The 57,288-nt window shown below is 71.2% G+C and carries 46 protein-coding genes (2 of these 46 only partly in view); 19 read left to right on the top strand and 27 right to left on the bottom strand.

What is annotated here, in order from left to right; genetic code table 11:
* Together WMF22_RS24485 and pilB are read right to left on the bottom strand one after the other, a co-directional pair.
* Positions 1 to 721, bottom strand: partial view of a type IV pilus twitching motility protein PilT gene (locus WMF22_RS24485; RefSeq protein ID WP_438037184.1) — the 5' portion only. The gene continues 419 nt to the left of window position 1, outside the view; only the first 721 of its 1,140 coding nucleotides appear in the window; it begins with the start codon at positions 719 to 721; the stop codon falls past the left edge of the window.
* A gap of 4 nt (positions 722 to 725) precedes the next feature.
* Positions 726 to 2,426 (bottom strand): type IV-A pilus assembly ATPase PilB, encoded by a 1,701-nt coding sequence (pilB, locus tag WMF22_RS24480; RefSeq protein WP_437301485.1) that lies wholly within the window; start codon positions 2,424 to 2,426, stop codon positions 726 to 728.
* A 105-nt stretch (positions 2,427 to 2,531) separates the two neighbouring features.
* Here pilB and WMF22_RS24475 point away from each other — a divergent pair, with 105 nt between their 5' ends.
* Positions 2,532 to 3,755: an FHA domain-containing protein gene (locus WMF22_RS24475; RefSeq protein WP_437301484.1), complete on the top strand. Its 1,224-nt coding sequence runs from the start codon at positions 2,532 to 2,534 to the stop codon at positions 3,753 to 3,755.
* The gene (locus WMF22_RS24470; RefSeq protein ID WP_438037183.1) at positions 3,752 to 5,095 is read left to right on the top strand and encodes a serine/threonine-protein kinase; all 1,344 of its coding nucleotides are present in this window, start codon (positions 3,752 to 3,754) and stop codon (positions 5,093 to 5,095) included. The genes WMF22_RS24475 and WMF22_RS24470 overlap by 4 nt, the downstream gene beginning before the upstream one ends.
* 14 nt (positions 5,096 to 5,109) lie before the next feature.
* On the opposite strand, the gene WMF22_RS24465 is transcribed toward WMF22_RS24470, so the two are convergent.
* Positions 5,110 to 5,298 (bottom strand): hypothetical protein, encoded by a 189-nt coding sequence (locus tag WMF22_RS24465; protein ID WP_437301482.1) that lies wholly within the window; start codon positions 5,296 to 5,298, stop codon positions 5,110 to 5,112.
* Positions 5,299 to 5,581: 283 nt separating this feature from the next.
* Between WMF22_RS24465 and WMF22_RS24460 the strand changes: the two genes are divergently transcribed.
* Positions 5,582 to 8,383, top strand: coding sequence for a tetratricopeptide repeat protein (locus WMF22_RS24460; protein ID WP_438037182.1), 2,802 nt, complete (start codon positions 5,582 to 5,584; stop codon positions 8,381 to 8,383).
* Positions 8,384 to 8,392: 9 nt separating this feature from the next.
* Here the strand turns inward: WMF22_RS24460 and WMF22_RS24455 are convergent, their stop codons facing one another.
* Positions 8,393 to 10,540 carry a M3 family metallopeptidase gene (locus WMF22_RS24455; RefSeq protein WP_438037181.1) on the bottom strand — a complete coding sequence of 716 codons (2,148 nt, stop codon included), beginning with the start codon at positions 10,538 to 10,540 and terminating at the stop codon, positions 8,393 to 8,395.
* Between the two features lie 188 nt (positions 10,541 to 10,728).
* Complete coding sequence (locus tag WMF22_RS24450; protein WP_438037180.1) at positions 10,729 to 12,249, bottom strand: PPC domain-containing protein; 1,521 nt, start codon at positions 12,247 to 12,249, stop codon at positions 10,729 to 10,731.
* Between the two features lie 446 nt (positions 12,250 to 12,695).
* Here WMF22_RS24450 and WMF22_RS24445 point away from each other — a divergent pair, with 446 nt between their 5' ends.
* On the top strand, positions 12,696 to 12,971 hold the full coding sequence (locus WMF22_RS24445; RefSeq protein WP_437301478.1) for a hypothetical protein: 276 nt from the start codon (positions 12,696 to 12,698) through the stop codon (positions 12,969 to 12,971).
* Between the two features lie 40 nt (positions 12,972 to 13,011).
* On the opposite strand, the gene pruA is transcribed toward WMF22_RS24445, so the two are convergent.
* The gene (pruA, locus tag WMF22_RS24440) at positions 13,012 to 14,652 is read right to left on the bottom strand and encodes an L-glutamate gamma-semialdehyde dehydrogenase (protein WP_437301477.1); all 1,641 of its coding nucleotides are present in this window, start codon (positions 14,650 to 14,652) and stop codon (positions 13,012 to 13,014) included.
* 208 nt (positions 14,653 to 14,860) lie between these two features.
* On the opposite strand from pruA, the gene WMF22_RS24435 reads away from it, so the two are divergent.
* The gene (locus tag WMF22_RS24435; protein ID WP_437301476.1) at positions 14,861 to 15,865 is read left to right on the top strand and encodes a DUF2804 domain-containing protein; all 1,005 of its coding nucleotides are present in this window, start codon (positions 14,861 to 14,863) and stop codon (positions 15,863 to 15,865) included.
* Positions 15,866 to 15,898: 33 nt separating this feature from the next.
* Here WMF22_RS24435 and ligA read toward each other — a convergent pair whose 3' ends face one another.
* Together ligA and WMF22_RS24425 are read right to left on the bottom strand one after the other, a co-directional pair.
* A complete protein-coding gene (gene ligA / locus WMF22_RS24430; protein ID WP_437301475.1) occupies positions 15,899 to 17,929 on the bottom strand; it encodes an NAD-dependent DNA ligase LigA in 2,031 nt (676 codons plus the stop codon).
* 13 nt (positions 17,930 to 17,942) lie between these two features.
* Complete coding sequence (locus tag WMF22_RS24425) at positions 17,943 to 18,428, bottom strand: NUDIX hydrolase (protein WP_231865014.1); 486 nt, start codon at positions 18,426 to 18,428, stop codon at positions 17,943 to 17,945.
* Positions 18,429 to 19,410: 982 nt separating this feature from the next.
* Between WMF22_RS24425 and WMF22_RS24420 the strand changes: the two genes are divergently transcribed.
* Positions 19,411 to 20,229 carry a carbon-nitrogen hydrolase family protein gene (locus WMF22_RS24420; RefSeq protein WP_437301474.1) on the top strand — a complete coding sequence of 273 codons (819 nt, stop codon included), beginning with the start codon at positions 19,411 to 19,413 and terminating at the stop codon, positions 20,227 to 20,229.
* Positions 20,230 to 20,314: 85 nt separating this feature from the next.
* Here WMF22_RS24420 and WMF22_RS24415 read toward each other — a convergent pair whose 3' ends face one another.
* The 3 genes from WMF22_RS24415 to WMF22_RS24405 all read right to left on the bottom strand — a co-directional run bounded on the left by WMF22_RS24415 (position 20,315) and on the right by WMF22_RS24405 (position 25,626).
* Positions 20,315 to 21,160 carry a helix-turn-helix domain-containing protein gene (locus WMF22_RS24415; RefSeq protein ID WP_437301473.1) on the bottom strand — a complete coding sequence of 282 codons (846 nt, stop codon included), beginning with the start codon at positions 21,158 to 21,160 and terminating at the stop codon, positions 20,315 to 20,317.
* A 123-nt stretch (positions 21,161 to 21,283) separates the two neighbouring features.
* Positions 21,284 to 23,221, bottom strand: a complete 1,938-nt coding sequence (locus WMF22_RS24410; protein WP_437301472.1) for a DNA gyrase/topoisomerase IV subunit B — start codon at positions 23,219 to 23,221, stop codon at positions 21,284 to 21,286.
* Between the two features lie 2 nt (positions 23,222 to 23,223).
* Positions 23,224 to 25,626: a DNA gyrase/topoisomerase IV subunit A gene (locus tag WMF22_RS24405; protein ID WP_438037179.1), complete on the bottom strand. Its 2,403-nt coding sequence runs from the start codon at positions 25,624 to 25,626 to the stop codon at positions 23,224 to 23,226.
* Positions 25,627 to 25,936: 310 nt separating this feature from the next.
* On the opposite strand from WMF22_RS24405, the gene bamA reads away from it, so the two are divergent.
* Together bamA and WMF22_RS24395 are read left to right on the top strand one after the other, a co-directional pair.
* The gene (gene bamA / locus WMF22_RS24400) at positions 25,937 to 28,585 is read left to right on the top strand and encodes an outer membrane protein assembly factor BamA (protein WP_437301470.1); all 2,649 of its coding nucleotides are present in this window, start codon (positions 25,937 to 25,939) and stop codon (positions 28,583 to 28,585) included.
* Positions 28,586 to 28,809: 224 nt separating this feature from the next.
* Positions 28,810 to 29,592, top strand: coding sequence for a rhomboid family intramembrane serine protease (locus WMF22_RS24395; protein ID WP_012237081.1), 783 nt, complete (start codon positions 28,810 to 28,812; stop codon positions 29,590 to 29,592).
* A gap of 42 nt (positions 29,593 to 29,634) precedes the next feature.
* On the opposite strand, the gene WMF22_RS24390 is transcribed toward WMF22_RS24395, so the two are convergent.
* The 9 genes from WMF22_RS24390 to WMF22_RS24350 all read right to left on the bottom strand — a co-directional run bounded on the left by WMF22_RS24390 (position 29,635) and on the right by WMF22_RS24350 (position 41,423).
* The gene (locus WMF22_RS24390; RefSeq protein ID WP_437301469.1) at positions 29,635 to 29,946 is read right to left on the bottom strand and encodes a hypothetical protein; all 312 of its coding nucleotides are present in this window, start codon (positions 29,944 to 29,946) and stop codon (positions 29,635 to 29,637) included.
* A 111-nt stretch (positions 29,947 to 30,057) separates the two neighbouring features.
* Positions 30,058 to 31,977, bottom strand: coding sequence for an RNA polymerase sigma factor RpoD (gene rpoD, locus WMF22_RS24385; protein ID WP_437301468.1), 1,920 nt, complete (start codon positions 31,975 to 31,977; stop codon positions 30,058 to 30,060).
* A 118-nt stretch (positions 31,978 to 32,095) separates the two neighbouring features.
* Positions 32,096 to 34,045, bottom strand: coding sequence for a DNA primase (dnaG, locus tag WMF22_RS24380; protein ID WP_437301467.1), 1,950 nt, complete (start codon positions 34,043 to 34,045; stop codon positions 32,096 to 32,098).
* 199 nt (positions 34,046 to 34,244) lie between these two features.
* Positions 34,245 to 34,802, bottom strand: a complete 558-nt coding sequence (atpC, locus tag WMF22_RS24375) for an ATP synthase F1 subunit epsilon (RefSeq protein ID WP_437301466.1) — start codon at positions 34,800 to 34,802, stop codon at positions 34,245 to 34,247.
* Between the two features lie 7 nt (positions 34,803 to 34,809).
* On the bottom strand, positions 34,810 to 36,234 hold the full coding sequence (gene atpD, locus WMF22_RS24370; RefSeq protein ID WP_012237076.1) for a F0F1 ATP synthase subunit beta: 1,425 nt from the start codon (positions 36,232 to 36,234) through the stop codon (positions 34,810 to 34,812).
* Positions 36,235 to 36,495: 261 nt separating this feature from the next.
* Positions 36,496 to 37,326 carry a 16S rRNA (adenine(1518)-N(6)/adenine(1519)-N(6))-dimethyltransferase RsmA gene (gene rsmA / locus WMF22_RS24365; RefSeq protein WP_437301465.1) on the bottom strand — a complete coding sequence of 277 codons (831 nt, stop codon included), beginning with the start codon at positions 37,324 to 37,326 and terminating at the stop codon, positions 36,496 to 36,498.
* Between the two features lie 9 nt (positions 37,327 to 37,335).
* The gene (locus WMF22_RS24360) at positions 37,336 to 39,006 is read right to left on the bottom strand and encodes a DUF58 domain-containing protein (RefSeq protein WP_438037178.1); all 1,671 of its coding nucleotides are present in this window, start codon (positions 39,004 to 39,006) and stop codon (positions 37,336 to 37,338) included.
* A 6-nt stretch (positions 39,007 to 39,012) separates the two neighbouring features.
* Complete coding sequence (locus tag WMF22_RS24355; RefSeq protein ID WP_437301463.1) at positions 39,013 to 39,990, bottom strand: AAA family ATPase; 978 nt, start codon at positions 39,988 to 39,990, stop codon at positions 39,013 to 39,015.
* Positions 39,987 to 41,423, bottom strand: a complete 1,437-nt coding sequence (locus WMF22_RS24350) for a DUF4350 domain-containing protein (protein ID WP_437301462.1) — start codon at positions 41,421 to 41,423, stop codon at positions 39,987 to 39,989. The genes WMF22_RS24355 and WMF22_RS24350 overlap by 4 nt, the downstream gene beginning before the upstream one ends.
* A gap of 306 nt (positions 41,424 to 41,729) precedes the next feature.
* Between WMF22_RS24350 and WMF22_RS24345 the strand changes: the two genes are divergently transcribed.
* The 10 genes from WMF22_RS24345 to WMF22_RS24300 all read left to right on the top strand — a co-directional run bounded on the left by WMF22_RS24345 (position 41,730) and on the right by WMF22_RS24300 (position 48,902).
* Positions 41,730 to 41,912, top strand: a complete 183-nt coding sequence (locus WMF22_RS24345) for a hypothetical protein (protein WP_157906850.1) — start codon at positions 41,730 to 41,732, stop codon at positions 41,910 to 41,912.
* Positions 41,913 to 42,316: 404 nt separating this feature from the next.
* Entirely contained in the window at positions 42,317 to 42,583 is a 267-nt protein-coding gene (gene rpsP / locus WMF22_RS24340) for a 30S ribosomal protein S16 (RefSeq protein WP_012237071.1), read from the top strand.
* Between the two features lies 1 nt (position 42,584).
* Positions 42,585 to 42,836: a KH domain-containing protein gene (locus tag WMF22_RS24335; protein ID WP_012237070.1), complete on the top strand. Its 252-nt coding sequence runs from the start codon at positions 42,585 to 42,587 to the stop codon at positions 42,834 to 42,836.
* Positions 42,837 to 42,848: 12 nt separating this feature from the next.
* A complete protein-coding gene (rimM, locus tag WMF22_RS24330) occupies positions 42,849 to 43,361 on the top strand; it encodes a ribosome maturation factor RimM (protein ID WP_437301461.1) in 513 nt (170 codons plus the stop codon).
* Positions 43,362 to 43,401: 40 nt separating this feature from the next.
* Complete coding sequence (trmD, locus tag WMF22_RS24325; RefSeq protein ID WP_437301460.1) at positions 43,402 to 44,196, top strand: tRNA (guanosine(37)-N1)-methyltransferase TrmD; 795 nt, start codon at positions 43,402 to 43,404, stop codon at positions 44,194 to 44,196.
* Positions 44,193 to 44,768 (top strand): RNA methyltransferase, encoded by a 576-nt coding sequence (locus WMF22_RS24320; protein WP_437301459.1) that lies wholly within the window; start codon positions 44,193 to 44,195, stop codon positions 44,766 to 44,768. The genes trmD and WMF22_RS24320 overlap by 4 nt, the downstream gene beginning before the upstream one ends.
* Positions 44,769 to 44,839: 71 nt before the next feature.
* Entirely contained in the window at positions 44,840 to 46,021 is a 1,182-nt protein-coding gene (queG, locus tag WMF22_RS24315; protein ID WP_438037177.1) for a tRNA epoxyqueuosine(34) reductase QueG, read from the top strand.
* A gap of 72 nt (positions 46,022 to 46,093) precedes the next feature.
* Positions 46,094 to 47,041: a lysophospholipid acyltransferase family protein gene (locus WMF22_RS24310; protein WP_437301457.1), complete on the top strand. Its 948-nt coding sequence runs from the start codon at positions 46,094 to 46,096 to the stop codon at positions 47,039 to 47,041.
* A gap of 89 nt (positions 47,042 to 47,130) precedes the next feature.
* Positions 47,131 to 47,856 (top strand): DUF72 domain-containing protein, encoded by a 726-nt coding sequence (locus WMF22_RS24305; protein WP_437301456.1) that lies wholly within the window; start codon positions 47,131 to 47,133, stop codon positions 47,854 to 47,856.
* Positions 47,853 to 48,902, top strand: a complete 1,050-nt coding sequence (locus WMF22_RS24300) for a hypothetical protein (protein WP_437301455.1) — start codon at positions 47,853 to 47,855, stop codon at positions 48,900 to 48,902. The genes WMF22_RS24305 and WMF22_RS24300 overlap by 4 nt, the downstream gene beginning before the upstream one ends.
* 318 nt (positions 48,903 to 49,220) lie before the next feature.
* On the opposite strand, the gene rpmB is transcribed toward WMF22_RS24300, so the two are convergent.
* From rpmB to WMF22_RS24285, 3 genes are all read right to left on the bottom strand, one after another.
* Positions 49,221 to 49,445 (bottom strand): 50S ribosomal protein L28, encoded by a 225-nt coding sequence (gene rpmB, locus WMF22_RS24295; RefSeq protein ID WP_012237062.1) that lies wholly within the window; start codon positions 49,443 to 49,445, stop codon positions 49,221 to 49,223.
* Positions 49,446 to 49,859: 414 nt separating this feature from the next.
* Positions 49,860 to 50,939, bottom strand: a complete 1,080-nt coding sequence (locus tag WMF22_RS24290; RefSeq protein ID WP_437301454.1) for a hypothetical protein — start codon at positions 50,937 to 50,939, stop codon at positions 49,860 to 49,862.
* A gap of 13 nt (positions 50,940 to 50,952) precedes the next feature.
* Complete coding sequence (locus tag WMF22_RS24285) at positions 50,953 to 51,816, bottom strand: N-formylglutamate amidohydrolase (protein WP_438037176.1); 864 nt, start codon at positions 51,814 to 51,816, stop codon at positions 50,953 to 50,955.
* A gap of 158 nt (positions 51,817 to 51,974) precedes the next feature.
* Between WMF22_RS24285 and xerD the strand changes: the two genes are divergently transcribed.
* Entirely contained in the window at positions 51,975 to 52,865 is an 891-nt protein-coding gene (xerD, locus tag WMF22_RS24280) for a site-specific tyrosine recombinase XerD (protein WP_437301452.1), read from the top strand.
* Between the two features lie 15 nt (positions 52,866 to 52,880).
* On the opposite strand, the gene WMF22_RS24275 is transcribed toward xerD, so the two are convergent.
* The 4 genes from WMF22_RS24275 to WMF22_RS24260 all read right to left on the bottom strand — a co-directional run.
* The gene (locus WMF22_RS24275) at positions 52,881 to 54,599 is read right to left on the bottom strand and encodes a serine/threonine protein kinase (RefSeq protein WP_437301451.1); all 1,719 of its coding nucleotides are present in this window, start codon (positions 54,597 to 54,599) and stop codon (positions 52,881 to 52,883) included.
* Between the two features lie 4 nt (positions 54,600 to 54,603).
* On the bottom strand, positions 54,604 to 55,233 hold the full coding sequence (locus tag WMF22_RS24270) for a hypothetical protein (RefSeq protein ID WP_437301450.1): 630 nt from the start codon (positions 55,231 to 55,233) through the stop codon (positions 54,604 to 54,606).
* Between the two features lie 161 nt (positions 55,234 to 55,394).
* A complete protein-coding gene (locus WMF22_RS24265; RefSeq protein WP_437301449.1) occupies positions 55,395 to 56,438 on the bottom strand; it encodes a DUF4340 domain-containing protein in 1,044 nt (347 codons plus the stop codon).
* Positions 56,435 to 57,288, bottom strand: partial view of a Gldg family protein gene (locus tag WMF22_RS24260; protein ID WP_438037175.1) — the 3' portion only. It continues 1,150 nt past the right edge of the window; 854 of the gene's 2,004 nt are visible here — the last part of the coding sequence; its start codon lies off the right edge, out of view; it ends in the stop codon at positions 56,435 to 56,437. The genes WMF22_RS24265 and WMF22_RS24260 overlap by 4 nt, the downstream gene beginning before the upstream one ends.

Raw genomic sequence — 57,288 nt, 5'->3', positions numbered from 1 at the left:
GCGTGGCGAACACGAGGTGGCCGGTCTCGGCGATCGTCAGCGCCGACTCGACGGTCTCGAGGTCGCGCATCTCACCGACGAGCACGACGTCCGGATCCTGGCGCAGGGCGTACCGCAGGGCGTCCTTGAACGACGCGGTGTCGGAGCCGATCTCGCGCTGGTTCACGAGCGACAGCTTGTGCGGGTGCAGGTACTCGATCGGATCCTCGATCGTGAGGATGTGCAGCCGCTGCTCCGAGTTGATCTTGTCGATGATGCTCGCGAGCGTGGTCGTCTTGCCCGAGCCCGTCGGGCCCGTCACGAGCACGAGGCCGCGGGGCTTGGCGGTGATGTCGAGCACGACCGGCGGCAGGCCCAGCTCGTCGAAGTTCATGATCCGGAAGGGGATCTGCCGGAACGCGGCGGCGACGGCGCCGCGCTGCATGTAGATGTTGGCGCGGAAGCGGGCGAGCCCCTTCATGCCGAACGAGAGATCGAGCTCGTTGCGCTGCTCGAACGCGGCCACCTGCTCCTCGCTCAGCACCGAGTAGCAGAGCTGCTTCGTGTCGCTCGGCATGAGCGGCGGGAGCTTCAGCGGCACCACCGTGCCGTCGATGCGCAGGAGCGGCGGCGTGCCGCTCGTGATGTGCATGTCGCTCGCGCCCTTCTCCACCATCGCGCGGAGGAGCTGCTGGAGCGTGTACCGGAGGCCTTCCTGCTGTCCGACGAGCTCGGTGGTCATGCGCTCAGTCCCCCATCGTCACGCGGCCGACCTCCTCGGTCGTGGTGACGCCCGCGAGCACCTTCTCGATCCCGCTCATCCGGAGGGTCAGCATCCCGCCCTTGATCGCGGCGGCCTTGAGCTCGGCCGTGGACGCGCCCTGGAGGACCATCTCCTTCAGCGCGTCGGTGAACCGCATGACCTCGTAGAGCGCGACGCGGCCCTTGTAGCCCGAGCCGTTGCAGGTCTTGCAGCCCGCGCCGCGGACGAGCTCCGCGCGCGCCACCTGCTGCTCGGTGAAGCCGAAGTCGAGGAGCACCCTCGCGTCGACCTTCAGCGGGACGCGGCAGTCGGGGCAGATCTTGCGCGCGAGGCGCTGGGCCAGCACGAGGTTCACGCTGGCGGTGATGAGGAACGGCTCCACGCCCATGTTGAGGAGGCGCGAGATCGTCGACGGCGCGTCGTTCGTGTGCAGCGTCGAGAGCACGAGGTGGCCGGTGAGCGCGGCCTTGACGGCGATCTCGGCCGTCTCGAAGTCGCGGATCTCGCCGACCATGATGATGTCCGGGTCCTGCCGGAGGAACGACCGCAGCGACATCGCGAAGTTCAGCCCGATGTCGTCGTGCATCTGCACCTGGTTGATGCCGTGCAGGTTGTACTCGACAGGGTCCTCGGCGGTGCTGATGTTCGAGCCGATCTGGTTGAGCTCCGACAGCGCCGAGTAGAGCGTCGTCGTCTTGCCGGAGCCGGTCGGGCCGGTGACGAGGACCATGCCCCACGGCTGGCTGATGGCCCACTTGAAGTCGGCGAGCGGCTTCGGATCGAAGCCGAGCTTCGCCATGTCGAGCTGCAGGTTCGACTTGTCGAGGAGGCGGAGGACGATCTTCTCGCCCCAGATCGTCGGCAGCACCGAGACGCGGAAGTCCATCTCCCGGCCCCTGCCCATCTTCAGCTTGATGCGGCCGTCCTGCGGGAGCCTCCGCTCGGCGATGTCGAGCGAGCTCATGATCTTGAGGCGGCTCGAGATCGCGTTCTTCAGCTTGATCGGCGGCTGCATCTCCTCCATCAGCACGCCGTCGATGCGGTAGCGCACGCGGAGCTTCTTCTCGTACGGCTCGACGTGGATGTCGCTCGCGCCCTTCTTGATGGCGTTCAGGAGGATCGCGTTGACGAGCCGGACCACGGGCGCGCCCTCGGCGGCCTTCTCCAGCTCGAGGACGTTCACGTCGTCGGCCTCGACCTGGAAGCCGACCTCCTCCTCCCCGAACTCGCTCAGCACCTCGTCGTAGGAGGGGCCGACGTTGTAGGCGCGCTCGATCGCCTCCGTGATGCCGGTCTCGGACGCGACGACAGGCTCCACGTTGAAGCCCGTGAGGAACTTGATGTCGTCGATCGCGTGGAGGTTCGTCGGATCGGCCATCGCCACGACGAGCGCCGTCCCCGACCTGGAGATGGGGATGATCTTGTGCTTCTCGCAGACGTCCCGCGAGACGAGGCGCGAGACCTCCGCGTCGATCTCGTACTCGTCGAGGGCGACGGCCGGGACGCGGTACTGCGTCGAGAGGAAGCTCGTGATCTCTCCGTCGGAGATGTACCCGAGCTTGGCGAGCGCGTACCCGAGGTTCTGACCTGTCTTGCGCTGCTCCTCTTGGGCTTGCCTGAGCTGTTGGAGGCTGATGAGCTTTTCGCGGACGAGCAGTTCGCCGAGGCGGTTCGTTGTCGACATCGAGGCCGCAAATCCTGCGGGTGACGAGGGAGGGAGTCAACGCTGGCGGTTGGGGCCGGCGCGCATCAAGGGTAGGATGTCGGACGGTGGCGAGGATGGCGCTGCGTGAGTCTCTTTGAACGGTTCGGGCTCAGGCGGGGGGACAGCCGACGCAGGGCGGCCGAGGCCAAGGAGCTCGCCGGCGATCTCGCGGGGGCGGTCGAGCTGTACCTCGACGCCGGGATGCCGGACGACGCGGCCCGGGTCCTGCTCCTCCGGGCGGACGCCGAGCGCAGCGTCGAGAAGCGGATCGCCTTCTGCGCGTCGGCGTCCCGCATGGCAGAGAGCCCGGAGCTCAAGCGCTCGGCGCTCGGGCGCAAGGCGCTGCTCGCGTTCGATCTGGTGCGCGCGCGGGGCGCGAGCGTGATGCGGAGCGAGGCGCTGGCCGTCGCGCGCGATCTCGAGGAGGCGGGCGAGCTCGAGCGCGCGGCCGACGCGTACGCCCTGGTGGGCGACACCGAGTCGGAGACGCGGGTGCTGGCCGCGGCGGGCGCGATCGAGCGGCTCGAGGAGCGGCTCCGCTCCGCGATGACCGTCGAGAGGGACCAGCGAGAGCTCGCCGCCGTCCTGCGGTCGATCGCGGATCTCGACCGGATGGCGGAGCGCCGCGAGGCGATCGCGGTGGCCGAGGCCTGGATCGCGGGGAACCGCGGCGGCGAGCAGGTGGCCGACGCCCTGCGCGCGATCCGCGCGCGGCTCCTCTCGGGGCCGATCCTGTCGCTCGAGCTCGGCGGCGCGCTCCTGCGGTGCGCGCTCGGCGACGAGGTCACGATCGGCCGCGGCGAGGCGACCATCGTCGTCGCGTCCCGCGCCGTCAGCAGGACGCACGTGAGGATCCGGCGCGGCCCGTCCGGCGTCGAGGTCGAGGATCTCGGGACGCGCAACGGCACGACGCTGGCGGGCGCGCGGCTCACGGGGCCGCTGCCCGTCGGCCGCGGCGTGCAGCTCCTGCTGGGCGGGGAGGTGCCGTGCGCGATCACGCCGCGGACCGGGGAGGGGTGCGTGGTGGAGATCGCGGGCGATCGCTTCACGGCGCCGCTCGGCGATCTGCCGGTCGGCCCCTGGCGGATCCGCGTCGATCGGGCGGGGGCCTCGGCGTTCGTCGCGCTGAAGACGCCGCCGGGGGCGCCGCCGCCGTTCCTCGGCGACTACCAGCTCGCGCCGTCGGTCGAGCTCTGCGCGGGCGACGCGATCGCCTCGGCGCGCGGGGGGACGGCGGTCTTCCGGCTGCCCCCCGCGGGCGAGGCTCCGTCGATCCGGCGCGGCGGCGCCGAGGGCGGCGCGGCGTGAGCCTGTGGCGGCGGCTCAAGGAGCGCCTCGGCGGCGCCGCGGCGGACGGCGGTGCTCCGGCGGACGCGCGCGGCGGCGCCGGGCCGGGCGGGGCGGACGTCGGGGGCAGCGCGCATCCTGCGCGAGCGGAGCGGCCGCAAGCGCACGCGCGCGCGTCGCGCGAAGGAGGAAGCGACGACATCGCGCGCCTGCGGAGCGCCGGCGCGCGGGAGGGGCCGTCGACGGACGAGGTCATCGCCGTGCTCCGGCGGGCGCGCGGGACGCTCCGGGAGGCGGAGGCCGTGGCGCACCTCGTCGCGGCGATGGAGGAGCGGGTGCTGCCCGATCCGATCCGCGTGGCCTGCGCGGATCTGCTCGCGGCCCGGGGCGACGAGCAGGGCGCGCTCGCCGTGCTGGAGGGCGCCGCGTCGCGCGAGCGCGGGGGCGCGTCGCGCGCGCAGCCGGTGTCCTCGACCGAAGGCCTCGTCCTCGCGGCCGATCTCTACGCCTCGCTGGGGCAGCTCCCGCGCGCGGTCGGCGCGATCGAGCGCGTGCTCGTCCGGGAGATCGGCGCGCCGGGCGCGCGCGAGCGCCACCAGCGCTGGCGGGCGGCGCTCGGCGCGGATCGGCCCGCCGCGGTCGCCCGCCTGGACGACGCGACCGTGGTGGCGCCCTCGGCGGGCAAGAGCCCGTTCCGCCTGCTCCGGGAGGTGGCGCGCGGCGGCGCCGGCGCGGTGTACGAGGCCGAGGACGAGGTGCTCGGCCGGCGCATCGGGTTCAAGGTCTACCACGGGCGGGGCGGCGACCGGGCGCACCTCACCCGCGAGGTGCGGCTCGCCGCGGCGCTCGGGGGCCCCGGCGTCGTGCGGGTCTTCGACGCGGACCCCGAGGAGGGGTGGATCGCGCTCGAGTGGATCGCGCGGGGGTCGGTGAGAGACGTGCTCCGCGCCGGCGACGCGGCGGCGCTCGCGCCGATCGCGCGGTGGGCGCGTCCGCTCGCGCGCGCGCTCGCCCGGATCCATGAGCGCGGCTACGTCCACGCGGACGTGAAGCCGGCGAACGTGCTCCTGCGCAACCTCGGCGAGCCCGTGCTCACCGACTTCGGGCTGGCCAGGCCGCGCGGCGCGCCGTCCGCCGGCGGCAGCCCAGGCTACGTCTCACCGGAGCGGCTCGCCGGGCGGGCGAGCGATCCGCGCGATGACGTCTACGGCTTCGGCCGCGTGCTCGAGGACGTCCTCGTCCACCTCGAGCCGCTCGGCGGCGAGGGGCTCGCTCCCTGGAAGGAGCTGTCGCTGCTGTGCCTCGGCCCGGACGAGGACCGGCCGCCGGACGGCGCCGCGCTCGTCCGGGCCGCCCGCTGAGCGCCGCGGCGGGCTCAGCAAGCTTCGAGGCAGCGCTGGTACCGATCGAGCGCGGCCGCGTCGGTGCCGTCGAACGCGCCGCAGGGAGCCTCCGCCGCGCACGCCGACGCGCACCGGACGCGGCCGTCGCACGACGCCTCGGCGGAGATGCCGCCGCCGTGGAAGCCGCACTCCTCGGTGTGCTCCGTCGCCTCGTCGCACACGCTCCCGCAGCCGGACGCGAGGGCGACCGCGAGCGCAATTGACGCAGCTGACGCAGCCGACGCGGCTGACGCGGCGCGAGCTGCTCGTGCGCTTCGGGGTGCTTCCGTCCACCAACGACGCCTGCCTTCGCTCATGCCTGTTCTCTGCCGGCCGATCTCTCGTGCGGGGGACCTCACGCTGCGCCGTGGTGCGGCGCAGCGTGGCAACCCGCTTCGCTTCGGGCGCGGCCCTGGGTAGATTGCTCGCCTGCATGCGCGTACGCAACGAGAAGAGGGCGCCCTGATGCGCTTGGCCATCGTCGCCACGCCCAGCTTGCACCGCGATCAGCGGCCGGCGCCCGGCTCGCTCGACGGAGATCTCATCCGGGCCCGCCTCTCGCTGGACGACGCGGGCTTCCGGGTGATCGACGTCGATCCCGCCCGGGATCTCGCGGAGCAGCTCGACGCGCTGTTCGACGAGGTCGTCGCGACGCGGAGGACGCTGGTCGACGCGGAGGACGCCGCGCGCGACGATGCGTCCACCCTGTTCCTCTTCTACGCCTCCAGCGCGGTCGCGCTGTCGCCGGACGGGGAGCTCTTCCTCTGCCTCGACCCCGAGAACCCCGGCCTGGGCGACGCGCTGAGCGACATCGCCGCGGTGTTCCGCGATCGCGCGCGCGGCGAGGTGCTCTTCGTCCTCGAGTGCCATCACGGCCCCGGGGCGACCTCGCGCGCCGTCGTCGCCGCCGCGGAGCAGGCGGTGGCGTCTTCCGTGACGGGGGTCGAGCTCCTCGTCGCGGCCCACCCGATCGGCTCGCTCGACGCGGATCTGCCGTCGGTGCTCACCCGCGCCTTCGTCGAGCACCTCGACGAGGCCGAGCCGGAGCGCGGCCTCACCGCGGAGGCGATCATCCGCCGCGTGGAGGAGAACGCCGAGCTCGCCAGCGCCATCCCGTGCTTCGCGCGGACGGGCGGGCGGGGCTCCTTCTCGGTGCTCGTCCCGCGCGGCGGCGCCCCGGGCGCGCGCCCGGCGGAGAGGCCCGACGCAGCGCAGCTGGTCGTCGCGGACGAGCGGGACGCCGCCACCACGCCGGCGCCGGCGCCGGACGATCCGGTCGCGCAGTACCTCGCGGCTGGCGACATGCTCGCCGCGGCCGCGGATCTGGACGGCGCGCTCACGGCGTACAAGAAGGCGCTCGCGCTCGTCGGCGTCGCGCACCGGGACGCCCGCGCGGAGGTGCACCTGCGCATCGCCCAGACCAGATGGCGCCAGGAGCGGCACCGCGAGGCGATCGAGAGCTTCGACAAGGCGCTCGCGCTCGCGCCGGAGCACCGGCCCGCGCTCGAGGCCCTGGTCGAGCTCCACCTCGCCGCGCGCGATTTCGTCCGGCTGCGCATCGCGGAGGAGCGGCTGCTCACGCGCGTCGAGGGGGACGGCGATCGCTTCGGGCTCCTCGTCCAGTCCGCAGAGCGCTGGGAGAGCATCGCCGGGGAGCCGGCGCGCGCGCTGGAGCTCCTCGAGCGGGCGCGGGAGCTCCGCCCCGACGACCCCGCGGTCCTGCGCGACCTGGGCCGGCTCTACGAGGCCGCGGGCGACGTCGAGGCGTCGATCGAGGCGCGCCGCTGCCTCATCGAGCGGATGGAGGAGCCCAGGGAGCGGGCGGTCGCGCTCCTGGAGCTCGCGCGCGCCGCGATGCAGGGCGAGGCCCGCGCGACCTTGACCGAGGTCACGCGGGAGCGGGACGGGATCGAGCTGCTCGAGCGCGCGCTGGACGCCGATCCCACGTTCCTCGATCCGCTCTCCCTCATCGCGATCCTCCTCTCGGCGCGGCAGGAATGGGGCGAGCTCGAGCTCGCGTACCGGCGGATGCTCGATCGGGCGCAGCGCATCGCCGACCTGCGCGTCCGGAGCGACGTCACCTGGGAGCTCTGCCGCCGCCTCGGCATGCTCTTCCGCGATCACCTCGAGGATCCCAGCTCCGCGCTGGAGGCGTTCGAGGGCGCGGTGGACGAGCGACCGGACGACGTCCCGGGGCGGCTCAGCGCGGCGTCGCTCGCGCGGACCGCCGGCCGGCTCGAGCGCGCCGCCGCGCACCTCCAGGCCGCGGCGGTGCTGGATCCCGGCAACGTCCAGGTGTTTCACGACCTGTTCGACACGTTCCAGAAGCTGAGGCGGGTCGACCAGGCGTGGTCCGCGGCGAGCGTGGCTGTCTACCTCGGCGCGGCCGAGGCGCGGGAGCGCTTCATCTTCGAGGAGCACCGCCCGGCGGGCCTCGTCCAGCCTGCGCGCGGGCTGAGCGCCGCGACGTGGGACCTCCTGCGCGCGGGCGATCGCGATCGCGCGCTCGAGGAGGTCCTCGCGTCGGTCGCTGGCGCCGCGATCCGCGCGCGGTTCGCCCAGCGCGTGCGGGAGAAGCGGGTTCCCCAGCTCGATCCGGCCGCGCGCGCCGACGCGGAGCGGAACGCGGCGGGCGTGGTCCGCCTGTTCTCGTGGGCGAGCCGGTGTCTCGGGATCGCCGCGCCGGCGGTCTACCTCCGCAAGGACGCGCCGATCGCGGTCGCCTCGGTGGCGGTCGAGGAGTCGAGCGTGCTCGTCGGCGGCGAGGCGCTCCGCGGGAGGACGGCGGCCGAGCTCGCGTTCCTGGTGGGCAGCCACGTCGCGTACCACGTCGGCCCGCACCGGCTGCTGCTCCATTTCCCGTCGCTCGAGGAGCTCGGCGTCTGTCTTGCCGCAGCGGTGAAGGTGGCGCGGCCGTCGGAGCTCGTCCCCGCCGACCTCGAGGGCGCGGTGCTCGCGCTGGTGCCCCTCCTCGACGAGCACCTGACGGAGAGCGAGCGTGACGCCCTGGAGGCCGCGGTGTTCGAGCTCTACGAGATCCGCGCGCCGCTCGATCTCGCGCACTGGGTGGGATCGGTCGAGCGGTGCGCTGCCCGGGTCGGCTATCTGCTGACCGGCGATCTCTCGGTGGCGGCGTCGTCGCTCTCGCGGGGAGACGCGCCGGGCGTTCTGACGCCCGAGGAGAAGATCGGCGATCTCCTGTCGTTCACGGTCTCGGACGCCTACCACGCCTTGCGCGAGGAGCTCGGCGTCGCGATCGAGCCCTGAAGCTGCCGTTCACTCCTTGCCCTGGAGGTAGGCGAGGTACGCGTCGTGGCTCGGCGGGCGGCCGAGGAAGCGGGTGACGAGCGCTCCCGCATCGACGCCGCCGCCCTTCGCGAGCACCTCGTCGCGGAACGCGCGCGCGACGGCGGGGTTCAGCAGGCCTTCCTGCTTGAAGCGGGTGAGCACGTCGCGCGAGAGCGACAGCGCCCACTGGTAGCCGTAGTAGCCCGCGTCGTAGGTGATGAGGTGCCCGAAGCTCGACTGCAGGTGCGTCCCCTTCACGAAGGCGAAGGACTCGTTCGCGCGCTGCGCCTGCTCCACGACCACGGTCGCGTCGAAGCCCGGATCGCGGGTGTGGAGCTCCAGATCGATCGACGCGAGCGTGAGCTGCCGCTGCGTCGCGAGCGCTCGGCCGAAGCCTCGCGCGCGGGTCATCGCCTGGAAGAGGGCGTCCGGGATCTTCTCGCCGGTCGCGTGGTGCTTCGCGAACAGATCGAGCACCTCGCGCGACCACGCCCACTCCTCGAACATCTGGCTCGGCGCCTCGACGAAGTCGCGCACCGTCGCGGTCCCTGAATAGGAGGCCAGCTCCGAGCGCGTCAGGAGGTGGTGCAGCACGTGCCCGAACTCGTGGAAGAACGTCACCACGTCCTCGTGGGACATCAGCGCCGGCTGCGCCCCCGGCTTCGGGAAGTTGCACTCGAGCGCCGCGACGGGGCTCTGCCACGACCCGTCGTCGAGCAGCTTCGCCGTCCGCACGGTGAACATCGCCGCGTGTTTGTACTTGTCGGGCCTGCTGTACAGGTCGAGGTAGAACTTGCCGATCAGCTTGCCCTCGGAGCGCACCTCGTACGCGGTCACGTCGGGGTGCCACGCCTTCGCGGGGACCTCCTTGTACTCGAGGGCGTACATCTTCGCGGTGATGTCCATGAGCCCCTGCTTCACCGCGCCGAGCTCGAGGTAATCCGAGAGCGCCTGCGAGTCGAACTGGTAGGTGGACGCGCGGACCCGATCCTCGAGGTAGTAGCGATCGGAGGGGGGGAGCTTGTCGGTCGGCTTGCCTCCGAGCCGCACGTGCTCCTTCATCAGCGCGGCGAACTCGGCCTTGGCGGGCTCTTTCAGCGCGGTCCTGACCTGGTCGAGGAAGCCGCGCACGGCGCCGCTCGTCTTGGCCATCCGCGGCTCGATGGCGTAGTCCGCCCAGCTCTTGTAGCCGAGCATCTTCGCCTTCTCGGAGCGGAGCGCGAGGAGGCGATCGAGCAGCTTCACGTTCTTCTCGCCGCCGCGGTTGGTGAACAGGACGTAGAGGGCGAGCGCGGCCTTGCGGTCCTTGGCGTAGGTGACGAACGGGAAGAAGTCAGGGTAGTCGGTGGTGATCTCGACCTTGCCGTTCGCCTTGGGCGCGTGCTTCGCCACGTACTCCTTGGGCAGCCCCTGGAGGGAGGCGGGCGCGATCTCGATCGATGCGGTCGACGCGGACAGGTTCGACATGAACTCCTGCCCGATGCGGGTGATCTGCTCGTTCACGTCGCGGAGGCGCTGCTGTCGGTCTACCGGCAGCGACAGCCCGTTGCGGCGGAAGTCGCGGAGGACGTCGGAGAGCAGCCGTGCGCGCTCACCGCTCAACGCCTCGCGCGCGTCGCCTTTCGCGGCGTACGCCCCGATGACGGCGGCGAGATCGGCGTCCAGCCACATCGCGGTCGTGAACCTGTCGACCTTCGGCTCGCAGAGCCTCGCGGCCTCTCGCACCGCCGCGTCCGGGTGGGCGACCCCCATCAGGTACGGGAACTCGCCCGCGCTGTTCACCTCGAGCGTGGCGTCGTCGAACCGCCCGAGTGTCGCGGCGTAGGTGAGCTTCTCCGGCGGCGCGCCTCGGAGCGCCCTGATCGCGTCGAGGTGCCCCTCCGCGGCGCGCAGGTGCTCGTCGCAGAGCTGCTTCACGCCCTCCACGGTGAGCCCCTGCGCCACGGGATCGAACTCGGCGCGCGGCGGCGTCTCGGACGGCGCGGTCGTCGCCGGCGTCGACGTCGGGCCCTGCGGCGAGGCGCTGCCGGCCGTGGCCGGCGAGGAGACCCCACCGGTCCGGGTGCCAGCGTTGCAGGCGACGAGCAGGAGAAGTGAGAGGAGCCCTGAGCGCGCGGGTGTGGTGCCGACCTTCATGTCGGTCGGGCTATACCACGGGGAGCGGGGAGGCCCGGGGAGAGCCGCCGGCGATCGGCGCGCCCGGTGTGCCGACGACGACGCGCGCGGTGCCGGCCTTCGAGCGCGGTCCGGCGTCGCGTGCTCTGGCGCACCCGGCGGCGAGCGCCCGGGGGACGGGCGCTCACGCCATGAGGTGCTTCAGAGCCTCACTCGGTCTCCGGCGGCAGGTAGGCGAAGAGGCAGTTGTATCCTCGGCTCGTCACGTCGGCGGCGGGCGTCCCGGCCGATACCCTGACGAGCAGCCGGTTGTCCGCAGGGGCCTCCGGGATCACGACCCGCTCGACGTACAGGTCTTCGTCCTCGGTCTCCGTGGCCGAGTAGGTGGCGGCGTCGATCGATGTGCCGTCTCCGTTCAGCACCTCGGCGCTGAGCTCGCGGACCCCGGACCCGTTGCGCTGCGCCTCGCAGACGACCGAGAACGTCCAGCCCTCTTCCACGTCCTCGAGGGGGACCGCATAGATGTCGACGTCGGCGGTCTCTCCGTCGGCGAGCTGGCCCTCGATCGCGTAGCTGACGCCGCCTCCCCCGTTGGGGAAGGAGACCAGGCCGCCTTCCGGCGTCTCCACGACACCGTTGGTCTCCTCCTCGGCCTCGAGGGGATCGGAGCTCATGCGGTTGTGCAGCAGGATGTAGAAGTCGTTCTTTCCTACCTCTCCCGCAGGGCGCTTGACGAAGACGAGGTACTCTTGCCCGGCTTCCACCGGGAGGGTGATATCGCCGCCGTTCGTCGGGTCCACCTTCGCGTACGCGTTGGTCAGATCGGTCGAAGCGAACACGGCGATCTCGCTGACCTTCACCGTCGACCCGTTGCCCTCGATCCCTGTCGGCTGGTCGGCGATCAGCTGGGCGAGGATGACGTTGTCGACCGCGGGGGTCTCCGGCGGGGTGAACGAATACACGTCGACGTCGGTCGCGCTCTCGAAATTGCCGAACGCGAAGGTGGTGAAGTACCCCGACTCGTCGTTGTTCAGCTCATAATGCAGCTGCACGGCGTGCTCGGCGTCATTGTTGGGCTCGGCCTCACTGATGAGGCTGTCAGTTTCGCTCTCCGCCACATCGAGCGGAAGGAGCGCCACCCCGTAGTCGAAGCTCACGACCTCGGCGGGGTCGAAGCAGCCGTTCGGGAAGGCGAACTGCGGGAAGGCGGCGTTGCAATCCTGGACGACGATGAAGTACTCGCCGTCTGCTGGCAGGACGGTGAGCAGCTCGCTGTCATTGGTGAAGCCCCGGGCCGGGTCGTCGTTCTGCGCGAGCTGGTTCCCGTCGGCGTCGAGCAGCGTGAGGACGGTATCCGGGTATGTCGGATCCCTCTCGTCATCCGGCGGCCTCGCGTCGCTCAGGATGTACACCGGCTGCCCCTTGGCTCCGGTGAAGCTGTAGTAGTCAGCGTCCTCGTCCAGCGGCTCGAGCGTCCCCTCGAGCCAACCGTCCTCGGATTGGATCGGCTCTGCTTCTTCGGGGCTGTCGTTCCCGTCGTCCACCTCGCCTGAGCCCGTGGAGGTGCTGCCGGCGGTGGGGCCGGTGGTCGCGGAGGACGTCGTGGTGCTGCTCCCGGCTCCTCCCTCGCCGCCGCCGCCTCCCTCGCCGTCGTTGTCTCCGCCGCAGCCTGCGGCGGCCGCCGCGATCGTGCCGAGCACGAAGAAACCCAGAAAATGCATCGACTTCATGGCACCTCCAACGTTTGCTATCCCACAGCGACTCCTGGTGTAGCGGCGTGGGAAATATACACCTACGCTTCTGCTCGTCCTGCGCGCCATGGGAACGCACGCTTTTGACGGGCGGAGATCTGGAGCATACGTAACGGCCGGGGGCTGCTCCACAACCGAATCGTCGGTATGACGGATCGGCCTGTAGAGCTCGGTGCATGGCGGGTCGGATGGCGATGGAGCCGGGCCTGACACCCTGAGAAGAAATCCGATCTCCGTTGGTGCGCTTGACGACTCGGGCGGAACACGGAGTTCGCCGGTGGGCTCACGAGCTCGATTCGCCTCCGGCGGCGCGCGCTTCCAGCAGGGATCCGGGGCAGGGGCGAGCCGGCGACGCGCGGCCGCCCCCTGCTCGCCTCTCGCCGCCGGCTCGGCCGCGTGCTCCGATGGCCGCTGGAACTTTCGCCATGCCCCGTCCCGCGCTCCTCCTGGCCCTGCTGCTCCTCGCTCCCACCCCTGGATGCTCGTCGGACATCGACGCGTGCGAGGTGGTCTGCACCAAGAACGCCGAGTGCCAGACCGACAGCCCTGGAAAGGACACGTGCGTCGCGCTGTGCCTCGAGCTGTCCGACCGCGCGTCCTATGCCACGGCCATCGAGCGCACGGCCGAGTGTTACGAGGAAGAGGACCGGTCCTGCGCCGATCTCGCGGGTGGCGTCTGCGACTACTCGCCGGAGGATTGAGCGACGAGGCCCGCCGTGTCTCCGGCGCGGGGCGCGCTGGCTACTCGGCCGCCATGAACGGATAGGCGACCGCGCGCGGCGGGGCGAACGTCTCCTTCACGACCCGCGGGGAGACCCAGCGGAGCAGGTTGAACAGGCTGCCCGCCTTGTCGTTCGTGCCGGAGGCGCGCGCGCCGCCGAACGGCTGCTGCCCGACGACGGCGCCGGTCGGCTTGTCGTTGATGTAGAAATTGCCCGCGGCGAAGCGGAGCGCGTCGCTCGCCGCCTCGATGAACGCCCGATCCCGCGCGAACACGGCGCCGGTCAGGCCATACGGCGACGTCTCGTCGCAGAGCGCGAGCGCCCTGTGCTCCTCGCCGTCGGGGTAGACCCAGACCGTGAGCACCGGCCCGAACAGCTCCTCCGCCATCAGCGGGTGGCGCGGATCCGTTGTCTCGATCAGCGTCGGCTCCACGAACCAGCCGTCGCTCCCGTCGTGCGCGCGCGCGCCGCCGCCGCACACGATCGAGCACGCCGCGTCCGACTTCGCCGCGGCGATCCGCCCCGTGAGCCGGGCGTGCGCGCGCTCGTCGATCACCGCGCCCATGAAGTTGCGGAAGTCGGCGACGTCCCCCACGCGGATCGCCCGGATGTGGCCCACGAGCCGGTCCTTGAGGGCCGGCCAGAGCGAGCGGGGGATGTACGCGCGCGACGCGGCCGAGCACTTCTGCCCCTGGAATTCGTAGGCGCCCCGGACGAGCGCCACGGCGAGCGCGTCGACGTCGGCGCTCGCGTGCGCGAAGACGAAGTCCTTCCCGCCGGTCTCGCCCACGATCCGCGGGTAGCTGCGGTAGCGCCCGATGTTCTCCCCGATGCGGCGCCAGATCGACTGGAAGACCGCGGTCGAGCCGGTGAAGTGGATGCCGGCGAAGTCCGGATGATCGAGGCACGCGTTCGAGACGAGCTCGGGCGGGCCCATGACGAGGTTGATGACGCCGCGCGGGAGGCCCGCCTCGATCAACAGCTCCATCACGAAGTGCGCGGAGTACAGCGCGTTCGCGGACGGCTTCCAGACCACCGTGTTGCCCATCAGCGCCGGGGCCGCGCACAGGTTGCCGGCGATCGCGGTGAAGTTGAACGGCGTCGCCGCGAAGACGAAGCCCTCCAGCGGGCGAGGCTCCGCGAGGTTCCAGATGCCGGGCGCGCTCGCCGGCTGCTCCGCCGCGATCCGGTGCGCGAAGTGGACGTTGTAGCGGAAGAAGTCGATGAGCTCGCAGGCCGAGTCGATCTCCGCCTGGTACGCCGTCTTGCTCTGCCCGAGCATCGTCGCCGCGTTGAGCGTGGGGCGGTACCGGGTCGCGAGCAGCTCGGCCGCCTTGAGGAACACGGCGGCGCGCTCGGTCCACGGCGTCCTCGACCAGGCCGGGTGCGCCCGCCGGGCGGCCTCGATCGCGCGCGCGACGTGCTCGGCGCCGCCTTGATGGGCGCGGGCGAGGAGGAGGTCGCGCCGGTGCGGCGCGCGGACGTCGTCGAGCGCGCCGGTCCGGATCGCCTCCCCGTCGATGACCATCGGGATCTCGATCGTCTCCCGCGCCCGGCGGTCGAGCTCCGCCTTGAGGGCCGCGCGCTCCGGGCTGCCAGGCGCGTACGTGAGGACGGGCTCGTTCTGAGGGCTCGGGGGCGTGGCGATGGCGTCGATCATGACGCGAGTCTAGCGGCGGAGCCGAGGGCGCGCAGGCTCCGGCGCCGCTGCTCTCCGCCGCGGCGTGAGCCAGATGGCCGCGGAGGAGAGCGCTCGGCGCAATCACGCGATACCACGCGATACCGCGCGATTCGCACGACTCCAGCGATGCCAGGTTTCCGGCGTCGCTCGCCTTGGGCAGCGACCACGTCGCCGCTACTCTCGTCGGATGCGCGAGCTCATCACGCCGCCCGATGCGATCCTCGACCCGAGCACGGGAGCGGCGCGCGTCGGGTCGTACCGGGGCGATCTCCCGCGCGTCGACCCGGCGCTCCTCGCGCCGCGCAGGCTCGATCGGCTGCTCAAGCACAAGCGATGGGTCTACGTGGCGATCGCGTCCGACGAGATCTTCATCGCCGTCGCGGTCGTGCACCTCGGCTATCTGTCGATCGCGTTCAGCGTCGTCTTCGACAAGGCAGGCCGGCGGCTGCTCGTGGACCGCGCGGCGTTCGGGCCGCCCTTCGCGGCGAGCGTGGGCGACGCGGGCGGCGAAGGCCGCTCCTCGCGGGCGTGGCTCCCCCGCGCGCGCGTCCGGATCGAGCGGCCGCGCACGGACGCGACGACCGCGCTGACCGCCGCGCTCCGCGGCGTCGAGCTCGAGGCGCGGCTCGACAGCCGCGCGGCGCCGCCGGCGCTCTCGGCGATCGCGCAGGCCTCGGATGGCTTCCTGATCACCACCGAGAAGCGCCTGCTCCTCGGCGTCGAAGGCGAGGCGTCGGTGCTCGGTCGCCGCATCTCGCTCGACGGAGCGATCGCCAGCTACGACTACACGGGCGGCCTCCTGCGGCGCCGCACGACCTGGCGCTGGGCCCTCGCGCTCGGGCGCGCGGAGAGCGGCGAGCGCGTCGGCCTGAACCTCGGCGAAGGCTTCGTCGGCGACGCCGAGTGCGCGATCTGGATCGACGGCGAGCTCATCCCGCTCGCGGAGGGCCGGTTCACCTTCGACGCGGCGCGGCCGCTCGATCCGTGGCGCGTCCGGACCGCGGACGGCGCCGTGGATCTATGCTTCGTCCCCGGCGCGGCGCACTCGAACCACACGAACCTCGGCCTGCTCGCGTCGGAGTTCATGCAGCCGATCGGCCTCTACTCGGGCACGATCCGCCTCCCGGACGGGCGGCTCCTCGAGCTCCGGGACGTCCTCGGCGTCACGGAGGACCAGGACATCACCTGGTAGGGGCCGGCGGGTCGAGGCCGCGGCTCGCCTCGGTCAGCCGCCGCGGCGCTCGGCGATGAGCCTGTCCAGATCGTCCTCGGTGATGAGCTTCGTACCGTACTTGCGCGCCTTCACCGCCTTGCTCGACGTGGACGCCACGTCGGCGATGACGAGGTAGTTGAGCTCCTTCGTGACGCTGTTCAGCACCCGGCCGCCGTTCGACTCGACGAGGTGGGTGAGCTCGCCGCGGGGACGCGCGCCCGCGCCGGTGAAGCAGAACGTCAGCCCGGCGAGCGGGCCTTCGGCCTCGGGCGCGACCGGGACGATGCCGGCGGCGAGCAGCCGCCCGATCTCGTCGCTGCGGGCGCGCAGCCCTCGGACGATGCTCGCGGCCTTGATCGCGCCGAGGCCCGGGATGCCGGCGAGCTCGTCCTCGCCGGCGGCGAGCAGCTTCTCGATCGTCGTGTACCCCGCCGACACGAGCAGCCGCGCCGTCTGGATCGCGAACCCCTCGATGCCGAGCGCCGCGAGGAACACCGGCAGCGCGAGCGGGAGGCGGCTCTTCAGCTGCTCCAGGCACTTCGTTGCGCTCTTCTCGCCGCGCCGATCGAGGTCGGCGATGTTCTTGACCGTGAGCTTGTAGAGGTCGAGCGGCTCTCGCACGAGGCCCGCGGCCACCACCTGCTCGATCAGCTTGTCGCCCCACTCCAGCGCGCCGATGGCGTCGATCCAGTTGTGGATGCGCCCCTCGATGAGGGCGCGGCACGCGGCGTTCCGGCAGAGGAGGTACTCTCCCTCGACGACGAGCGGCGCGCTGCAGACCGGACAGACCGACGGAGGGACGGCGGCGGGGCCGCGCTTCTCGACGACCTCCTCGACGTACGGGATCACGTCGTTGCGGCGCGAGACCAGCACCTCGTCGCCCACGCCGATGCCGAGGCTCCGCACGTTGGCCGAGTTGTGCAGGGACGCGCGCCGGACGTTGGCGCCGGCGAGCTCCACCGGCTCGACGATCGCCACGGGGGTGACCCGGCCGCTCGGCCCGGTGTCCCACTGGATCGCCACGACCGTCGTCACCTTGGCGGGCGACGCGAATTTGAAGGCGACCGCGCCGCGCGGCCGGCGGTTGACGTCGCCGAGCAGGCCCTGGACGTGGAGCGAGTCCACATAGACGACGAGCCCGTCGATCTCGTAGTCGAGGCCTGCGCGGAGCTCGCTCGAGTAGCGCCGGTAGAGCTTCACGACGTCCTCGACGCTGCCGTGCGCGGTCTGCGGCGTCGCGAAGCCGAGCTCGCGCAGCCAGGCGAAGCGCGCCCGGCACGTCGGGATCTCGAGATGATCGGCGACATCGTAGAAGAGCACGGTGCAGTGCTCCGCCCCCTGGCCGTCGAACCGCTTGGCCGCGCCCGCCGCCATGTTGCGCGGGCTGGTGACGCCGGGGAAGTGGCGCTTCATGTCGGAGAGGCGAAGGATGATCTCTCCGCGCACGGACAGCCGGCCCTTCTCCCGGATCCGCGAGGGGATCCCCTTCATCCGCGCGACGTTCGCGGTGATCCGCTCGCCCCACTCGCCGTCGCCGCGGGTGATGGCGTCGACGAGCTTGCCGCCCTTGTAGATGACCTCGATGGAGATGCCGTCGAGCTTCTCCGCCACGAAGAGGTCACCCGCGACGCTCGAGGTGGATCCCGGCGCCTGCGGCGCGGCGCCCGTGCCGCCGTCGCCGTGCCCGTCCTTCACGAGGATCTCGTCGCACCGGGCGACCCAGGCCAGGAGCTCGTCCTCGGAGACGACCTTGTTGAGCGAGCCCATCGGGATCTCGTGCCGCGCCTTCTCCCACTCGGTGATCAGGGAGGCCGAGCCGACCCGGGCGAGCACCGGGTGCGCCGGATCGAGGGCGCGGAGCTCGTCCTCGAGGGCGTCGAACGCCGCGTCCGAGATCTCGGGGTGCCCAGCGTAGTAGCTCGCCCTGTATTTCTCGATGCGCTCGGCGAGCTCCTCGATCCTCGCCTTGTGCTTCGGATCCGTCGCGAGCCCGCCCTGCAGCGGGTTGCGCGCTCCGGCGTCGTCGTGGTGTGCCTGCGTCATCGCTTGCCTCGGCTCACTCGAGCTCCGTGTCGCCGGCGCGCCGGGCGGCGGCGAAGAGATCCCCCATGTCCATCGCGAGCTCGGACGGGAGCTCGTCTTCCCGGAACAGCCTGGCCTCGCGGATCTCGAGCGGGTTCTGCGGAGGGCGCGTCGGCGCGGCGATCCGGGCGGTGACGACGACCGTCACGGCGTGGAAGCGGATGTCGCGATCGGGCCGCGAGTACACGCCCACGACCCGCCCGAGCTCGACCTCGGTGACGCCGGCCTCCTCGGCGAGCTCCCGCACGATGCTGTCGCGGAGCGTCTCACCCCATTCCAGGGTGCCTCCCGGGAGCGCCCAGGTTCCGGTGTCGCTGCGGCGAACGAGCAGCCACCGGCCGTCGGCGGTCTGAGCGGCGGCGGCGATGCCGACGACAGGTCGCCGGAGCAGCGCGCGGGCGACCTCCTTGGCGAGGGCGAGCACGGAGCGCGGCAACAGCGACAGGGGAGCGATTTCCATGAGAATTTTTGTGGCGTGCGGGGAAAGCATAGGAGCGATCGGGCGCCGCCGGGAGAGGGTTCCGTGCGGCCTCGGCGGATCCTGCGGACGTCCATGCGCCGTGCGGCTCAGGCTCGGTCGCGGGAGAGAGGCAGGCTACGCTCGTCCCCATCATGGCGATCGTGCGGAGGGCGATGCGCGCTCCTGTCGGGTTGTACGGCTGGGCTGTCCTCTGCGGCGTGATGGCCTGGGGCGCGGCGCTTGCGCTCGCGTCGCTCCCGAGCTGCACCGACGAGCGGCTCCCGTCGCCGCGCCCTCAGGCGGGCAGCTCCACCAGCGCGGGCGCCTCGGGGGGATCGCCGCCCGATGCGGGCGCCCACGAAGGGTCGTCGAACGTCTGCGAGTGCCTCGCGGCCTACGGCGGCGAAGCCGGCCGCTGCGGCGATTGCTTTAACGAGCATGCGTCCCGCGGTGGGCGCTGCGAGGCGGAGCTCGCGGCGTGCGACGGGGAGCCCGGGTGCAGGCCGATCAGCCTGTGCCTCAAGGGGTGCGGCCACAAGAAAGCCTGCCAGACGGCGTGTGTGTTCCCGGACGAAGCGGGCGCCGCTCACCGGATGTTCCAGCGGGTGCTCGCCTGTGTGTGCGCCGCGTGCAGCGCCAGGTGCACCTACTCCGGTGCGCCGCTCGAGTGCGCCGCGCCCTCCGAGGTGGACGGCAGCGGTGGAGCCGCTGGCGCCGGCGGGGCAGGTGGCGGTGGAGCCGCTGGCGCCGGCGGGGCAGGTGCCGCTGGCGCTGGCGGAGCTGCTGGGGCAGGTGCCGGTGGGGCTGCGGGCGCCGGCGGGGCAGGTGGCGCGGGTGCCGGTGGGGCTGCGGGCGCCGGCGGGGCAGGTGGCGCAGGTGCCGGTGGCGCTGCGGGAGCGTCCGGAGATCGAGGAATCTGACGAGCCCTGCGCTCTCGTCGGCGCGCAGTCCACGCCGGGTCCCCGTGCGGTAGGCTTGCCGCATGGAGAAACCGGTGATCTGGGCGGCCCTTCAGCTCTCCAGCCAGGAGAACGTGAGCGAGAACCTGGCGCGGGTCGAGGTGCTCGTCGTCGAGGCGGCGCGCCGTGGGGCGACGACGGTCGTGCTGCCCGAGAACTTCGCGTACATGGGCAACGAGGAGGGGAAGCGCAACATCGCGGAGGACCTCGACGCTGGCGGCGGTCCGATCGCGCGTCGTCTCGCCGACGCGGCGCGCTCCGCCCGGGTGACCATCGTGGCCGGCGGCTTCCCCGAGCGCGCGCACGATCCGGCGCGACCGTACAACACCTGCGCGGTCTTCGGGGCCGACGGCCGGCTCACCGCGCGCTACCGGAAGATTCACCTCTTCGACGTCGAGATCGCCGACGGAACGAAGTACCGCGAGTCGGCGTCGACGACCGCCGGGGATCGCCCCGTCGTCACCGAGATCGACGGCGTGAAGCTCGGGCTGTCGATCTGCTACGACGTCCGGTTCCCGGAGCTCTACCGCGCGCTCTCGTCCGCGGGCGCGGAGGCGATCGTCGTCCCTGCGGCGTTCACCCTGCTCACCGGCAAGGACCACTGGCTGGTCCTGCTCCGCGCGCGGGCCATCGAGGCCCAGGCGTACGTCGTGGCCGCGGCACAGTGGGGCAAGCACCCTGGCGGGCGGGCGACGTTCGGGAAATCGTGCGTCATCGATCCGTGGGGTGAGGTGATCGCTCAGGCCTCGGAAGGGGAGGGGATCGCGATGGCGATGCTCGACCCCTCCTACCTCGATCGGGTCAGGGCGAACCTACCGTCGCTCACGCACCGGAGGCTCTGATCGTCGTGTCATGGGGGTAAGCACTTTGTCCTCGCACCGGAGGCTGCGGTGCCCGCGCTCCGCAGGGTCGATCTCTGCCGTCAGCTCACTCGGCAGAGGCGTCGCTCGGCTCCGTCTCTCCGGCCGAGGGCGGCGTGCTGCCGCGCTTGGACAGGAGGGCGCGGAGCTCCGCAGGTCTGCGGAAGCCGATGCGGCGGGCGACCTCTCCCTCGGTTAGCCCCTCATGCAGCAGCGTTCGCGCGCGCTCCGCGCGCACCTCATCGTAATAGACGTGGGGCGATGACCCGAAGGCCGCGCGGAAGAGCCGTGCGAAGTGAAACTCGGACAGATCGAGGTCCAGCGCGACCTCGTAAGAACGGATCCTCTGGCCTGCTTCCGCGGCGCTGCGGATGCGGTCGCGGCCGAGCAGGATCCGCTCCGAGGTACTGCGCGGCAGCGGGGCTGCCGAGCGCAGTGGTGGCGTGGATCGGGAGGCGCCGGTCGCCACAGCGCGCTCGCACGGCAGCTGCGCGCCGTGGCTCGGCGCAGCGACGCCATGCGCGGGGAGCGACGCCGGCCGCGCGGCAGGCGCGCCGCCCGGAACCGACAGGGAACATGCGGCCGGCATGCTGTGGGACGAGGAGGGTGCGATCGGAGTCGAGATGGGAAGCGCAGTCGTCACGAGTACCTCTCCAGCGGTGAAAGGGCGGTGTCTCGCGGTCATCGCGGCCACCGGCGCGACGTATTGCAACCAGCAGGCCGCGAGCCGACGCAGCGCTCTCGGCTCGCGCGGTTCGGCATTCAGCAGCACAAAATCCCGCGATTGTCCGGCAGCCTGCTCGCGATGTCCGACGGGGTGTGGCCTGCCGTTCACGTGGCACAGGCGCCAGAGATCACCCGCGGTTGGCACATTGTGTCTTCGCGACGAGCACGCCATGGCGGTCGCCTGCATCGCGACATCCTCGCGGCGAGCTCATGGGGGGCAGGGAGGATGAATGCTGGAGCGCGGCCGCGCATCCAACGAGGTCCGCGCGAGGCGCGGAGTCGCCGCGACCCCTCGAACGAGGGATCGATGTCAGACGTCGATCTCGGCGTTCGGCGCGCGCTCCATGATGAAGCGGAAGCGCGCCTGGGCGTCCTTGCCCATCAGCTCGTTCAGGATGCGATCGGTCTCGATCTCTCCCTCGATCACGATGCGCAGCGCGCGCCGGCGTCGGATGTCGAGCGTGGTCGCCTTGAGGTCCTCCGCGGGCATCTCGCCGAGCCCCTTGAACCGCGAGATATCCGCCTTGGCCGTCTTGGGGAGCTTCGCGAGGACCCGGTCGCGCTCCGCGTCGTCGAGCGCCCAGTGCGTCTCCTTGCCGACGTCGATCCTGTAGAGGGGCGGCTGCGCCAGGAACACGTGCCCGCCGCGGAGCAGGCCGGGCAGGTGCCGGTAGAAGAACGTCAGCAGCAGCGTCGCGATGTGCTGGCCGTCGCTGTCGGCGTCCATGAGTAGAAAAATCCTTCCGTAGCGCAACTTGGAGGCATCGAAGTCCTTTCCAAAGCCGCAGCCCAGCGCGCTCACGATGTCCTGGAGCTCCTTGTTGCCGAGCACCTTCGAGGTCGAGGCCTGCTCCGCGTTGAGCACCTTGCCGCGGAGCGGGAGGATCGCCTGGGTCCGGCGGTCTCGGCCCTGCTTGGCCGAGCCACCTGCGCTGTCGCCCTCGACGATGAAGAGCTCGCTCTCGCTCGGATCGGTCGATGCGCAGTCGGCGAGCTTCCCTGGCAGGTTGAGCCGGTGCGACACCGGCGTCTTGCGCAGGACCTGCTGGGTCGCCTCGCGCCGCGCCTCCCTGGCGCGCGCCGCCAGGATCGCGCGGGCCACGATCGACTCGCCGGCCGTGCCGTTGTGGAGCATCCACTGCTCGAGCGCCGGCCGGACCATGCCCTCGACCGCCGGGCCGGCCTCCGCGTTGTTGAGTCGATCCTTGGTCTGCCCCTGGAACTGCGGATCCTGGATGTAGATGGACAGGACACCCACGATCCCCTCGCGGATGTCGTCGGCCGTCAGGGTGACCCCCTTCGGCTGGACCTTCTTCGCGTCCATGAACGCGCGGACCGCCTTCACGATCGCGCCGCTGAAGCCGGACTCGTGCGCGCCGCCCGCGTGCGTCGGGATGCCGTTGACGTACGACTTCACGTACTCGTCGGTCGACTCGGTCCACTGGAGCGCGGCCTCCAGGCGGATCTCGCCCTCGCGCGCGACGTAGAAGATGGTCGGGTGCGTCACCGGCTTGCCGCGCTGGGCGACCAGCTTCGGCAAGAAGTCCGCGATGCCGTTCGGGTGGAGGAGCTCGATCGACTCTCCGGACGAGAGATCGCGGAACGCGATCTCGAGCCCTCCGTGGAGGTACGCCTTGGCCTCCAGGCGCTCGCGGATGGTCTCGGGATCGAAGCGCCGGCCCTGCCCGAAGATCTCCGGATCGGGCCTGAAATGGATGGTCGTGCCGTGCTTGCGGGTGGGCGCGCCCTTCTTGAGCTTGCTGGTCGGCGCGCCGCGCGAGAACGTCTGCTGGTGATCGAACCCGTCGCGCAGCACCCGGACCTCGACGAGCTCGGAGAGCGCGTTGACGACGCTCGAGCCGACGCCGTGGAGCCCGCCTGAGACCTTGTAGTTGTCGCTCGCGAACTTCCCGCCTGCGTGCAGCGTGCAGAAGATGAGCTCGAGCGCGGGGCGCTTGTACCTGGGATGGACGTCCACCGGGATGCCGCGCCCGTCGTCGGTCACGGTGGCGCCCTGGAGATCGGCGTCGAGCGTCACCTCGATCCGCTTCGCGTGCCCGTTGATGGCCTCGTCGACCGCGTTGTCGACGATCTCCCAGAGCAGGTGGTGGTAGCCCCTCGCGTCGGTGCCGCCGATGTACATGGCGGGGCGCTTGCGGACGGGCTCGAGCCCCTCGAGCACCTCGATGTCAGCGGCCGTGTAACGTGCGCCGGAAGCGGCGCGGACCGGGGAATTCGTGGCGGCCATGTTCAGCTCACCTCCAGCGTCGGTACGACGACGGCCGGCGGCACCACGCGGGCGAAGCGGTCGCGTCGCGCGACCGGCTCGCCCTGGGTGCCGCGCTGGCCGGCGATCTTGCTCGCGGCGATCTCGAGCGTCTTGCCCTTCTCCGTCTCGACCGTGATCACGTCGCTCGGCCCGAGGGCGAGCGCGGCGCCGACCAGGCGCTCACCTTCGGCGACCCGCATGACGACGGAGCCCTTGCCCGGGCCGGAGAGCAGGGCGAGCTCCTCCACGGCCACGCTGAGCGCCCAGGCGTCGCTCGAGGCGCAGAGCACCCGGTCGGCGCCGTCCACCGCGTGGACGAAGAGCACCTCGTCGCCCTCGTTCAGCTTGGCGAAGCGGCGCCCGGAGCGCGTCGATGGATCGCGGTGCGGCCGCAGCGAGAACCTGAAGCCGAGGCCTCCTCGGGTGATCGCCAGCGCGAAGGGCGGCTCCGGCTCGGCGGAGTCCGGGGTCTGCGCCGGGACGTCGAGCGCCCTCGGATCGAAGGACATCAGCGCGATCAGCCGCTCGCCGTCGGCCAGCTTGAACAGCTTCTGCACGGGATCGCCGTAGCCCGTCGACTGCGGCACGTCGTGGATGCGGCACACGTAGCACGCGCCGAGGTTCGAGAAGAACGCGACCGTCGACCGCGTCGAGCCGGCGACGGCCGCGAGGACGCTGTCTCCCTCGCGAATGCGCGTCGAGGCCAGATCCTTCACCTCGCGGACCCGCTTCACCCAGCCCTGCGCCGAGAGGATCACGTTCGCGTCCTCGGCGACGATGAAGTCCTCCGCCTGGTACTCGGGCTCGTCGATCGAGCCGACCACCTTCGTGCGGCGCTTCTCGCCGTAGGATCCCTTGATCTCGACGAGCTCGTCGCGGACGATCCCCCAGCGCTTCGCGTCGTTCCGGAGCAGCCCTTCGATCCGCTTGGCCTCGGCGCGCTTCTCGCCGAGATCCTTCTGCACAAGCAGGATCTCGAGCCGCGCCAGCCTGTAGAGCTTGAGCTCGAGGATCGCGTCCGTCTGCTCCTCGTTGAGGGTGAAGCGCTTCATCAGCTTCTCGGCCGCGTCGGCCTTGCCCTCGCTCTTGCGGATGATCCGGATCACCTCGTCGAGCGCGTCGAAGATCTTCTCGAACCCCTCGAGGATCGTGATCCGCCGCCTCAGCTCGCCGAGCTCGAACTCGAGCCGCCGCGTCACCGTCGCGTAGCGGAAGTCGAGGAACTTCGTCAGGATCTCGTGCAGACCGAGGCGCCGCGGCGCGGCGATCTCCGCGTTGTCGGTGGGCACGAGGCAGGTGAGGTTCACCTGCACGTTGATCGCGAGCGGCGTCTGTTTGTAGAGGTACGCCATCACGAGCTGCGCGTCGGCGCCGCGCTTGAGCTCCATCACGATGCGCACCTCGCCGGTCGACTCGTCGCGCACGTCCACGAGCGTCGGCAGCTTCTTGGAGAGGATCACCTCGGCGATCTTCTCGACGATCGCCTTCCGCTCGATGCCGTACGGGATCGAGGTGATCACGATCTGCGGAGCGGCGCCGCGCTTGCCGTCGCCCTCTTCCAGCTGCCACTCGCCGCGGAGCTTCAGCGAGCCCTGGCCTGCCGTGTAGACGGCCTCGAGCTCCTTCTTCGTCGCGTGCAGCTGACCTCCGGTCGGGAAGTCCGGCCCCTTCACGTACGACAGCAGGCGGTGCGTGGTGAGCTCGCGGTTCTCGATCAGCGCGACGCACGCGTCGATCACCTCGCCCAGGTTGTGCGGCGGGATGCTGGTCGCCATCCCGACCGCGATCCCCTGCGAGCCGTTCACGAGGAGGTTGGGGAAGCGCGATGGAAGGACGATCGGCTCGAAGCGGGTCCCGTCGTAGTTGGGACGAAAGTCCACGGTGCGCTGGCCGAGCTCGCTGAGCAGCTCCAGCGCCAGGGGCCGGAGCTTCGCCTCGGTGTAACGCATCGCGGCGGGCGCATCGCCGTCCACGGAGCCGAAGTTCCCGTGGCCGGCGATGAGCGGCGCCCGCATCACGAAGTCCTGCGCGAGCCGGACCATCGCGTCGTAAATCGCGACGTCGCCGTGCGGGTGGTACTTGCCCATCACGTCACCGACGACCGCCGCGCTCTTCCGGTACTTCGCGTCCGGCCCGAGGTGCAGGTCGTGCAGCATCGCGTAGAGGATGCGGCGCTGCACCGGCTTCAACCCGTCGCGGACGTCGGGCAGCGCGCGCGACGTGATGACGCTGAGCGCATAGTTCAGGTACCGGCGCTGCGCCTCGTCGGCGAGCGAGGTGTCGGGCGCCGGGGGCGGCGGCGGCTCGCTGTCACCGGGCCGGCCGCCACGGCGGCCCTTGCGGGACGCGTCACCGTCGGACGGAAGGGAGGGGGTTCGAGACACGCGATGCTCCAGGGAGTGCGCGGGCACCGGACGAATAGGTGCTCCGATGTTCAGGTGAACGCTGGCGAGCCTCGGCAATTACCCAGGGGCGCGCGCTCGGTCAAGGCTGCCTCGCGGGAATTTCTGGGCAGCGCGTGCTCGCCTGCGCTCGTGCGGACCCTGGCATAGCGTCAGATGGCCGCGAGATCGACCCGAACGCGGGCAGCGCAGCGCGGCCTGACGGCGACGCCTTGATTTCGGCGTCCGCCCTTGAGACTCACGGCGCGCTGGGCTACGGGGTGGCGCCTTGTACGCGACAGGCACCCGACCCATGCTTCGCCTTCTCGGCCGCTGGCTGCGGCTCGTCTGGCTCGGCCTCTTCCTGGTGTTCGTTGCAGTGGCGGCGATACGGCCCCGGCTCGCGGCAGCCCAGGTGCCCGGAGGTGCTCCGGGCGCGCAGCCGCCCCGGGGCGGCGCCGCGCCGCCTGCCGCCCCGGCCAGCGCTGCGCAGCCGCCCGCGCCGGCCGACGCGGCCGTGGGAGCCCAGCCCGGCGCCGGTACACCTGCGCAGGTCGCCGCCGACGCCGTCGAGCCGACGATCCATCTGGCGCCCACGGAGGCCGAGCTCGCTCGGGGGCAGCCGGTCGTCCAGGTCGCCATCGCCGGCAACCGGCGGGTCTCGACCGAGGACGTGCTCGTCTACCTCGGGCAGACGCGGGTCGGCAGGCCGTTCACCCCCGAGGGGCTGGCGCGCGACGTGCGCGAGCTCTGGGACTCCGGCCTGTTCGACGACGTCGAGGTCGACCTCACGCGCCGCGACGACGGCGTGAGCCTGAGGGTGCTGGTCCGCGAGCGCCCGAGCATCAAGGCCATCGAGTTCTCCGGCAACAAGGAGATCGACAGCGAGGATCTGACCGAGGCGCTCTCCGTCGAGATCAAGACCGGCACGATCCTGAGCTACGCGGCGATCCGGCGTGGCGTGCAGAAGCTCCGCGACAAGTACGCCGAGGAGGGCTTCTTCCTCGCCGAGGTCAGCTACGAGGTCAAGCCGGAGCGGGAGAACCAGGTCACCGTCAAGTTCACGATCAAGGAGCACTCCCCGGTCACCGTCCGGCGCATCACGTTCATCGGCAACCAGAACATCTCGGACGAGGAGCTCCGGGAGGTCATGATCACGGGGCAGGGGGGCTTCTTCGCCTTCGGCACCGGCGGTCCGTTCCGCCAGGACGCGTTCGAGCGCGACGTCCTCGTGATCAACGCGCTCTACTACGATCGTGGCTTCCTCGCGGCGCAGGTCGCGACGCCCAGGGTGATGCTCACGCCCGACCGCACGGGCATCGAGGTCACGATCACGATCAACGAGGGGCCGCGCTTCCGCATCCGCTCGCTCCGCGTCTACGAGCGCGACGCCGACGGCCGCGAGATCGAGCCGCTCGGCGGGCGCCGCGCGCTGCGCGAGATGGTGCGGGCCAAGCCGGGCGACTGGTTCAACCGCGCCGAGCTGGCGAAGGATCTCGGCGCGATCCAGACGCTCTACCGCGACGCCGGTTACGCCAACGTCGAGGCGTCGCCTGACACCCAGCTCGACCCGGACAGGCGCGAGGTCGACATCACCGTCGGCATCCGCAGAAACCAGCTCGTCTACTTCGGGCGCATCGAGATCCGCGGCAACACGAAGACGCGGGACAAGGTGATCCGCCGCGAGATGGAGGTGGAGGAGCGGCGGCTGTTCAGCGAGACGAAGCTGGAGCGATCGAAGCAGCGGATCACGGCGCTCGGCTACTTCGAGCGGGTCGACATCTCCACCGAGCAGGGCGACGACCCCCAGCACATCAACGTCAACGTCGACATCGGCGAGAAGCCGACGGGCACCTTCCAGATCGGCGCGGGCTTCTCGAGCGTCGAGAACTTCATCGCGACGGCGCAGGTCCAACAGGCGAACCTGCTCGGGAGCGGCCAGTCGCTGTCGCTCCAGGCGCAGATCTCCGGATCGCGGCGCCTCATCGACGTCCGCTTCTTCGAGCCGTACCTGTTCGACAGCCCGTTCTCCGCGGCGGTGAGCGTCTACAACCAGCTGCGGACCTACACGGAGTTCTCGCAGACCTCCACCGGCGGCTCGCTCACGCTCGGCTACCCGCTCATCGAGCCTGAGCTGCGCGCGCAGCTGACCTACACGCTGGAGAACGACGAGATCTCGTCGGCCACGAACACCGGCCTCGGCACGGCAGAGGAGCGCGCCTCGTTCCAGCGGCTCCCGCTCTACAACCTCTTCAACGCCGGGCTCACGTCGAGCATCCGCCCTGCGCTCACCTTCGACACGCGCAACAACCAGCTCTTCCCGACCTCGGGCATTTACCTGCAGGGCTCGGTGGAGCTCGCCCACAGCGCGTTCGGCAGCGAGAACGAGTTCCTGCGGTACCGCGCCACAGGGAGGTTCTACTACCCGATCACGGACAGCCTGGTCCTCAAGCTGAACACCGAGGCCGGCATGGTGACGAGCCCCAACCCGCAGGGGGTGCCGATCTTCGCCCGCTTCTTCCTGGGCGGCATCCTCGACGTGCGCGGCTTCGAGATCCGGGACATCGGCCCGCGCCTCCCGCTCCGCGAGTCGCTCGATCCGAACTCGCTGCCCATCGCGAACGGCGCGAACATCGGCGGCAACCTGATGTACTACCAGAACCTCGAGCTGGAGTTCCCGATCCTCGAGGCCGTGCAGATCAAGGGCGTCGTCTTCACGGATCTGGGCAACGCCTGGAACCTCGAGAAGCTGTACTGCAACGCCGCCCCCGCATCGCCGCACGACGTCACGAACCCGTGCTTCTCGGCCGAGCGCCTCCTCGACGTCCGCACCTCGTGGGGATTCGGGCTCCGGTGGTTCTCCCCGCTCGGACCGCTGCGCTTCGAGTGGGGCTTCCCGTTCAAGCGGCTGCCCTACGAAGAGACGTACAAGTTCGAGTTCAACATCGGCAACTTCTTCTGAGCCCCTGGCCAGCGGGCGCAGCAGGGACGTGCGCGTTCCCCGGGGGGGCTGACGGGGGGCTGACGGGGGGGTGGTGCGCGGGCGGGCGGACCCTGCCCCGGAGCGTCCTGGATGGCGCGCAGCGGGCGTCGCGGCCGCTGGAGGGGGGCGGGCGCCGGGCGGATCGCCGTGGAGTCCGGGGGCGGCGGTTGCTCGTCGGGGGCGCCGCTGTTAGGTGGAGATCCATGCGCCCGGAGCACAGCTCGATGGGGTTCCCCAAGCCAGGCAAGGCCCTGCTGGGGATGATGATCGCGATCGGCTGTATCTGGGTGATGTTCACCCTGGGCCTGAACTGGGGGGGCGCCGGCGAAGGCGTGCTCGAGCCGTTCCTCGGCATCAGCGAGAAGGTGCTCCACGGCCAGGTGTGGCGGCTGCTCACCGCGCCGCTCGTCCACAACCCGAGCGACCCCTGGCACTTCGTCACGACGCTGCTCGGCCTGTATTTCCTCGGTGCCTCGCTCGAAGAGCGCTGGGGAGCCAGACGCACGCTGGCGTTCCTGTTCGGCTCCGCCGCCTTCGCGTTCGCGCTCCAGGTGGCGGTGGGCGCGCTCCTCCCGAAGATGGCGCGGCCGGTCTTCTACGGCGGGCTCGGGATGATCGAGGCGGTCGCCGTCGCGTGGGCGCTCGCGCACCGACATGCCACGGTCCGCCTCTTCTTCGTCCTCCCCGTGACGGGCACCATGCTGCTCGTCTTCATCTTCGGGATCTCGGTGCTCAACGTCATCGCCATGCGCGCGCCCCCCGAGGGGCTGATCACGCCGTTCGGGGGCATGCTCGCGGGGTATCTCTTCGGCGACTTCTCCCCGCTGCGCCGCTTCTATCTGCGGATCCGCTTCCGTCAGCTGCAGGCGCAGTCCGCCGCGCTCCGCCGCGTCCCTGCGGCGCGCGGCCGCTCCGGGGGCGTCCCGCTGAGGGTCATCCCCGGCGGCCAGAAGGACCCTCCGAAGGACAAGCGCTACCTCAACTGAAGGGGTCGCGCGGCGCCCCGCCCCGGCCGTGCTCCCAGGCGTTCAGGGCGCGGCGCACCGGCGGAGCTCTTCGAGCGTCTTCGCGCGCGTAAGGCAGGCGAGCTCGCCGGGGTCGACCTTGCTCCCGGCGAGCTCCCGCTTGCAGTCGGATGTCCACTCCGACGAGAGCCTCTCGCCCTCGCTGTCGATCACCACGGAGGCTTTCCCCGGGCCCCCTTTCGCGGTGGACCCCACCCGCTTTGCCTCCGCTGCCCACGCGGTGCGCATGCCCTCGCCGATCGTGCGGCAGTCTTCTTCGGACATCGTCTTGGTGCAGCCGCCGAGGACCGCGCCCGCGAGCACGAGGAGGGCCACGGCGGCGCGTTGCTCGCCGACCGCGCAAGCGCGTGCTCGGCCAGCGAGAGGCCAGCAGCGCGGCCTGCGCGGTAGAGCTGCCTTCGTTTGGCGAGCAGGCCAGCCCACGGACTAGCTGTCGATGAAGCTCTTGAGCTGCTTCGAGCGGCTGGGGTGCCGGAGCTTGCGGAGCGCCTTCGCCTCGATCTGCCGGATGCGCTCGCGCGTGACCTCGAAGTCCTGACCGACCTCTTCGAGCGTATGGTCGCTCTTCTCACCGATGCCGAAGCGCATCCGGAGCACCTTCTCCTCGCGCGGCGTCAGCGTCTTCAGGACCTTACGGGTCTGCTCCGCGAGGTTCATGTTGATCACGGCCTCCGCGGGCGAGATCACGCTCTTGTCCTCGATGAAGTCGCCAAGGTGCGAGTCCTCTTCCTCGCCGATGGGGGTCTCCAGCGAGATCGGCTCCTTCGCGATCTTCAGGACCTTGCGCACCTTGTCGAGCGGGAGCTCCATCTTCTCGGCGATCTCCTCGGGGGTCGGCTCGCGGCCGTACTCCTGCACGAGGTAGCGCGAGGTGCGGATCAGCTTGTTGATCGTCTCGATCATGTGGACCGGGATGCGGATCGTCCGCGCCTGGTCAGCGATCGCGCGGGTGATCGCCTGCCGGATCCACCACGTCGCGTACGTCGAGAACTTGTAGCCGCGCTTGTACTCGAACTTGTCGACGGCCTTCATGAGGCCGATGTTCCCTTCCTGGATGAGGTCCAGGAACTGGAGGCCGCGGTTCGTGTACTTCTTCGCGATGGAGACCACGAGGCGGAGGTTCGCCTCGACCAGCTCCGCCTTGGCGCGCTCCGCCATCCGCTCCCCCTCGCGGATGTTCTCGTAGGTGTCGCGGATCGCGGCGACGTCGATGTTGAGCTCTTCCTCGACCTTCTTCAGGCCCTTCTGGGCGTTCTTGATGGTCGATTCGAAGTCGTTGAGCTCCTCGCGGTTGACGTTGAGCTTCTTGGCGAGCCGCCCCTCGAGGGCGCGGTTGCCCTTCACCTTGATGAGCTCGCGCTTGAGCTCGCCCTTCGAGAGCCCCGTGCGCCGCTCCAGCTCCGTCGCGCCCGCCTCGGCCTTCTCGACCTTCGAGATGAGGCTCTTCAGCTTCTGGACGATCTTGTCGATCGTCCGCTTGTTGAGGCGCATCTCCTCGAGGGTCGTCACGAGCTCGGCTGTCGCCTGCGTCACCTCGACGTCGATCTGCTTGCGGCGGACCTCCGTCTTCACCTCTTTGCGCTCCTCCAGGAGCTCCGCTTTCTTCTTGTCGACGCGCTTCACCTTGTCGATGAGGCGGATGATGCGCCGGTCGGCCTCCTCCTCGTCGAACTCCTGGTCGTCGTTCTCGGCGTCCTTGATGAGCTCCTTCACCCGGATCTTGTGCTTCCGGAGCTTCTCTCCGAGATCGATGATCTCGCGGACGGCGATGGGGGAGTCGAGGATGGCGGCGTTGACCTTCTGCTCGCCGATCTCGATCCGCTTCGCGATCTCGACCTCGCCCTCGCGGGTGAGCAGCGAGACGCTGCCCATCTTCCGGAGGTACATCCGGACGGGGTCGTTCGACTTCGAGTAGTAGTCGACGTCCTCTTCCTCGCGGTCGGGCGTGACGACGAGCTTCTTCTCGCCCGCCTCCTCGTCCGCGATGCGCTTCGGCGCGATCTTCACCTGGGTCGCGCCGTCGACGATCTCGATGTCCTCGTCGCCGAGGGCGCCCACCACGTCGTCGAGCTGATCGGGCGCGACGTCCGCGGGGAGCGCGTCGTTCACCTCGTCATAGGTGAGAAAGCCTTTGCTCTTGCCGGTTTCGACGAGCTTTTCGAGCGTCTTCCGATCCTTCTCCGACCGCTCGGCCCGGATGCCCGCGTCTCCTTTGTTGCTAGGGCGCGCCCCCCCCTCGGCGTGCCCGCGTGTCGATGCGTGCCGCGCGCCGTTCAGCGCGCCGCCCCCCGCAGCCCTCGCGACCCCGCCTGCCCGACCGGAAGATTGCTTGGCCTTGCTCGCCATTACCTCATGCTCCACTTACGGCGATCAGCTCGCCGCGACCGACAAGACACCAAATGACTCCGATAAACTCTAGGGATCACGCACGTCGAGTCACCACGGCGAGGCGACCCGGAACGCATCAAGGAAGACCGAGACCCCCCGCTCTTCGCTGGAATAGCTCACGCAGCAAAGCGTTTTCAGCATCAGCGTCGACCGCGCTCTTCTGGAGCTGGCTCACGACGGCTGCTTTCTGTCGCGCCAGGGCTTGCCTGCTCAACTTTTGTGAATTCTCCAAGAGCGTCGCCTTGGCCGTTGAGGCCGCTTCGAAGACAGGCGAGACCAGCCGTCCAGCCGCGAATGAATGGATCGGAGCCGGGACTTGCGCAAGAAATTCGCTGGCGGCAAGACCCATTTCAAAAGTGAAATTTTGACGCGCCGCAACAATTGCCAGGGCGACGTCGCCTTCGAGGCACTCCAGCGCCGTCTGGAGATCCTCGTCGGCCAGAAGCTCGGGAAAATCGAGGATCGCACCCAGGATCTCCAGGCTTACCTCCTGGATTTGCGTGCGCGAGCGAGCGCGCTCCCACGTCTCGGTCGTCTGTCCGGAGGGGGTCACCTCTCGGGTTGCCTGGCTCCTCGGGCGGGAGAGGGACTCCTCGACGACGCGCTCCAGCTGCCGGAGGTCGTCCGGTGAGCGGCCGCCGATCACGAGCTTCGACGAGAGGCGATCGGCGTAGAGCTTCGCCATCATCCTGAGGTTCGGGTCGTCTTCGTCGGCGAGCAGCGACGTCACGGCGCGCACGCGGGCGAGCTGCTCGGGCAGCGACGAGCCTCCGAAGCTGTCGCCGTCGAGCGCCTCGTCGATCAGGTGCTCGAGCAGGCCGCGCGCCGCCTTGACGATGCGCGCGATCGCCTCCGGGCCGTGCTTGCGCGCGAGGTCGTCCGGATCGACGCCGGGAGGCAGCACGGCGACGCGCGCGCTGAGCCCCGCCTCACGGCACGGGGCGCGCGCCGCGCGCGTGGCCTTCTTGCCGGCCGCGTCGCCGTCGAACAGCAGGATGACCGCGGGCGCGAAGCGCTTGATGAGCTTCGCCTGCCCGGGCGTGAAGGCGGTGCCGAGCGGGGCGATCGCCTGGCCGATGCCGCGCGCGTGGAGCGCGACGACGTCGAAGTTGCCTTCCACGAGGATCGCCTCGCCGCGCTGGCGGATCGCCTGGCGCGCCTGGTGCAGCCCGAAGAGGTGCTCGCCCTTCGTGTAGATCGGCGACTCGGGGCTGTTGATGTACTTCGCCGGCGCGCCGTCGGCCTGCGGCGCAGGGCCGGTGAGGCCGAGCGACGAGAGCTCGGAAGGGCTGGGATCGGGCAGCGCGCGTCCGCTGAACGCGATCACCCGGCCCATCACGTCGGTGACGGCGAACATGAGCCGGTGCCGGAAGCGGTCGTAGTGTCCGCTCCCCGACGAGCGCGGCACGAGGAGCCCGACGCGCTCCGCGAGGACCGGGGAGACGCCTTGCTGTCGCAGGTACGTGGAGAGCCCGTCCCAGCCGAACGGGGCGTAGCCGATCCGGAACGCCTGGAGGGCGTCGGCGATCGGGTCGGCGGCTCCATCACCGTCGCGGAGGGGCAGGCCGCGCCGCTCGAGCTCCTCGTGCGCGTAGCGCGCGAGCGGGTGAGGAGCGCTGCCCGGCCCCCCGCGGAGGCTGTGCTCGAAGAACGTCGCGGCGAGGTGGTTGACGGCGTAGAGGTCGTCCTTCGACCTGCGCGCCGCCTGCGCCTCGCGCCGCTCGGCCTCGGTCAGCGACTCCGCCACCTCGATGCCGGCGCGCTCGGCGAGCGCGCGGATCGCCTCGGCGAACGTCCGGCCCTCGAGCTTCATCACGAAGTCGATGGCGCTGCCGGTCTCCTTGCAGCCGAAGCAGTGGTAGAACCCGCGGTTCGGGCTCACGTGGAAGCTGGGCGTCTTCTCCTTGTGAAAGGGGCACAGCCCGGTGAAGGAGTGCCCTCGGCGGGCGAGGCGCACGCTTTCGCCGATGAGCGCTACGAGATCCGTGCGCTCTTTCACGAGCGCGATCGTCTCCGGAGAGATCATGGGCTGCCTTGGGGGCTCCGTGCGTGCGGGGCCCGAGGATCATCACGGGTGGACTCAGACGGCGTGGCGGCGTCCGCGCCAGCGCCTCGGTGGTACGGGCGGCTCGCGAGGCGGGAGACTTCCCAGTCCCTCGCGGCCTGTGTGGAGACAAGTGTCCTGTGCGGCGGCCGCACGTGCAAGGCGGTAGCCGCCAGAGGCGTCACTTCGGATCGGGGAACGGAGAGCCGGGCTTCTTGTGGTCCGTCAGGCTCTCGTCGGGCTGGGAAGCCTCGACCATCTCGTCGACCGGCGGCGCCTCGGCGTGATCGGCCAGGAAGCGCGTGTCTTCGCGGACCATCGGAGGGGGCGGATCGCCGATGAGCTCGAGCTCGGTGGCGAGCCACTGCTCCTCCTCGATGAGCGCCCGGCGGCGCGGATCAGTCAGGTCGCCTTGCCAGTGGTCGAGCTCGGTGTCGACCTCCTTGAGCCGGCGGCGTACCCTCACGACGTCGACGTCGTCCTTCACCGCGAAGCGCTCGGTGAGGAGCAGCGCGGTGTCGCCGGCGACCTCGACGAAGCCATGATGGACGGCCAGGCGGTGCTCCTGACCGTTCTGGTGGTAGGTCACGAGGCCGGTCCGGAGCGCGGCGAGCAGCGGGAGGTGACCCGGGAGCACGCCGAACTCGCCGGCGACGCTCGGCGCGGTCACGTCCGTGACCTGCTCGCGCAGCGCGACGCCGGTAGGCGTCACGATCTCGAGGAGGATTGTGTCGGCCATGGCTGCGTCAGGACGCCCTCTGCGACGCCTTGGCCTTCACGTCCTCGATGCCGCCCACCAGGTAGAAGTCCTGCTCCGCGACATGGTCGAGCTTGCCGTCGAGGATCTCCTCGAAGCCCGCGATCGTGTCCTTGAGCGGCACGAGCTTGCCCTCGAGCCCGGTGAACTGGGCGGCCACGAAGAACGGCTGTGACAGGAACTTCTGGATCTTGCGGGCGCGCGCCACGACGAGCTTGTCGTCCTCGCTGAGCTCGTCCATGCCGAGGATGGCGATGATGTCCTGGAGGTCCTTGTAGCGCTGCAGCGTCTGCTGGACGCGCCGCGCGACGGAGTAGTGCTTCTCCCCGACGATCTGGGGGTCGAGCATCGTCGAGTTCGAGTCGAGCGGATCGACGGCCGGGTAGATGCCGAGCTCCGAGATCGCGCGCGACAGCACGGTGGTCGCGTCGAGGTGGGCGAAGGCCGTGGCGGGCGCGGGGTCGGTCAGGTCGTCCGCGGGGACGTAGATCGCCTGGACGCTGGTGACGGAGCCCTTGGTCGTCGAGGTGATGCGCTCCTGGAAGGCGCCCATCTCCGTCGAGAGGGTCGGCTGGTAACCGACGGCGCTCGGGATGCGTCCGAGGAGCGCGCTCACCTCGGAGCCGGCCTGGGTGAACCGGAAGATGTTGTCCACGAACAGGAGGACGTCCTGCCCCTCCTCGTCGCGGAAGTGCTCGGCCACGGCGAGCGCCGAGAGCGCGACGCGGGAGCGAGCGCCCGGGGGCTCGTTCATCTGGCCGTAGATCAGCGCGGCCTTCGAGATGACGGGGCTGCCGTCCGCGAGCTTCGACTCGCTCATCTCGAGGAAGAGGTCGTTGCCCTCGCGCGTCCGCTCGCCGACGCCGGCGAAGACGGACACGCCGCCGTGCGCCTTCGCGACGTTGTTGATGAGCTCCAGGATGAGCACCGTCTTGCCGACGCCGGCGCCGCCGAAGAGGCCGATCTTGCCGCCCTTGCGGTAGGGGGCGATCAGGTCGATGACCTTGATGCCCGTCTCGAAGACCTCGACCTTGGTCGACTGCTCGATGAACGGGGGCGGCTCCCGGTGGATCGGCGCCACCTTCTTGGCGTGCACGGGCCCGGCTTCATCGATCGGCACACCGACGACGTTCAGGATCCGGCCGAGGCACTCGTTGCCGACCGGCACCATGATGGGCTTGCCCGTGTCGCGGACTTCCATCCCGCGCACGAGGCCGTCGGTGGAGTCCATCGCGATCGTGCGCACCGACGACTCGCCGAGGTGCTGGGCGACCTCGAGCACGAGGTTGTCCGGCTCAGCCGAGATGCTCGGGTTGCTCAGCTTGAGCGCGTTCAGAATCTTGGGCAGCTGGCCAGCCGGGAAATCGACATCGACGACCGGTCCGATGACCTGGGTGATCTTTCCAACAACCATGGAGCGGGAGCCCTCCTCGTACGTGCTTTGACGAGTCGCGGGGCCCACTAGCACGGACCTGCGCGTCCGACTAGTGCCGTGTGCCAGAAATTCTGCGGGATTTTTGACGGCCACGTCGCTGCGGACGCGCGGTCGTGGGCGTGTTTTCCGGGGGCTGGGCTCCACGCGGGACGTCCGTGTGCGACGTCCAATCTCGCATCACTCTCCGGCTCCGGCTCCGGCTCCGGCTCCGGCGACGGGGCGCCGGCGCGCGGCGGGCGCTCAGCGTCCTCTAAAGGCGGCGATCCGCGCAAACGCCTCCACGCTGAGCGTCTCGCCGCGAGCGTCGAGCGAGATGCCGGCGTCCTTCGCGTGCCGCTCGAGCTCCTGGGAGGACCAGCCATAGAGGTTCTTCCAGGCGTTCCGGAGCGTCTTGCGGCGCGCCGAGAACGCGGCGCGCACGGCGGCGCGGAAGGCGTCCGTCTCCTCGGCGCGCCGCGGGCGCCACGGCGTCAGCACGACGACCGCCGAGTCGACCTCGGGCCTCGGGTAGAACGCGCCGGCGCGCGCGATCAGGAGGCGGCGCACGTCGAACGCGGCCTGCACGAAGACCGAGAGCGCGCCGTAGTCGGCGCTGCCCGGGGCCGCGACCAGGCGATCCGCGACCTCGAGCTGCACCATGAACACCGCGCGATCGATCTGGTGCGCGACGGTGGTCGCCTGCTCGAGGAGCCGGCCCGTGATGTGGTACGGGAGGTTGCCCGCCACCGCGTGCGGCCGCGCGTGGCCGGAGAGCGCGCCGACCCAGTCGACCTGCGCTGCGTCGGCCTCGAGCAGCGTCAAGCGGCCTTCCTCGATCGGCCCAGCGAGCTGCTCGCGCAAGATCGGGACGAGGTCGCGATCGCGCTCGATGGCGACGACGTGCGCGGCGCGATCGAGGAGCGGCCGCGTGAGCGCGCCGAGCCCTGCTCCGATCTCGATCACCGCGCCGCCCTCCGTCGTCGTGGCCGCCTCGGCGATCCGGCGCGCCGCATCGACGTCGACGAGGAAGTTCTGCCCGAACCCCTTCTTCGGGGAGAGACCGCGTGTGCGCAAGAGCTCTGCGATGGCCATCGCCCGTCCTCAGATCTGCGGTGGGTGCGCCCCGTCGTGGGCTACGTCTGCGGCTCTGCTCGGCGCGGCCGCCGCGCGCAGCCGCACCACGCGCACGCCGGCCTTGCGGAGCGCGGCTTCGCGGCGGGTCTGAGCCACCCGCGCGCGGATGAGCACCGCCTCGGCCGCGATCGGCGCGAGCTCCTGGAACGCCTTGCTGGACGGCGTGGGGCCGCTCTGCCCCTCGTCGCCCTCGCCGTCCTGCGGTCGCGGCGCCTCCCAGGGAGGCCCGAGCCCTGGCTCGAGATCCGGGAGCGTCCACACCACGTGAACAGCCTTCCGCGAGAGCCGACGCACGGCCTCCGAGAGCTGGCCCAGCTGTGCGTCGGCCGGAGGCGACGCGAGGACGTAGACCATGCTCGCGCGCGGCTTGGCGCGCGCGATGTGCGTGAGCGACTCGGCGACCGCCACGGCGGGATCGCGCCGATCCGGCTCGGCGCGCGCGGGCGACTCGATGCCGTAGCTCGCGAGGTAGCGGCGCAGCGTCCGTTCGCGCTGCGAGCGCCCGAGCGGCGCCGGCGCCGAGAACGGCGCACGCGCGCGCATCGACTCCGCGCGGGCCGTCAGCCGGTCGAGGTCGCCGCGGCGCAGATCGTCGAGCCCGCGCGCGTCGAGCGGCCTGAGGTGCTCGATGACGCGCGCCGCGACGTCCGTCTCGTCGAGCTCGCTCCGATCCGCGTCGTACGTGCCGCACCCGACGGTGAGCGCCTGCGCGATCTTCTGGCCATGCCCTGGGCCGTGATCGGGCGCGATCGTCACGCGCGGGCCGGGGGCCAGGACGATGAGCCCGACGCGATCGCCGCGCCCGAGGTGCCTCGTCGCGATGGCCGCGGCCTCGTCGATCATGAGATCGAGCGGCGCGCGGCCGAGCGGGCCCGCCCAGAGCTCCACGGCCGCGTCGACGAGGATCCAGACCACATCCCGCTCCTCGCGCTCGAACTCCCGCACGAGCAGTGTGCCCCGGCGCGCGCTGGCCTTCCACGCGATCTTCCGGAACGGGTCCCCCGGCTGGTGCTCTCGCAGCTCGCGCAGGTCGTCGCCTTCGCCGCGTACGCGCCCGGGCTTGCCGGAGGCTGCGAGGAGGTGACTGCGTCCTCCGCGCGGCTGCGTCAGGTACGGCATGAAGGGCCGCGGGAGCACCTCGATGCCATACGGGTTCGCGAAGGTCAGGGGCACCTCGAAGAGGCCCGGGGCGCCGTGGACCTCGAGCGCGAGCCCGTGGAGCCCGTGCTGGCCGACGCGCGGCGTTCGCACGATGACCTTCACCTTGAGCCGACCCGAGGCGGAGACCTCGCCGCGGTTCGGCTCGATGCGCACGTCGAGCTGCGACGACGCGATGGTGCGCAGCTTGACGTAGCGAGCCGCGAGGGTGTCGCGGTTCCGAACCTCGGCCTCGATCTCCACGGTGCCTCCGCGCGCGGAACGGAGGATCCGCCGCGAGCCGCCCCAGAGCATCTCGAACCCAGCCGCGCGGATGCGCGCCACCGACACCAGCGTCACGCCGCGGGCGAGCGCGATCGCGACCAGGATCGCCCCGCCCCAGCCGACGATCGCCGGCTCGCGCGCGATGAGCCCGGCGCCCATGACCGCGACGCCGGCGATGGCCAGGTGGGCGGCGGTGCGCGTGGGGTAGAGCTGCATGCGGATCTACGCCGGCCGCGCCGCGCGCCGGTACCCCACGCGCTGGACCGCCTCGTCGACGATCGTGTCGCGCGCCTTGGGATCCACGTCGGCCTCGGGTACCAGCACCAGGCGATGGGCCAGCGTCGCTTGTGCCATGCCGCGCACGTCGTCCGGCGTGACGAACGGGCGCCCGCCGATCACCGCCGCCGCCTTGGCCGCCTGGACCAGCGCGAGCGTGGCCCGCGGCGATGCGCCGAGCAGCACGCGAGGGTGCGTGCGCGTGAACGCGGTGAGGTTCACCGCGTACTCGTACAGGTCGTCCTCGACGTGGATCCTTCGCGCGACGCCCTGCAGCATGAGGAGGTCCTGGACGGAGAGCGTCGCCCGCGCCCGCGGCGCCTCGACGTTGTGCGCGCGGAGCATCGCCACCTCGTCCTTGTGCTGCGGGTAGCCGAGGCTGACCCGGATGAGGAACCTGTCGATCTGCGCCTCGGGCAGCGGGTAGGTCCCCTCGAGATCGATCGGGTTCTGCGTCGCGAGCACCATGAAGGGCGACGGCAGCTCGAAGCGATCTCCCTCGATCGTCACCTGTCGCTCCTGCATGGCCTCCAGGAGGGCCGACTGGGTCTTCGCCGGGGCGCGGTTGATCTCGTCGGCGAGCACGAGGTTCGCGAAGATCGGACCGGGGCGCAGCGTGAAGGTCCCCTCCTTGGGCGACAGGACATAGGTCCCCGTGATGTCGGCGGGCAGGAGATCGGGCGTGAACTGGATCCGCCGGACCGACGCGCCCAGCGCGGCCGCGAACGCCTTGACCAGCGTGGTCTTCGCGACGCCGGGGACGCCCTCCAGCAGCACGTGCCCCTGCGCCAGCAGGGCGGTGAGCATCAGATCGAGGGCGCGCGACGAACCGATGTAAACGCGCGTGATCTCTCGCCGGACCGCCTCGATCCGCTCCTTTGCCGCGGAGATTTCGTCGACGGCGACGGCCTGAACCTGGTTCATCGAGCGCCTTTGTCTGAGTGGGGTGGTGCGAGCTTCGCGTCTGTTGGCGACGGGGACGCCGTCGCAGGATCGGGGGGCGCGCCGGGGTGACGTCCGCGCGGTGGCTTCCGGCCGTCGGCGCCGCAGGCGGCGAGGACATGCCGCACGACGTCGGCGGCGTGCAAGAGCGCAGGCCTCGACACGTTCGCCGGCTTGCCGGCGACGACGGACGCTTCGACTCGGTACATGGTGCCCAGAACATCCTTGAAGGCCGAGAGGGCTCGCTCGTCAAGAGATCCCTCTCGCGCCACGAGCCGCGCGACCGTCTCCTGCGCCGGATTCGCCTCCAGGCCGAACCGCAAGGACAGCGCCTCGAACAGGGCGCTCTTCAGCTCGAGGAACGCGAGGCCCCGCGGGGAAGAGGGGGCGGCGAGGACGGCGAAGCGCCCGGCTGCGCCTCCCTGCGCGACGAGCGGCGTCGGGCGAGCGTACCGGGGGAGCGGGCTCCGGTAGGGCCGTGCGGAGGCGCGCGCGGTCCAGATCGCGAGGCCGAGGCCGGCGAGCGCCGCGAGCGCGAGGAGGGCGCCGCCCGGAAGCCCGTCCCGGCGGGCGTCCTCGACGGCGCTCGCGAGCGCCTTGACCTGCGCGTCGAAGTCCTTTCGGAGCGACGTCTCGCCGCCGAACGAGCTCTCTTCGTCGAACCGGTTCGCGACGATGTGGAGCCGCCCTCGGCGCGGCTGAGCCCCGTCCTCGTCGACCAGGTAGCGCGTCAGGCCCGAGGCGAAGGCGCGGTTGCCCGGGTACCTGAGCATCATGTTCATCAGCGCGGACGGGTCGCCCATCGCGAAGAGCCGGCCCTTGCCGACCTGCCCGGCGACGGCGAGGATCACGTCCGGCTCGCTGACGGCGCGGATCCGCAGCACGGGCGAGAGGTTCGGGTGCCGGAGGCCGGTCGCGTGGTTCGTGACGAGCCGCTCGACGTGGCTGACGACGGGGTGCCGGCCGACGGAGTGGCCCCCGACGGTGTCGGCGACCGGCTCCGCGATCGCGAGGGAGGGCCGGTTCCGGAGCGCGGCGAGCGGCCGGGCTGGCGTCGGGATGCGCTCGATCTGGAATCGCCGGAGCGTGTCGTCGCCGCGGCCGAAGTCGTCGATGATGGCGAGCCGCCCGCCGGCCTTCATGAAGGCGGTCGTCTCGTCAGCGTCGAGCGTTTGCAGCGGGTGGAGGACCAGGATGCCGTCCTCGGGGCCGACCTGGCTCCAATCGAGCACAGCGACGGGGTGGACCCTCGCGGCCCCCAGCTCCGCGCGCGCGATCTCGAGAAGCTCCGAGCAACCCTCCCAGCTCGGGTCGTTCACGTCGAAGGCGGCGCCCGCTGCTCGGGCGGGCGCGAGCAGCGCCATCAGTGCGACCAGCGCCGCCAGGAAGGAGCAGGATGTGACGTGCGAGCGCACCGGCCGACGCCGGTCTTCCCGAACAAGTTCGGAACCGGAACTGGAACTGGAACCGGAACCGGAACCGGAACCGGAACCAGAAGCAGAACCCGACCCGGGACCGGACCTTGAGCCTGAGGAGCATGCGTGCGCAAACCACGCGCCGTGCCGCGTCATGAGCGCTGCGAACATACCACTGTCGGCCCGACCGATAACCTTGACCCGCCATCCCACATTGCTAGATTCGCTTCTAAGAGCGGGGTGCTTTCTCGCAGACCTCGTTCCACCAATTCAGCCGAGCACTCTACGAGGTGGAGGGGTTAGTCGATGCTTCCTCCGTTCATCATCGAGCAAATACGGCAGCGCGAAGAAGAGAAGGATCGGTCCAGAAGAGAAGAAATTCGACCGCGCCTCGAGCTGCCGATCGAACGCTACCCCGCACCTCGTCGTCTTCCGGACTCGGAAGAGGACGATCCCAACCGGGGCGTCATCATCCTCGATCTGGGCTGACGCCACGTGGTGCACGCGCTCCCGCGTGAACCCCGCTGGAAGCGCCGCTCCGGCAGGGTGTCCTGGACGACGTACCTCCGAGACATTCCCTGTTTTTCTCGCAAATTCCACGAAGTTGGCGACCGTGCATGCACGCGGATCTCGGCTCCGCGCTGGCACCGGGCTCGTCCGGCGAGGACGGTTGGCGATTGAGCGAGAGGGGCTTCGAGCAGGCCGCGAGGGCCTGAAAGTTGTCCTCCGCGGACGTGCCCTGCTCGTGCGGGGTTGACCCTCGGCAGGATCTTCGCCTACGTTGCGCCCCCACTTCTGGCGCGGAGCACTGAACGAGCTACGCTCCGGCGCCTCCAGAGCAGGCCGTGCACAACGTGGGCACGGGCTCTTCCATATCGATCGAGGTTCTACAGATGGCCGTTCATATTCGCCTCGCCCGCGCGGGCACCAAGAAGACGCCCTTCTACCGCATCGTCGTCGCCGACCAGCGCAGCCCGCGCGGCGGCAGGTTCATCGAGCGGCTGGGCACGTACGACCCGCGCAGGACCGAGATCCGCCTCGATGTTCCCCGCGTGAGGCACTGGATCTCGAACGGCGCCCAGCCGACGCACACGGTGGCGCTGCTCCTGAAGCACCCTGGGCTGGCCCAGGCGGCCGCCCCCGCGGACGCCGCGAAGTAGCATGGCCTCGTCGACGTCTCCGCTGGTCGATCTCGTCGCGCTCGTTGCCCGCGCGCTCGTCGATCAGCCGGACCGGGTCGTCGTGCGCGAGGTCGCGGGAGACCGCTTCCCCCGGATCGAGCTGACGGTCGCGCGCGAGGATATCGGCAAGGTGATCGGCAAGGACGGGCGCACAGCGCAGTCGATCAGGACGTTGCTGAGCGCCGCCGCGAGCAAGTCGGGGCGCCGCGCGCACCTCGACATTCTCGACTGAGACGAGCCCGACGTGGAGCGACGCTACGTTCCCGTCGCGGATGTCGCCCGTCCGCACGGCGTTCAGGGGGAGCTGCGGTTGCGCCTCTACAACGAGGCGTCCGACCTGCTCCTCACGCGCCCTCCGATCAAGCTGCGCCTTCCCGACGGCTCTGCGCGGGACGCGAAGATCGTGGCGACGCGGCCCGTCGACAAGGCGTTGCTCGTGCGGATCGCCGGGATCGACGACCGGGACGCGGCCGAGGCCCTGCGCGGAGCGACGGTGTGCGTCCCTCGGGACGCGTTCGCGCCGCTCTCCGAGGGCGAGTTCTACGCCTGCGACGTGGAGGGGGCGCGCGTGATGACGCCCGACGGCGATCTGCTCGGGCACGTGAGGTCGCTCCAGTCGTACCCGACCTGCGATGTGCTCGTCGTGGAGAGGCAGGGCGCAGATTCCATCGAGATCCCGCTGACCGAGAGCTTCGTCAGCAGCGTGGACGCGGAGCGGCAGGTCGTCCAGCTGGCCACGCTGGAAGGCCTCGTCTGAGCCGCCGTTCCACGCAAGGGAGCCCGCCTCGGCAAGTTCGATGCGCATCGACGTAGTCACCCTGTTTCCGGAGCTGTTCGAGGGGTTCCTGGCGATCGGCATGGTCGGGCGCGCGCTCGCGTCGGGTGCGCTCGCCGTGCGGACGCGCAGCCCGCGTGAGTTTGGCCTCGGCCGGCACCGGAGCGTGGATGACACGCCTTACGGCGGCGGCTCCGGCATGGTGATGCGCGTCGACTGCATCGTCCGCTGCCTGGAGGCGCTCGACGAAGCCGCCGCCGAAGGCGGTGCGTCGGGCGCGCCTCCCGGGGCCGACGCGACGGCGTCCTCGGGGCCTCTGCCGCGCGCGCACCGGGTGCTGCTCACGCCGCAAGGGCAGCCTTTCCGTCAGGAGAAGGCCATCGAGCTCGCGGCGCGCCCTGCCGTCGCGCTCGTCTGCGGTCGCTACGAGGGGTTCGACGAGCGGGTGCGCGCTTTCGTCGATGAGGAGATCTCGCTCGGCGACTTCGTGATGACCGGCGGCGAGGTTGCGGCGATGGCGGTGATCGATGCGTGCGTGCGCCTGCTCCCAGGGGTGCTCGGGAACGCTGTGTCGGCGGAGCACGAGTCGCACAGCCCCGCGCTGGCAGGGCTCCTGGAGTACCCGCAGTACACCCGTCCCGTGGAGTTCCGTGGGCACAAGGTGCCCGACGTGCTGCAGCAAGGGAACCACGCGGCCATCGCGCGCTGGCGACGAGCGGAGGCCGAGCTGCGGACGGCCCAGCGCAGGCCCGACCTCTGGCGCAAGGCGCGGGGGGGAGAGCCGCCCCCGGACGAGAGCGGCGAGGCGCGGCGATGAGGCTCGCGCTCGCGCTCGTTCACTACCCCGTGCTCGACCGGTCCGGGGAGACGGTGACCACGGCGATCACGAACCTCGATCTGCACGACATGGCGCGGAGCGCGCGCACGTACGGCGCCGAGCGGCTCTTCGTCGTTCACCCGGTCGCCGCTCAGCGCGCGCTGGCAGAGCGGATCAAGGAACACTGGGTGATCGGCTCCGGCAAGCGCCGGATCCCGGATCGCGCGGTCGCGCTCGATGTGCTGAGCGTGGTCCCCAGCCTGGACGACGTGTACTCCGCGCTGAGCGGCGCAGGTCGGCGCGGCGTCGAGGTCTGGACGACCGCGGCGGCCTCGCGAGGGCTCCCGGTGACGAGCTACGCAGCGACCCGCGCGCGCCTCGCGCAAGCGAGCGATCCGGTGGTGATCCTGTTCGGCACAGGCTGGGGCCTCGCGCCGGAGGTCGTCGCCGATGCCGACGTCCGGATCGAGCCGATCAGGGCGGAGGCGAGCACCGGCTACAACCACCTGAGCGTGCGCGCGGCGTGCGCGATCACGCTCGATCGGCTGCTCGGCGACCGGAACGCCGGGTGATCTCGCGTGGCGCGCGGTCCTCGAGCGTGGCGCCAGCACCGCGGCGCGCCGTTCCGGTCCATCCTCCTGCGATGAGCGAGCGCGATGCCGATCGTCCCGCCGGGGAGGCGAGCGCGGCGCGAACGACGCACGACCGGCTGGTGCGCGAGCAGGCGCTCGCGCTCGGCTTCGACGTCGTGGGCGTCGCGCGCGCCGACGAGCCGCTCGGGGTCGAGCACGCACGGTACCTGGAGTTCGTCGCGCGCGGCATGCACGGGGAGATGGGGTACCTCGCGGAGTACGCGGAGCAGCGGCGCCGGCTGGACACCAGCGCGATCCTCGAAGGAGCACGCTCGGTCGTGTGCGTCGGCCGCAGGTATGCGCGGCCCAAGGAGAGCGAGCGGCGCGACCCGCCGCTCGCGCAGAGCGTCGCGCGGTACGCGCGCGGGCAGGACTATCACAACCACCTGAAGCGGCGGCTCCGGCGGCTCGCGGCGTTCATCCGCTCGCTCGCGCCATCCGTGCTCGCGCGGCCGCTCTGCGATGTCGAGCCGGTGATGGAGCGCGTCTGGGCGGCGCGCTCTGGCATCGGTTTCGTCGGCAAGAACGGGCTGATCATCACGCCGGGGCAGGGGAGCTACCAGCTGCTCGGCGAGGTGGTCACCACGCTGGATCTCGTCCCCGACGTGCCCATCGCGGAGCGCTGCGGATCGTGCACGCGCTGCCTCGACGCGTGCCCGACGCAGGCGTTCGACGCGCCGTTCGTGCTCGATCCTCGGCGCTGCATTGCGTACCTGACGATCGAACAGAGGAGCGCGCCGGCCGAGGCGCTGCGGCCCGGTATGGGTGAGCACCTCTTCGGCTGCGACGTCTGCCAGGAGGTATGTCCCTTCAACAGGACCGCGCCCGCGCCCCTCGAGCGCACCGCGCCGTTCCATCCTCTGGCCCGATGGGAAGCGCGGGACGTCGACGACCTCGTGGCGCTCGATGAGCAGGCGTTCGACGCGCTGACCGTCGGGACGCCGGTCCGGCGCGCGCGACGCGGCGGGCTCGCCCGGAACGCGACGATCGTCGCTGCGAACCGGCTGGCGAGCGGCGCAGAGGGCGCGGCGGCAGCGAGCGCGAAGCGCGCGCTCGTCGCAGCGCTCGCCCATGACGACGCATCGGTGCGCGCCGTCGCCGCGTGGGGGGTGAGCCACGCAGGGGGCGGCGAGCCGGCGGGCCCGGGCGCGCCGAGGCATGACGGGTCGAGCGAGGATCCCGGTGCAGGTTGAGGCGCGCCGCCCGCCGCGATCGAGCGCGGCGCGGGAGCGCGGCGGTGCTCGGGCGCTCTTCGCGGGGGCCCGATGATCCGCTACGGTGTGCGCCGGCAAGGCGCCGCGCGCACGAGCACCAACGTGGATCTCCCCTCCAGGCTCCGAGCGCTCCTCGACGATCTACGCCGGCACGATTCCGTCCTCTGGCGGCGGGCGGTCGACGCTGGGGTGACCCACGGCCCGGACCTCCTCGTCCGGCACAGCCCTGCGTTGTTCGGGCTCGTCGTCGGGGCGGTGTTGCCGGAGCAGCGGAGGGCCGTGCGCAGGAACCTCCGGCTGGCGCTGGGCGAGCGGGGGACGCTCGACGAGTACCGCGACGTCGCCCGGGTGTTCATCAACTTCGCCAGCTGTCTCACGGACGCGTTCATCGCGGGCAGCAGCCGGCCCGATCGGCTCACCGGCCTGTGCGTGAACGACGAGCACTTCACGAACGCGTTCCAGCGGGGCCTCGGCGTGATCGTCGTCACGGCGCATACCGGCGGCTGGCAGGCCGCCGCGCCGCTGCTGCGATCGGTGCACGCCGCCGACGTGCTCATCGTGATGCAGCGGGAGCGCGACCAGCGAGCGCAGGCCATCCAGGACGGCACGCGAGATCGGGTCGGCGTACGGATGCAGCACGTGGCCGACGATCCGCTCGCGGTGCTCCCGCTGCTCGCGCACCTCAGGCGGCAGGGCGTCGTGGCCATCCAGATCGATCGGCTTCCGTCCGGGATGCGCGGGCGCGACGTCGAGCTCTTCGGGCGACCCTGGCGCGTCCCGGAGGGCCCGCTTCAGCTCGCGGCGGTCAGCGGCGCGCCGATCGTCCCTGTGTTCACGCGGCGGACCGGCTTCATGGAGTACGAGATCTGCATCGCGCCGCCCATCTCGCTCCCCCGCAAGCCAGGATCGTCCGAGCTCGACGTGGCAGCGCGGCAGATCACGGCGGAGATGGAGCGCTTCCTCCGGGACAACCCGACGCAGTGGTTCCACTTCGAATAAATCAAGGATTTTGCTCCCCAAATGAGAAATCGCGCCGCCGTCGGGCACGCGCTGCATCGGCGCGCAAGCTGGGTTAAGAGTCCGCGCTGATGGCCCGCCTCCTCGTCGGACTGCCCTCGCTCAAGGGCGATATCCAGAAGTACAAAGATCGCTTCGATCTGGTCGAGCTCCGCCCGCTCGATACGTCGCTGCCTCGCGCGACGACGCTCCGCAAATGGCGCAAGGCGGTGCCGCCGGGCTTCGTCTTCAGCGTGGTGCTGCCGCGCGTGGTCGGCGAGCTCGCCGGCGGGCGCGACCTCGACGAGGCGCTCTCGGCCTCGCTCGAGGTGGCGGCCGTGCTGGAGGCGCGGTGCGTCCTGCTCCAGACGCCGGCGTCGCTCCGGCCGACGGCGAGCAACCGCAAGAAGCTCGCGGCGCTCTTCGAGCGCCTGCCCGCCGAGGGGGTCGTGCGCTGCTGGGAGCCCTCCGGGATCTGGGAGCGCGACGACATCGTCGCGACCGCGCGCGCCGCGAAGGTCATCCCGGTGCTCGACGTCGCGCGCGACGCGCCGCCGCCCGGGCCGATCGTCTACACACGGCTGCGCGCGCTCGGGCGGTCCTCGTCGATGGGAGCGGCCGCGCTCGAGCGGGTCGCCGAGCGCCTGCGCGGACGGCGTGAGGTGTTCCTGGTCGTCGAGGGCGACCGCGCGCCGCAGATCAAGTCGCTGCTCGCGGCGGCGCTCGCGCGCACGCCCGATCGCTCGACGGCGTCGGCTGTGGTAAGGCCGACCATGCCCATGCCCAGCACCCTCGTCGCCGAGGACGAGGAGCAGTGATCCGCGGCGCGGCAGCCACCGCGAGCGATCCCTTTGCGGCTTCGGCCGCCCGGGCCGCGCTCGAGTCCTCCGGCAGCGCGATCGACGCGATCGTCGCCGGCTTCTTCGCAGCAGCCGGCGCGCAGCCCGACGTGCTGCTCGCGCCCGCCGTCGCGCTGGCGGCCGGCGTCGGCGTCGGCGCGAGGGCGTTCGATGGACGGGCGATCCAGCCTGGGCGCGGCGCGCCGCGGCCGCGCGGGTTCGTCGATGGGCAGAGCGTCCCGGAGGCCGCGCACGTCGCCGTTCCGCGCTCGCTCGGCATGCTGGTCCTGCTGCACGGCTACCTCGGACGCGCGCGGCTCCGTGAGCTGGTTCGCTCCGGCGTGGTCGCGGCGGAGCGCGCGGGCGCGACCGGGCGCGCCGCGCTGCTCCGTGAGGTCGGCTCGCTCGGCGCGGTGGCGCTCCGGGGGCGCGATGTGGAGCGGGCGCTGCTGGCCGTCGGCGGGGCGGTCGCAGGGGGGACGCTGACCGCCGAAGACCTCGCTGAAGCGGTGCCCGCCGAGGTGGAAGCCGCGTCGACGACGATCGCGGAGGGGGCGACCGCGCTCCAGGCGCCCTGGCCGGTAGGGGACGTGGCGCGACCCACGGACGCCATCGTCGCCTGCGACGGATGGGGCACGGTCGCAGCGCTCGCCTACACGCGCACCGACGATGGCATCACCGTCCCCGAGCTCGAGATCGTGCTGGGCCGCGACGCCGTCCCGGTGCGCCGCGGGATCACGCGCCTCGCCCCCGGCACGCCCCTGCCCGCGGCCGCGCCGATCGGGATCCTCCAGCGCGGCGCCTTCGCGGCTGCGATCGCGCTCGCAGGCAAGCCCACGATCGAGGTGAGCGCCCTCACCGCGCTCCTCGGCGGCACCGCGCTCGAAGCCGCCCTTCATGATGTCCGCACGCAGCAGGGCGCCAGCGCCGCCATCGCCGTCCTGCGCGACGAGCGCGACGCGCGCACGGCCAACCTCGCCGCCGGCTTCATGGCGGGGGCAGGGACGCAGCCCGCGGAGGGGTGAGGCGCAGCGGGCGTCGGCCGGTCGAAGCGGAGATCGGCCGGCCATGCGGCTCTCCAGCCGACGCGGCGCGGGCCATCGAGGGCGCCGTGGAGGAGCGCTGACGCTACAGCGAGGCGCGGCGAGCCGCTGCGCAACGTGCGCTGCGGCCGACGTCTGCCAGCTCGCGCCGGCTGTATGCGCCGCGTGCCGTCACGCACGCGGCGCTTCCAAAGCTGAAGAGGGATGGAGGCGAGCCCCGAGAGGGGAGAACAGAGCGCGGCGCATCCAGCCGCGAAGCGGCGGCCGACATTCAGGCCGGCCGTCGCGTCGGCGCTGGGCCTAGAGCGCGACGCCGTAGCGCTTCGCGTAGGCGACGACGCCGATCTTGTCGATCGTGCGGATGTCGCGCGTCGTGAGGTTGAGCTTCACGAAGCGGTTGAGCTCGGGGACCCAGACGCGCCGGGTCTGGATGTTCACGAGCTGCCAGCGCTTCGTCTTGATGTTGGAGTGGGAGACGTTCTGCGCCAGAAGCTTCCGCTTCCCAGTGATGTCGCTCTTCGCCATGACGTCCTCGGTTGGAAGGGGCCCTGCGTCGGTGCCCCGACCGTAAATCGAATTAGCTGGCCGGGCGCACGCCCTGCGCGGGGGAGCAGGGGGGCTCGGGAGCGCGGGAAAGTGAAGGAAGCCGGGGGACATGTCAAGCGTCCTCCGGGGGATCATCGCCGCCGTGGGCTGGGGGAGCTCGGGGCGCAACGCGGCCGAGCCTCTCCCCTCGGTGTCCCCGACGCCCTACGCGCCTGCTGGCGCGCGGCCTAGAGCGACAAACGGGTTGAAACCACGAGAAAAAGCAGGAATTTCACAGGGAGGCGGGGAGGTGGGGAGTGAGAGACGGCAAGAGGGAGAAAATCATTTTTTTTCTTCCTCCCCGCCTCCCCGCCTCCCTGTGCAAATTCTCCGGGTTTCAACGTGATCGTTGTTCTAGGTCAGCCACTCGCCGCCCGAGGGCGGACGCCGATCCCGCCCGTCCTTCTCATTCTCGGGGCGTGAGTGCAGATCGATACGCCGGGCGTCGGCAGCCAGGCGCCAGGCCAGGATCTGGAACAGGCCCAGGCTCGTGATGGCGGACGTCGCCGCGAACGCAAGGCCCGCGGAGAGCACGATGACGATGTCCCGGGGCGAGAAGGTGTCGAGATGCGCGAGCCTGCCGACGACCAGGTCGGCCGTGAAGGCAAGCACCACCGCGACGGCAAGGAACGACCCGGCGCCCGTCGTCTCCGCACCCATGAACCCGGTAAGGCTGGACAGGACCGCCAGGATCACAAGCAAGGCGCCGAGATGGCCCAGGTGCGGATCGTGCAAAACCAGCTGTCCGATCGCATGCCCGAAGGATGGGAGCGTGACGAGGAAGGCGGCGACGAGCAGCCACCGCGCGCCGCTGTACGCCCTGTAGCGAGACCGGAAGACGAGCGCCGCCGGGAGCCCTATCGCCGCGACGGCCCGGGCGGTTCCCCAGCCGACCGCGGTCCCCGAGCTCTGGAGGCCGAGGACTGTCGCGATCGCCCCGAGCACCACCATGGCGACGGCGCGCTGCCGGTAGCTCACCGACGTGAGCGCGGTGAACAGCGCGACGACGCCCAGGACGAACGCTGGCGGCCCCGCGACAACGCCGTCCGGGCGGAGCCCTGCGATCGACAGGCCGCCGAGCAGAAGGAAGCCGGCGCCCACCGCAGCACACCAGATCCGCGCGGCGTCCTGCGCCGGACGCATCGGCGCCAGGTCCTCCATGAGCGCTTCGGACGCGAGGAGCGGCTTGGTGACGTGCTCGCGCGTGCTCGGGGGCGCCACCTCCATCGGGATGGCCGGGTTCGACTCGTGGCGCCGATCGACCGGAGCGGCGCTGATCGACGCCGCAGCCGGTCCCTCCTGAGCGCGATCGGCCGGGCTCTCGCCGGCTGTGGCGCCCTCCGGCTGGGCAGGTGCTGCCTTTTCGCGTTCGGCGATCGCGCGACGGCTCGCTGGCGGGCGGTCGCGGCTCGCCTCTCCGAAAGGCTTTTCCATTGATGGAGCTGGATCAGATCTCACGGGCGTCGAAGGGAGGGCTGCTGCGGAGCTGACCGAGCAGCTCGGCTGAGGTGAGCCGCGCGACCAGGGTGCGTCCGAAGTCTCGCACGGCAGGGAATCCTTGCCCATCCATGGCAAGGGATTGCTCGTCCATGTACAGCCGGCGTGCAATCTCGATTTGCACGGCGTGGACGGCACGGTGCGGTTGGCCGTAGTGCGCGGTGCTGAAGCCCCCTTTGTAGGGGTCATCATGGCGCACGGAGAAGCCGCAGGCGCGCGCGTGCTGATCGACCGCGTCGATCACCGCGCTCGCGGCGGTCGTCCGCCCGCGCGTGCCGGGGACGATGTCGGCCCGACCGATCGCGCCCTCCGCGTGGCCGCGGCGGCCCTGGCTCGGCATCGAGTGCGCGCAGAGGAGGATCGCGAAGCCGAAGCGCTCGCGCTTGCCGGCGAGGAGCGCGCTGAGGGCGCCGTGATACGGGCGATAGAAGCGGTCGAGCCGGCGCTCCACCTCCTGCCGTGGCAGCCGAGCGGCAAGGATGGGCTCGCCGTCCGTGGTCATGCGCCAGATGAGCCCCCGCGGGTAGGGCGCCCGGCCGCCGCCCTCGACCGCGTCGCCGTCGCAGTCGGCCTCGCTCCGGTTGAGATCGACGACCAGCCGGCTCATCCTGGAGAAGAGGAGCGTCGCCCCCTCGGCCGGAGCGTCCTGGAAGAGCGCGTCGACGTACAGGTCCGCGTCGCGCCCGATGCTGCGCGCCGGCGCGATGGTCCAGGACAGCGACTCGGGATCCACGTGGACCCCCGCGTGCGGTACCTCGACGAGGACCGGGCTTTCCGCTCCGCGGGGCTCGATGACCTCGAAGGCTGACACCACAGGGCCCACTGTGACGCATTCCGCGTCCGGCTGGAACCAGGACGGGGAGGTGAAATGCCGGAAGGGAGGAAGACGTATTGCCGTTCGGGGCGTTCTGGGTCGATCTGCCCCAGCCCGGCTTTCTGGCGCGCTTCGCCGCTTTCGACGTACGGTTGGCCGTGGACCTTGCGACCTGGGTGGACGCCTACCTGGATCACCTTCGCGTCGAGCGGGCTCTGGCGCCCCTGACGCTCGAGGCCTACGGCCATGATCTCGCCAAGCTCGTCGCCCATGCCGAGGCGAGCGGGATCACGACCGTCGACGGGCTCGACCAGGCGCTGATCGGCACCTACCTGGTCGCGCTCGGCCAGGCGGGCATCAGCGCCAGCTCGGCGGCGCGCCACCTCTCCGCGGTCCGCGGGTTCATCCGCTTCCTGCTCCGCGAGCGCCGCATCGAGCGGGATCCGTGCGCGCTGGTCGAGCGACCCAGGGTCGGGCGGCGGCTGCCCAAGGTGCTCTCGTTCGACGAGATCGCGCTCCTCATCGAGGCGCCCGAGCAAGGGACGTTCAAGGGGCTGCGCGATCGCGCGATGCTCCACGTGATGTACGCGGCCGGCTTGCGCGTCAGCGAGGTGGTGCGCCTCAAGCTCGCGGACATCGACCGGCGCAAAGGCATCGTGATGGCGCTCGGCAAGGGGGGGAAGCGGCGGCTCGTGCCGCTCGGCGAGCCGGCGCTCGCCGCCATCGACGCCTACCTGGAGCTGCGCGCGACGCACCCGCGCAGCGCGGCGACCCAGGTGCTGTTCCTCTCGCCGCGCGGCGGGCCGCTCACCAGGCAGGCGGTGTGGAAGCTCCTCGGCGGATATGCGCGCGCCGTGGGCATCGCCAAGCCGAGCTCGCCGCACAAGCTCCGCCACTCGTTCGCGACGCACCTGCTCGAGGGGGGCGCGGATCTCCGGAGCGTCCAGGCGCTCCTCGGTCATGCGAACGTCGTGACGACCGAGATCTACACGCACCTCGCCGACGACCACGTGCGCGCCGCGTACCGTCGGGCGCACCCTCGCGCGTGAGCGCGCGCAAGATGGCTATTTGCAGCGCTTGAGGAATTTGCCGCAAGGCTTGCTCGCCGGCTGCCCCGCTGGCTGAGCCGGGGGGATCTCGGTGAGCTGGAACTCTTGCACGAGCGGCGTTCCGGCCTTGACGACCACGCTCAGGCTCCGCGGGAAGTAGCCGGTTCGCTTGACGCTCACCTTGTGAACCCCAGGGGTGAGCCCGATCTCGACCTCCGGGGCCTGCGTCACCTTGCCGTCGATGGTGATCTCCTCGCAGGCGACGGGCTTGCAGGAGATCTTCACCGTCGCGTCGGTCGCCACGCCGGCGTCGGTCGAGGCGCCGGCGTCGGTCGGGGGCTCGGCGCTCGGGGTCCCGGCGTCGGCGGCTGGCGCGCTGTGGGCTGGCTCGGGCGGAGCGGGCTCGGCCGACGGCGCGGGGGGAGCCGCCGCAGAAGCGCTGGTCGAGGCGCTGGGGCCCGGCTGCGCCTCGTCCTTGCGGTCCAGGACGTACCACGCGGCGGCCGTGCCCCCGACGAGCAGCACACCAACGATGCCCACCATCAGGGAGGCCGCCTTGCTCCACGGCGACCTGGGCGCGGTGCTGACCGCCGTCAGCGCGGGGACGCCGCTTCGACGGGCTGCTGTCTGGCTCTGGGCCGAAGGCGGCGGCGCCTGTCCGGAGGGCGCGTCGGCAGATGGCTGCGGCGAGGGTGAAAACGGCGCGTGCGACGGCTGCGGCGGGGGTGAAAACGGCGAGGGCACCAGCTGCGTGGCGTCGGCGGGCGGCAAGGGCGCGGGCGCGCTCGCCGCGGTGACGGCGACGGCCGGCGGCGCGGGCGCGACCGCCTCGTTCACCGAAGGAGACAGGGCGAGCGTCGAGCCCACCTCGATCGCGGCCGCCGAGAAGCCGCTGAGCATGGCCGCGAGCTCGCTCGCGGAGCGGAAGCGCTCGCGCGGATCGTGCGCCAGCGCGCGCGCGAAGGCGCCGTCGAGCACAGGGCTCAGCGGGACGCCGAGCTCCGCGGCCCGCACGGACGCGGCGAGGCGCGGCGCCATGAGCTCGCGCTGCCAGCCCTGGACGTCCACCTGACCCTGGCAGGAACGCCAGTACGAGCGGCCCGTGAGCGCGAAGAAGGAGAGCAGCGCCGCGGAGAAGATGTCGGCGGCAGGCCCCGCCTGGCCGCCCGGCTGAAGCTGCTCGGGCGCCAGCCACGGCGCGGAGAGGACATACCCCTCCTGCGTCGGCACCATGCTCCGCGCGAGGGACGGCCCGAAGTCGGTGAGCTTCACGCTGCCCGGAGCGCTCGGGTCGATGAACAGGTTCGTCGGCTTGAGGCCGTGGTGGGGGACCTCGCGGGCGTGGGCAGCGTCGAGCACCGCCGCGAGAGAGCGGAGCATCGAGCCGACCTCCTCGAAGCCCATCGGCCGGCGACGCGCGAGCTCGGCGAGCGACGGGAACGGGATCATGTCCGTCACCGTGAAGGGCGCGGCCGTCGCCGGGTCGTAGCCGGCCTCGAGGATGTGCGCGGCGAGCTCTGGCGGCAGCCTGTTCGTCTCGGCCACGTACCGCTGGAGGTGCTGCATCGCGTCCGCGCGCTGGCCGACGACCGGCGAGTACAGCTTGAGGGCGACGTCGCGCGCTTGCGCCGTCACCGCGCGGAAGGTGGCCGTCGCGCCCCCGTAGCCGAGGAGCGAGCGGACCGAGAACCTCCCCGCGATGACGCTGCCTGGCGCGACGTTCGGTGCCGTCACGCGATCACTCCGCCGCGACCGAGATCGACTCGATCGATTGCAGGATGGTCTCGTCGGCGCCGGAGTTGTCGTCCTCGGGGACGAAGCCGAGCCCCAGCACGATCTCCCCGTCCTTCCCGGTGTCGCCGAAGATCAGCAGCGGGCCCTTCCTGGTCCCGCGGAGGGCGCCCTCCTTCTGCCACAGGCCGATCTTCCGCCCGGCGACGTCCTTGATGTCGTCGGGCTTCTTCCAGTTCACCTTCTTCTTCGGCAACGTCACGTTGATCTCGCGCGCCAGCGCCTCGAGCGCGGCGTCGCGCTTCTCGAGCGCCTGCTTGCCCTCGCCCGCGTCGACCTGCGCCGTCGCGAAGGCCGGGCCCTCGTCCGCGGCCTGCGCGATCGTGGCGCTCTCCGCCTGGGCATAGGTCCAGCCCGTCGCGGGGGTGAACACGAGTGAGCTCTGGGCGATCTTCGCCCGGGTCGACGCCTCTGCCTGGCACTGCTCGTCGAGCGCCTTGCAGGGCTTCGGAGCAGGGGGAGGCGGAGGTGGTGGCGCCGCGGTCACGGTCGGCGGCGGCGCTACGGGTTGCGGTGGCGGCGGCGAGCTGCAGGCCGCGGCGAGCGCCGCCGCAGCGCCCAGCGCTAGGGTAGGCAATCGTCGGAAGAACATTGCGCCCGAGCGTTGCAGGACCGGACCCGGTACGGCAAGTAAAGAGCGACTGGGGGAGACAGCTTGCGCCCCAGGGCGCGGCCGGCGCCGCGCGGAAGGCTGACCGCGCCGGGCGGCTGCTCCGGCGCGGTCGCGAGGCGCAAGGGCTACTTGACGACGGCGCCGACGTCCTGTTCGACCTGCTCGGCGACGCCTACCGGCACCTTGCCGTGAAGGCGGGTGCGCTCCGTGACCAGGAAGTAGTCGGGCTTGCCGCTCGCCCCGGGGGGCCCCTTCACGAGCTCGGCGAAGCCGATGTCGCCGGAGCGGCCGGTGTACTCGATCCGCACCACGACCTCCTTCTGCTCCGGGGCAGCGGCCACGTACTCGGTGGGACGGAGACGGTCGAGCTTGCTCATCCAGTTGCCGACCGTCTCGTCGTTCTGCTCGGGGCTCGCCGGATCGGCCCAGAACTTCTTGCCCTCGTCGCCGCTGCGCACGACCTCGCGGCGCTTGTCCCCGGCGATGACGCGCGCCCTGGCGAGATCGACGTCCTTCCACTCGTGCAGATCCCGCTCCAGGAGCCGTGACTCCGCGGTGTCGAGATCGCGGTAGATGTCGCCCTTGATGGCGTACACCTCGCCCGTGGCCTCGTCGCGCGCGTACCGGTCCGCGCCGCCGGGCGTCGCGCCGCCGAGGACCAGCTTTCGCTCGGCGCCGCGCAGCTTGACGGTGAGCGTGCCCTCGGGCTCGGCCAGCCCGAACTCGGCCGCGCGGTCGTCCGCGATGCGGCCGATCGAGCGCAGCGCCTTCAGCGGCGCGATCGCCTCGGCGAGCTTGTTGCCGGCGGCCACCGAGACGAACGTCGTCGTCTTGACCGTCGGCTCAGGCTCCGCGGGCGGCTCGTCGTCCTGCGCTCCGTCGTCGGGGCTGTGCGGGTCCTTCGGCTTCTCGGCCGGGGGCGTCGTCTTGCGCTCCGCCGTGCCGACGAAGTAGCGGCCCTCCTTGTCCTTCTTCGCCTCGAGGACGACCGTCTTCGATTTGCCCTCGAAGGCGATGCGCTCGACGTCGTCGGCGCGGCCGGTCCAGACGGTCACGTCGGCGACCGAGAGGGCGGCCGCCTTGTCGTCGCGCGTCCAGACGAGGACCGCGGACAAGGCCGCGACCACAAGAAGGCCGAGGTGCACGAAAAAGCTGCGTTCCAACCTCATGCGCGCCTCCCGCTCCCGCGCCGCCCGCGGCGCGTGATGAAGAGCCCGAGACCCAGCACCATGGCCGGCGCCACGAGGATCGTGGCCCAGAACCACACCTGGTCCTTCTCCTTCGTGTGCTCGATCCGGACGTCCTCGCTCGTCGTGATCTCCCCGGCGAAGCTCTCCTCGCCGCCGAGCCACCGGAGCGCGTCGAGCGCGAGCACGATGTTGGGTTCGTTCCTGAACGCCGCGTCGCTGAACACGTCGGCGTCGGCGACCACGAACGCGCGCAGCTCCTTCTTCTCCTTGTCGTCCCCGCCAGGCGCGAGCTCCTTCGAGACCGCCGCGGCGAGGTTGTAGACGCTGCGCTTCTCGCCGCCTTCGTCGAACTTGAAGTTGCCGTTCGCGTCGGCGAACGTCTCGCCCAGCGAGCGGACGACGAAGTCGATCTTGAGGCCGCCGTTCTCGCGCTTGTCGAGCGACGACGCTCCCGGGAAGATCGTCGGCGCCTGCTGCGCGTGGCGGCTCAGCGTCGACACCGAGGCGTGCGAGGAGTACCGCGTCGTGACCAGCATCGCCTGGTCCGAGTCGTTGTAGCGCCGCCGCACGTAGACCCGATCGTTCGCCAGGACCTCGGGCTTCCACGTGAGCCCCACGGCGCCGGCGAGCGGATCCAGATCGACCTTGGCGTCCGGATCGAGCGCGAGCAGGAGGTGCCCGCCCTCATCGGCGTGCCGCTTGAGCGCCGCGACCTCCTCCGGGAGGAACGCCTTCTGCGGGCCGAGCACGATGACGACGCTCGCGTCCTTCGGGATCTCGCTGCCGAGCCCCTGGGCGAGCCCGAGGTCCTTGACGACGTAGTTCTGGG

Origin of the sequence: Sorangium sp. So ce204 (genome assembly GCF_051526795.1) — a bacterium.
GTDB classification, from domain to species: Bacteria; Myxococcota_A; Polyangia; order Polyangiales; family Polyangiaceae; genus Sorangium; species Sorangium cellulosum_B.
Note: the sequence above shows the minus strand (reverse complement) of the source record. Positions and strands in the feature narration are given on the sequence as shown.

Bases quoted from the DNA above. Each gene is read 5' to 3' on its own strand.
- pilB (WP_437301485.1), bottom strand. From the start codon at position 2,426: ATGTCGACAACGAACCGCCTCGGCGAACTGCTCGTCCGCGAAAAGCTC.
- WMF22_RS24460 (WP_438037182.1), top strand. From the start codon at position 5,582: ATGCGCTTGGCCATCGTCGCCACGCCCAGCTTGCACCGCGATCAGCGG.
- WMF22_RS24455 (WP_438037181.1), bottom strand. From the start codon at position 10,540: ATGAAGGTCGGCACCACACCCGCGCGCTCAGGGCTCCTCTCACTTCTC.
- WMF22_RS24450 (WP_438037180.1), bottom strand. From the start codon at position 12,249: ATGAAGTCGATGCATTTTCTGGGTTTCTTCGTGCTCGGCACGATCGCG.
- WMF22_RS24445 (WP_437301478.1), top strand. From the start codon at position 12,696: ATGCCCCGTCCCGCGCTCCTCCTGGCCCTGCTGCTCCTCGCTCCCACC.
- pruA (WP_437301477.1), bottom strand. From the start codon at position 14,652: ATGATCGACGCCATCGCCACGCCCCCGAGCCCTCAGAACGAGCCCGTC.
- WMF22_RS24435 (WP_437301476.1), top strand. From the start codon at position 14,861: ATGCGCGAGCTCATCACGCCGCCCGATGCGATCCTCGACCCGAGCACG.
- ligA (WP_437301475.1), bottom strand. From the start codon at position 17,929: ATGACGCAGGCACACCACGACGACGCCGGAGCGCGCAACCCGCTGCAG.
- WMF22_RS24425 (WP_231865014.1), bottom strand. From the start codon at position 18,428: ATGGAAATCGCTCCCCTGTCGCTGTTGCCGCGCTCCGTGCTCGCCCTC.
- WMF22_RS24420 (WP_437301474.1), top strand. From the start codon at position 19,411: ATGGAGAAACCGGTGATCTGGGCGGCCCTTCAGCTCTCCAGCCAGGAG.
- WMF22_RS24415 (WP_437301473.1), bottom strand. From the start codon at position 21,160: ATGCAGGCGACCGCCATGGCGTGCTCGTCGCGAAGACACAATGTGCCA.
- WMF22_RS24410 (WP_437301472.1), bottom strand. From the start codon at position 23,221: ATGGCCGCCACGAATTCCCCGGTCCGCGCCGCTTCCGGCGCACGTTAC.
- bamA (WP_437301470.1), top strand. From the start codon at position 25,937: ATGCTTCGCCTTCTCGGCCGCTGGCTGCGGCTCGTCTGGCTCGGCCTC.
- WMF22_RS24395 (WP_012237081.1), top strand. From the start codon at position 28,810: ATGCGCCCGGAGCACAGCTCGATGGGGTTCCCCAAGCCAGGCAAGGCC.
- rpoD (WP_437301468.1), bottom strand. From the start codon at position 31,977: ATGGCGAGCAAGGCCAAGCAATCTTCCGGTCGGGCAGGCGGGGTCGCG.
- dnaG (WP_437301467.1), bottom strand. From the start codon at position 34,045: ATGATCTCTCCGGAGACGATCGCGCTCGTGAAAGAGCGCACGGATCTC.
- atpC (WP_437301466.1), bottom strand. From the start codon at position 34,802: ATGGCCGACACAATCCTCCTCGAGATCGTGACGCCTACCGGCGTCGCG.
- atpD (WP_012237076.1), bottom strand. From the start codon at position 36,234: ATGGTTGTTGGAAAGATCACCCAGGTCATCGGACCGGTCGTCGATGTC.
- rsmA (WP_437301465.1), bottom strand. From the start codon at position 37,326: ATGGCCATCGCAGAGCTCTTGCGCACACGCGGTCTCTCCCCGAAGAAG.
- WMF22_RS24360 (WP_438037178.1), bottom strand. From the start codon at position 39,006: ATGCAGCTCTACCCCACGCGCACCGCCGCCCACCTGGCCATCGCCGGC.
- WMF22_RS24355 (WP_437301463.1), bottom strand. From the start codon at position 39,990: ATGAACCAGGTTCAGGCCGTCGCCGTCGACGAAATCTCCGCGGCAAAG.
- WMF22_RS24345 (WP_157906850.1), top strand. From the start codon at position 41,730: ATGCTTCCTCCGTTCATCATCGAGCAAATACGGCAGCGCGAAGAAGAG.
- rpsP (WP_012237071.1), top strand. From the start codon at position 42,317: ATGGCCGTTCATATTCGCCTCGCCCGCGCGGGCACCAAGAAGACGCCC.
- WMF22_RS24335 (WP_012237070.1), top strand. From the start codon at position 42,585: ATGGCCTCGTCGACGTCTCCGCTGGTCGATCTCGTCGCGCTCGTTGCC.
- trmD (WP_437301460.1), top strand. From the start codon at position 43,402: ATGCGCATCGACGTAGTCACCCTGTTTCCGGAGCTGTTCGAGGGGTTC.
- WMF22_RS24320 (WP_437301459.1), top strand. From the start codon at position 44,193: ATGAGGCTCGCGCTCGCGCTCGTTCACTACCCCGTGCTCGACCGGTCC.
- queG (WP_438037177.1), top strand. From the start codon at position 44,840: ATGAGCGAGCGCGATGCCGATCGTCCCGCCGGGGAGGCGAGCGCGGCG.
- WMF22_RS24310 (WP_437301457.1), top strand. From the start codon at position 46,094: ATGATCCGCTACGGTGTGCGCCGGCAAGGCGCCGCGCGCACGAGCACC.
- WMF22_RS24305 (WP_437301456.1), top strand. From the start codon at position 47,131: ATGGCCCGCCTCCTCGTCGGACTGCCCTCGCTCAAGGGCGATATCCAG.
- rpmB (WP_012237062.1), bottom strand. From the start codon at position 49,445: ATGGCGAAGAGCGACATCACTGGGAAGCGGAAGCTTCTGGCGCAGAAC.
- WMF22_RS24290 (WP_437301454.1), bottom strand. From the start codon at position 50,939: ATGGAAAAGCCTTTCGGAGAGGCGAGCCGCGACCGCCCGCCAGCGAGC.
- WMF22_RS24265 (WP_437301449.1), bottom strand. From the start codon at position 56,438: ATGAGGTTGGAACGCAGCTTTTTCGTGCACCTCGGCCTTCTTGTGGTC.